General features: G+C 64.1%; 56 protein-coding genes, 3 tRNA genes and 1 pseudogene (2 of these 60 only partly in view). 24 read left to right on the top strand and 36 right to left on the bottom strand.

The features are described 5' to 3' along the window. The 4 genes from ABD002_RS05590 to ABD002_RS05575 all read right to left on the bottom strand — a co-directional run. Positions 1-1371, bottom strand: partial view of a thiamine pyrophosphate-dependent enzyme gene (locus ABD002_RS05590; protein WP_343788033.1) — the 5' portion only. The gene continues 894 nt to the left of window position 1, outside the view; the window shows 1371 of its 2265 coding nt (coding positions 1-1371); the start codon lies at positions 1369-1371; its stop codon lies off the left edge, out of view. A gap of 93 nt (positions 1372-1464) precedes the next feature. Next, positions 1465-2124: a glutathione S-transferase family protein gene (locus ABD002_RS05585; RefSeq protein WP_343788032.1), complete on the bottom strand. Its 660-nt coding sequence runs from the start codon at positions 2122-2124 to the stop codon at positions 1465-1467. Then, positions 2121-2681 carry a GNAT family N-acetyltransferase gene (locus ABD002_RS05580; protein ID WP_343788030.1) on the bottom strand — a complete coding sequence of 187 codons (561 nt, stop codon included), beginning with the start codon at positions 2679-2681 and terminating at the stop codon, positions 2121-2123. The genes ABD002_RS05585 and ABD002_RS05580 overlap by 4 nt, the downstream gene beginning before the upstream one ends. 84 nt (positions 2682-2765) lie before the next feature. After that, positions 2766-3938, bottom strand: coding sequence for an acyl-CoA dehydrogenase family protein (locus tag ABD002_RS05575; protein ID WP_343788028.1), 1173 nt, complete (start codon positions 3936-3938; stop codon positions 2766-2768). Between the two features lie 150 nt (positions 3939-4088). On the opposite strand from ABD002_RS05575, the gene ABD002_RS05570 reads away from it, so the two are divergent. Beyond that, positions 4089-4910, top strand: a complete 822-nt coding sequence (locus ABD002_RS05570; RefSeq protein ID WP_343788026.1) for a polysaccharide deacetylase family protein — start codon at positions 4089-4091, stop codon at positions 4908-4910. Between the two features lie 101 nt (positions 4911-5011). Continuing rightward, positions 5012-5536 carry a hypothetical protein gene (locus tag ABD002_RS05565; RefSeq protein ID WP_343788024.1) on the top strand — a complete coding sequence of 175 codons (525 nt, stop codon included), beginning with the start codon at positions 5012-5014 and terminating at the stop codon, positions 5534-5536. A gap of 19 nt (positions 5537-5555) precedes the next feature. Here ABD002_RS05565 and ABD002_RS05560 read toward each other — a convergent pair whose 3' ends face one another. From ABD002_RS05560 to ABD002_RS05520, 9 genes are all read right to left on the bottom strand, one after another. Next, complete coding sequence (locus ABD002_RS05560; RefSeq protein WP_343788022.1) at positions 5556-6464, bottom strand: 5'-nucleotidase; 909 nt, start codon at positions 6462-6464, stop codon at positions 5556-5558. A gap of 13 nt (positions 6465-6477) precedes the next feature. Beyond that, positions 6478-8007: a S8 family serine peptidase gene (locus ABD002_RS05555; protein ID WP_343788020.1), complete on the bottom strand. Its 1530-nt coding sequence runs from the start codon at positions 8005-8007 to the stop codon at positions 6478-6480. Between the two features lie 98 nt (positions 8008-8105). Further along, on the bottom strand, positions 8106-8621 hold the full coding sequence (locus ABD002_RS05550; protein WP_343788018.1) for a hypothetical protein: 516 nt from the start codon (positions 8619-8621) through the stop codon (positions 8106-8108). Positions 8622-8634: 13 nt separating this feature from the next. Then, entirely contained in the window at positions 8635-8895 is a 261-nt protein-coding gene (locus ABD002_RS05545) for a GlsB/YeaQ/YmgE family stress response membrane protein (protein ID WP_343788016.1), read from the bottom strand. 159 nt (positions 8896-9054) lie between these two features. Beyond that, on the bottom strand, positions 9055-9408 hold the full coding sequence (locus ABD002_RS05540) for a GFA family protein (protein WP_343788014.1): 354 nt from the start codon (positions 9406-9408) through the stop codon (positions 9055-9057). Positions 9409-9483: 75 nt separating this feature from the next. Next, positions 9484-10548: an NAD(P)-dependent alcohol dehydrogenase gene (locus tag ABD002_RS05535; protein ID WP_343788012.1), complete on the bottom strand. Its 1065-nt coding sequence runs from the start codon at positions 10546-10548 to the stop codon at positions 9484-9486. Positions 10549-10665: 117 nt separating this feature from the next. Then, a complete protein-coding gene (locus ABD002_RS05530; protein WP_343788010.1) occupies positions 10666-11118 on the bottom strand; it encodes a nuclear transport factor 2 family protein in 453 nt (150 codons plus the stop codon). 120 nt (positions 11119-11238) lie between these two features. Beyond that, entirely contained in the window at positions 11239-11850 is a 612-nt protein-coding gene (locus tag ABD002_RS05525; protein ID WP_343788008.1) for a rhomboid family intramembrane serine protease, read from the bottom strand. Between the two features lie 126 nt (positions 11851-11976). Then, positions 11977-12534, bottom strand: a complete 558-nt coding sequence (locus ABD002_RS05520; protein WP_343788006.1) for an NADPH-dependent FMN reductase — start codon at positions 12532-12534, stop codon at positions 11977-11979. A 119-nt stretch (positions 12535-12653) separates the two neighbouring features. Here ABD002_RS05520 and ABD002_RS05515 point away from each other — a divergent pair, with 119 nt between their 5' ends. Next, entirely contained in the window at positions 12654-13544 is an 891-nt protein-coding gene (locus ABD002_RS05515; protein ID WP_343788004.1) for a PhzF family phenazine biosynthesis protein, read from the top strand. Between the two features lie 26 nt (positions 13545-13570). On the opposite strand, the gene ABD002_RS05510 is transcribed toward ABD002_RS05515, so the two are convergent. The 7 genes from ABD002_RS05510 to ABD002_RS05480 form a co-directional block, all read right to left on the bottom strand. Next, positions 13571-14152, bottom strand: coding sequence for a hypothetical protein (locus ABD002_RS05510; RefSeq protein ID WP_343788002.1), 582 nt, complete (start codon positions 14150-14152; stop codon positions 13571-13573). A gap of 175 nt (positions 14153-14327) precedes the next feature. Next, entirely contained in the window at positions 14328-14537 is a 210-nt protein-coding gene (locus ABD002_RS05505; protein ID WP_343788000.1) for a cold-shock protein, read from the bottom strand. Between the two features lie 318 nt (positions 14538-14855). Further along, positions 14856-15554 (bottom strand): DUF1345 domain-containing protein, encoded by a 699-nt coding sequence (locus tag ABD002_RS05500; protein ID WP_343787998.1) that lies wholly within the window; start codon positions 15552-15554, stop codon positions 14856-14858. Positions 15555-15627: 73 nt separating this feature from the next. Next, the gene (locus ABD002_RS05495) at positions 15628-16443 is read right to left on the bottom strand and encodes an N-formylglutamate amidohydrolase (protein ID WP_343787996.1); all 816 of its coding nucleotides are present in this window, start codon (positions 16441-16443) and stop codon (positions 15628-15630) included. A gap of 184 nt (positions 16444-16627) precedes the next feature. Next, on the bottom strand, positions 16628-16813 hold the full coding sequence (locus ABD002_RS05490) for a 30S ribosomal protein THX (protein ID WP_343787994.1): 186 nt from the start codon (positions 16811-16813) through the stop codon (positions 16628-16630). A gap of 112 nt (positions 16814-16925) precedes the next feature. Then, positions 16926-17846 (bottom strand): cation diffusion facilitator family transporter, encoded by a 921-nt coding sequence (locus ABD002_RS05485; RefSeq protein ID WP_343787992.1) that lies wholly within the window; start codon positions 17844-17846, stop codon positions 16926-16928. A 94-nt stretch (positions 17847-17940) separates the two neighbouring features. Next, complete coding sequence (locus tag ABD002_RS05480; protein ID WP_343787990.1) at positions 17941-18363, bottom strand: MerC domain-containing protein; 423 nt, start codon at positions 18361-18363, stop codon at positions 17941-17943. Positions 18364-18565: 202 nt separating this feature from the next. Between ABD002_RS05480 and ABD002_RS05475 the strand changes: the two genes are divergently transcribed. The 5 genes and pseudogenes from ABD002_RS05475 to ABD002_RS05455 all read left to right on the top strand — a co-directional run bounded on the left by ABD002_RS05475 (position 18566) and on the right by ABD002_RS05455 (position 25327). Next, the gene (locus ABD002_RS05475) at positions 18566-20746 is read left to right on the top strand and encodes a TonB-dependent receptor (protein WP_379989347.1); all 2181 of its coding nucleotides are present in this window, start codon (positions 18566-18568) and stop codon (positions 20744-20746) included. Between the two features lie 87 nt (positions 20747-20833). Continuing rightward, positions 20834-22339, top strand: a pseudogene (locus ABD002_RS05470) (glucoamylase family protein); the annotation flags it as partial. Then, on the top strand, positions 22339-23634 hold the full coding sequence (locus tag ABD002_RS05465) for a sugar ABC transporter substrate-binding protein (RefSeq protein WP_343787984.1): 1296 nt from the start codon (positions 22339-22341) through the stop codon (positions 23632-23634). The pseudogene ABD002_RS05470 and the gene ABD002_RS05465, both read left to right, overlap by 1 nt. Then, the gene (locus tag ABD002_RS05460) at positions 23631-24509 is read left to right on the top strand and encodes a carbohydrate ABC transporter permease (RefSeq protein ID WP_343787982.1); all 879 of its coding nucleotides are present in this window, start codon (positions 23631-23633) and stop codon (positions 24507-24509) included. The genes ABD002_RS05465 and ABD002_RS05460 overlap by 4 nt, the downstream gene beginning before the upstream one ends. Continuing rightward, positions 24506-25327 (top strand): carbohydrate ABC transporter permease, encoded by an 822-nt coding sequence (locus tag ABD002_RS05455; RefSeq protein ID WP_343787980.1) that lies wholly within the window; start codon positions 24506-24508, stop codon positions 25325-25327. Before ABD002_RS05460 ends, ABD002_RS05455 begins: the two co-directional genes overlap by 4 nt. A gap of 43 nt (positions 25328-25370) precedes the next feature. Here the strand turns inward: ABD002_RS05455 and pgl are convergent, their stop codons facing one another. From pgl to ABD002_RS05440, 3 genes are all read right to left on the bottom strand, one after another. Next, positions 25371-26123, bottom strand: a complete 753-nt coding sequence (pgl, locus tag ABD002_RS05450; protein ID WP_343787978.1) for a 6-phosphogluconolactonase — start codon at positions 26121-26123, stop codon at positions 25371-25373. A 2-nt stretch (positions 26124-26125) separates the two neighbouring features. Beyond that, positions 26126-27157 (bottom strand): glucokinase, encoded by a 1032-nt coding sequence (gene glk, locus ABD002_RS05445; protein WP_343787976.1) that lies wholly within the window; start codon positions 27155-27157, stop codon positions 26126-26128. A gap of 166 nt (positions 27158-27323) precedes the next feature. Then, entirely contained in the window at positions 27324-28673 is a 1350-nt protein-coding gene (locus ABD002_RS05440; RefSeq protein ID WP_343787974.1) for a GH1 family beta-glucosidase, read from the bottom strand. A 164-nt stretch (positions 28674-28837) separates the two neighbouring features. On the opposite strand from ABD002_RS05440, the gene ABD002_RS05435 reads away from it, so the two are divergent. The 3 genes from ABD002_RS05435 (at position 28838) to ABD002_RS05425 (ending at position 31461) form a co-directional block, all read left to right on the top strand. Further along, a complete protein-coding gene (locus ABD002_RS05435; protein ID WP_343787972.1) occupies positions 28838-29950 on the top strand; it encodes an ABC transporter ATP-binding protein in 1113 nt (370 codons plus the stop codon). Positions 29951-30029: 79 nt separating this feature from the next. After that, positions 30030-30665 carry a DUF1326 domain-containing protein gene (locus tag ABD002_RS05430; RefSeq protein ID WP_343787970.1) on the top strand — a complete coding sequence of 212 codons (636 nt, stop codon included), beginning with the start codon at positions 30030-30032 and terminating at the stop codon, positions 30663-30665. A gap of 43 nt (positions 30666-30708) precedes the next feature. Then, positions 30709-31461 (top strand): DUF2182 domain-containing protein, encoded by a 753-nt coding sequence (locus ABD002_RS05425; RefSeq protein WP_343787968.1) that lies wholly within the window; start codon positions 30709-30711, stop codon positions 31459-31461. 136 nt (positions 31462-31597) lie between these two features. Here ABD002_RS05425 and ABD002_RS05420 read toward each other — a convergent pair whose 3' ends face one another. From ABD002_RS05420 to gltX, 3 genes are all read right to left on the bottom strand, one after another. Next, complete coding sequence (locus tag ABD002_RS05420) at positions 31598-32104, bottom strand: transcriptional repressor (RefSeq protein ID WP_343787966.1); 507 nt, start codon at positions 32102-32104, stop codon at positions 31598-31600. Between the two features lie 107 nt (positions 32105-32211). Then, positions 32212-32622: a zinc ribbon domain-containing protein gene (locus tag ABD002_RS05415; protein ID WP_343787964.1), complete on the bottom strand. Its 411-nt coding sequence runs from the start codon at positions 32620-32622 to the stop codon at positions 32212-32214. Next, entirely contained in the window at positions 32619-34019 is a 1401-nt protein-coding gene (gltX, locus tag ABD002_RS05410) for a glutamate--tRNA ligase (protein ID WP_343787962.1), read from the bottom strand. Before gltX ends, ABD002_RS05415 begins: the two co-directional genes overlap by 4 nt. A gap of 218 nt (positions 34020-34237) precedes the next feature. Here gltX and ABD002_RS05405 point away from each other — a divergent pair, with 218 nt between their 5' ends. From ABD002_RS05405 to ABD002_RS05395, 3 genes are all read left to right on the top strand, one after another. Next, positions 34238-36433 (top strand): EAL domain-containing protein, encoded by a 2196-nt coding sequence (locus tag ABD002_RS05405; RefSeq protein WP_343787960.1) that lies wholly within the window; start codon positions 34238-34240, stop codon positions 36431-36433. Between the two features lie 80 nt (positions 36434-36513). Beyond that, positions 36514-38517 carry a bifunctional 2',3'-cyclic-nucleotide 2'-phosphodiesterase/3'-nucleotidase gene (locus ABD002_RS05400; protein ID WP_343787958.1) on the top strand — a complete coding sequence of 668 codons (2004 nt, stop codon included), beginning with the start codon at positions 36514-36516 and terminating at the stop codon, positions 38515-38517. Between the two features lie 104 nt (positions 38518-38621). Continuing rightward, positions 38622-40430: a DUF885 domain-containing protein gene (locus ABD002_RS05395; protein WP_343787956.1), complete on the top strand. Its 1809-nt coding sequence runs from the start codon at positions 38622-38624 to the stop codon at positions 40428-40430. A 116-nt stretch (positions 40431-40546) separates the two neighbouring features. Here the strand turns inward: ABD002_RS05395 and ABD002_RS05390 are convergent, their stop codons facing one another. Then, the gene (locus ABD002_RS05390; protein ID WP_343787954.1) at positions 40547-41047 is read right to left on the bottom strand and encodes a DUF4399 domain-containing protein; all 501 of its coding nucleotides are present in this window, start codon (positions 41045-41047) and stop codon (positions 40547-40549) included. A gap of 110 nt (positions 41048-41157) precedes the next feature. Between ABD002_RS05390 and ABD002_RS05385 the strand changes: the two genes are divergently transcribed. The 5 genes from ABD002_RS05385 to ABD002_RS05365 all read left to right on the top strand — a co-directional run bounded on the left by ABD002_RS05385 (position 41158) and on the right by ABD002_RS05365 (position 44428). Then, the gene (locus ABD002_RS05385; protein ID WP_343787952.1) at positions 41158-42951 is read left to right on the top strand and encodes an ABCB family ABC transporter ATP-binding protein/permease; all 1794 of its coding nucleotides are present in this window, start codon (positions 41158-41160) and stop codon (positions 42949-42951) included. A gap of 112 nt (positions 42952-43063) precedes the next feature. After that, a complete protein-coding gene (locus tag ABD002_RS05380) occupies positions 43064-44068 on the top strand; it encodes a hypothetical protein (RefSeq protein WP_343787950.1) in 1005 nt (334 codons plus the stop codon). A gap of 38 nt (positions 44069-44106) precedes the next feature. After that, positions 44107-44182, top strand: a tRNA-Ala gene (locus tag ABD002_RS05375). Positions 44183-44214: 32 nt separating this feature from the next. After that, a tRNA-Glu gene (locus ABD002_RS05370) sits at positions 44215-44290 on the top strand. Positions 44291-44351: 61 nt separating this feature from the next. Then, positions 44352-44428, top strand: a tRNA-Asp gene (locus ABD002_RS05365). A gap of 283 nt (positions 44429-44711) precedes the next feature. On the opposite strand, the gene ABD002_RS05360 is transcribed toward ABD002_RS05365, so the two are convergent. Both ABD002_RS05360 and ABD002_RS05355 read right to left on the bottom strand, forming a co-directional pair. Continuing rightward, positions 44712-46388 carry a recombinase family protein gene (locus tag ABD002_RS05360; RefSeq protein WP_343787948.1) on the bottom strand — a complete coding sequence of 559 codons (1677 nt, stop codon included), beginning with the start codon at positions 46386-46388 and terminating at the stop codon, positions 44712-44714. Further along, a complete protein-coding gene (locus tag ABD002_RS05355; protein ID WP_343787946.1) occupies positions 46385-47008 on the bottom strand; it encodes a DUF2924 domain-containing protein in 624 nt (207 codons plus the stop codon). The genes ABD002_RS05360 and ABD002_RS05355 overlap by 4 nt, the downstream gene beginning before the upstream one ends. A gap of 415 nt (positions 47009-47423) precedes the next feature. On the opposite strand from ABD002_RS05355, the gene ABD002_RS05350 reads away from it, so the two are divergent. Beyond that, positions 47424-48635 carry a DUF4238 domain-containing protein gene (locus tag ABD002_RS05350; RefSeq protein ID WP_343787944.1) on the top strand — a complete coding sequence of 404 codons (1212 nt, stop codon included), beginning with the start codon at positions 47424-47426 and terminating at the stop codon, positions 48633-48635. Between the two features lie 24 nt (positions 48636-48659). Here ABD002_RS05350 and ABD002_RS05345 read toward each other — a convergent pair whose 3' ends face one another. The 4 genes from ABD002_RS05345 to ABD002_RS05330 form a co-directional block, all read right to left on the bottom strand. Further along, on the bottom strand, positions 48660-49880 hold the full coding sequence (locus ABD002_RS05345) for an AlbA family DNA-binding domain-containing protein (RefSeq protein ID WP_343787942.1): 1221 nt from the start codon (positions 49878-49880) through the stop codon (positions 48660-48662). A gap of 199 nt (positions 49881-50079) precedes the next feature. Next, a complete protein-coding gene (locus ABD002_RS05340; RefSeq protein ID WP_343787940.1) occupies positions 50080-51153 on the bottom strand; it encodes a protein kinase domain-containing protein in 1074 nt (357 codons plus the stop codon). Further along, complete coding sequence (locus ABD002_RS05335; RefSeq protein ID WP_343787938.1) at positions 51150-52208, bottom strand: serine/threonine-protein kinase; 1059 nt, start codon at positions 52206-52208, stop codon at positions 51150-51152. The genes ABD002_RS05340 and ABD002_RS05335 overlap by 4 nt, the downstream gene beginning before the upstream one ends. Positions 52209-52210: 2 nt before the next feature. Further along, positions 52211-53137: a PP2C family protein-serine/threonine phosphatase gene (locus ABD002_RS05330; protein WP_343788057.1), complete on the bottom strand. Its 927-nt coding sequence runs from the start codon at positions 53135-53137 to the stop codon at positions 52211-52213. On the opposite strand from ABD002_RS05330, the gene ABD002_RS05325 reads away from it, so the two are divergent. From ABD002_RS05325 to ABD002_RS05310, 4 genes are all read left to right on the top strand, one after another. Further along, the gene (locus ABD002_RS05325; RefSeq protein ID WP_343788061.1) at positions 53045-53305 is read left to right on the top strand and encodes a hypothetical protein; all 261 of its coding nucleotides are present in this window, start codon (positions 53045-53047) and stop codon (positions 53303-53305) included. The two genes, ABD002_RS05330 and ABD002_RS05325, sit on opposite strands and share 93 nt — an antisense overlap. A gap of 479 nt (positions 53306-53784) precedes the next feature. Continuing rightward, a complete protein-coding gene (locus ABD002_RS05320) occupies positions 53785-54024 on the top strand; it encodes a helix-turn-helix domain-containing protein (RefSeq protein ID WP_343787937.1) in 240 nt (79 codons plus the stop codon). 73 nt (positions 54025-54097) lie between these two features. After that, positions 54098-54730: a hypothetical protein gene (locus ABD002_RS05315; RefSeq protein WP_343787935.1), complete on the top strand. Its 633-nt coding sequence runs from the start codon at positions 54098-54100 to the stop codon at positions 54728-54730. Positions 54731-54942: 212 nt separating this feature from the next. Beyond that, positions 54943-55251, top strand: a complete 309-nt coding sequence (locus ABD002_RS05310) for a hypothetical protein (protein WP_343787933.1) — start codon at positions 54943-54945, stop codon at positions 55249-55251. Positions 55252-55288: 37 nt separating this feature from the next. Here the strand turns inward: ABD002_RS05310 and ABD002_RS05305 are convergent, their stop codons facing one another. The 3 genes from ABD002_RS05305 to terL all read right to left on the bottom strand — a co-directional run. After that, complete coding sequence (locus ABD002_RS05305; protein WP_343787931.1) at positions 55289-55531, bottom strand: hypothetical protein; 243 nt, start codon at positions 55529-55531, stop codon at positions 55289-55291. A gap of 106 nt (positions 55532-55637) precedes the next feature. After that, positions 55638-55967: a hypothetical protein gene (locus ABD002_RS05300; RefSeq protein ID WP_343787929.1), complete on the bottom strand. Its 330-nt coding sequence runs from the start codon at positions 55965-55967 to the stop codon at positions 55638-55640. A gap of 456 nt (positions 55968-56423) precedes the next feature. Further along, positions 56424-56832, bottom strand: the final stretch of a protein-coding gene (terL, locus tag ABD002_RS05295; protein ID WP_343787927.1) for a phage terminase large subunit. Its footprint extends 1058 nt past the window's final position; 409 of the gene's 1467 nt are visible here — the last part of the coding sequence; the start codon falls outside the window, past its right edge; its stop codon occupies positions 56424-56426.

Below are 56832 nucleotides of genomic sequence, written 5' to 3'. Positions count from 1 at the left end.
CTTGGTCACCGTATAGACGCCGCCCTTCTGGGCGACGTCCTCGCCGAACAGCAGCGTTTCCGGGTATTTGCAGAACAGATCGTGCAACGCCTGGTTGATCTGGATCGCCAGATGGCGCGGCGGCAGCGTCTCGGGCAGTTTGTCGGCGCCGAATACGGCAGTGCGCTTGTCCGCATAGTCCGCGCGCTTCGCCTCGGCGTTCACCTTGTCGGGCGTGTACGGCGCGAGCGGCGCGATCACGTCCGCGAGCTGATCGAGCTTGGGTCGACGATCGGCTTCCTCGGCCGCGGCGAAGCACTGCTTGCGGATGCCCTCGTATTTCGCGAGCAGCGACTCCTTCGTGTACAGGCCCGACTCGAGCGCGATTGCGGCCGAACGCAGCAGCGGATCGGTCGCCTCGACCAGCACCAGCTCATCCAGCTTGCGCCACTCGATTTCGAAGTCCGTGCCCGCATGGCCCATGATCCGCGTGGTATGCAGATGCAGGAAGGTCGGCCGGCGCGTCGTGCGGCAGTGATGGACCGCGCGCGCGACCTGCTCGTAGCCGCTGGCGAGGTCGAGCCCGTTCGCGTAGAAATAGTCGAGACCGTCGCGGTTGCGGAACGCGTTCGCGACCCAGCCGCCCGGTGTCTTCACCGAGATGCCGATGCCGTTGTCCTCGCAGACGAACAGCACTGGCGCCGGCAGTTTCTGGTACGCGGTCCACTGCGCCGCGTTGAACGCGGTCTGTGCAGTTGCATGGTTCGACGAAGCGTCGCCGAACGAGCAGATCGCGATCGAATCCTCGGGCACCGGCAGCGTGTGGCCGATGCGCTTCGCCTGTTCGATCGCGACCGCGGTACCGAGCGCCTTCGGCAGATGCGACGCGATCGTCGAAGTCTGCGGCAGCACCCAGAGCGGCTTCGAGCCCCACACCTTGTGGCGGCCGCCGGAGGCCGGGTCGTCCTTGCTAGCGGCGAAGCTCAGCGCCGAATCCATGATCGGATCCATGCCCGAGAGTTTCCTGAAACGCTCGGCCATGAACGCGCCGCTGCGATAGTGCAGGAAGGCCGGATCGGTGTGCCGGGTCAGCCGCGCGACCATCGCGTTGCCTTCGTGACCGCTCGATCCGATCGTGTAGAAGACCTTGTTCTGCACGCGCAGCACGCGTGCCATCAGGTCCAGATGGCGGCTGATCAGCTGCGATTCGAACAGGTCGAGAAAGTCGTTCGCGCTGCACAGGCTGCCGGGCAGCACGGCCTCGTCCGCATGAGGTGCACGATGCGGCATGCCGCTCCAGTTCTGCACGAACTCACTGAAGTTCTGGTCGCAGACTTCGGCGCGGTTGACGTTCTTGTGGCGGGCGGGAATCGGGTTGGGGATGGCGGTCATGACGGATCAAATGATTCGGTAGGTCGGGCTGAGCGCAGCGATGCCCGACGTATGAAGTGCTGCCGGATGTCGGGCTTCCTTCGTCGGCCCAACCTACGCGGTTCGTGATTGCGCAACCAGCTCCGCGTTCTCCATCGCGATGGGCGGCATCGGCACGAAACCCGGTTGCGCACGCACGCGGTCAAGCCAACCGCGGATCGCCGGATAGGCACCGAGGTCGAAGCCGCCTTCGTCCGCGCAATGCGTGTAGCCGAACAGCGCGATGTCTGCGATGCCGTAGCCTTCGCTGCTGAACCAGGGGTGTTCGGCGAGATGCTTTTCCATCACGGCGAGCGCCTGATGCCCGCGCTCGCGCAGCTTCGGCAGGTCCGCGCGACGCGGCGAGTCGAGCGGTGTCCAGCCGCAGATGAAGCGCGCGACGGCAACAAATGGCTCGTGGCTGTACTGCTCGAAAAACATCCACGCCAGCGTCTGTGCACGCTGCCAGGCATCGCCAGCGAAATACGGCGTGCCCTCGGCGAGCCAGCACAGGATCGCATTCGACTCGACCATGCGGCGACCATCGTCGAACTCGATCATCGGCACCCGTCCGTTCGGATTCTTCGCCAGGTATTCGGGCGGGCGTGTCGCGCCATGCGCGCTGTCGGTTTCGATCCAGCGGAAGTCCTGATCGAGCCGGCGACCAAGGTGGCCGAGCAGCATGCGCAGCTTGTGGCAGTTGCCGGATGGCGAGTAGCCGTAGATCGTGATCATGATGTCTCTCCTGCATGACGGCGTCGCGCGAGCCATTCCTCGCGCGATTGTCCCCAGATCTCGATCGGCACGTCCTCGTGCGGCGGCGGCAGCTTGCCGGGGCCGCGATTGCGCGAACCGAGGCGCCGCGCGAGCGCCTGCGAAGCGTGATTTCCCGGGTCGATCGAATGAATCACCTCGGTCCAGCCAAGGTTCGCAAAGGTCCAGTCGATCGCCGCGATCGCGGCCTCGGTCGCATAGCCCCTGCCCCACGATGCCGGATGGAAAGCCCAGCCGACCTCGGTTCCGGGCCAGCCTTCAGGTTGCCAGGGGCCTGCTTGTCCGATCCAGCGTCCGCTTGCTTTCTCGATTACCGAAAACATTGCAAATCCCTGCACCATCCAGGCACCTGGCATCTGCAGGAACTTGCGCCAGGCCGGCGCACGCAGCAGCGTGCCGCCGATGTGCCGCGCGGCCTCCTCGTCCGCATGCAGCTCCGCGTAGGCATCGAAGTCCTCGATGCGCGGCAGGCGCAGGATCAGGCGCTCGGTTTCGAGCTGGATATCATTCGGATTCACGCAGACGCCCTGCTCGTGCCAAGCCCCTTCGTCATCCCGGCGAACGCCGGGATGCAGCGGCGTTCGCCGGGGCGACGGGTTTGCTCAAAATGCGTTGATCCCCGTCACTTCGCGACCGACCACCAGCTGATGCACGGTCTCGGTGCCTTCGTAGGTGATCACGGATTCGAGGTTCAGCGCGTGACGGATCGGACAGTGCTCGGTGGTGATGCCGGCGCCGCCGAGGATGTCGCGTGCCTCGCGCGCGATGTCGATTGCCATGCGCACGTTGTTCCACTTCGCGAGCGAAACCTGGGTCGGCTGCATCGAGCCGGCATCCTTCAGGCGGCCGAGCTGCAGCGACAGCAGCTGCGCCAAGGTGATCCGGCGCGCCATGTCGGCGAGCTTGAGCTGCACCGCCTGCGTGGCCGCGATCGGGCGATCGAACAGGACGCGGTTCTTCGCGTATTCGGTTGCTTCCGTGAAACACGCGATCGCCGCGCCGATCGGGCCCCAGGTGATGCCGTAGCGCGCCTGGGTCAGGCAGCCGAGCGGACCCTTCAGGCCCTTCACGTTCGGCAGGCGGTTCGCCTCCGGCACGCGCACGTTGTCGAAGAACAGCGCGCTGGTCACCGACGCGCGCAGGCTCATCTTCTTGTGCACTTCCTGCGCGGTGAAGCCCGGCATGCTCTTCTCGACGAGGAAGCCCTGGATGCCCTCGTCGGTCTGCGCCCACACGATCGCGATGTGCGCGAGGTTGCCGTTGGTGATCCACATCTTGGCGCCGTTGAGGATCCAGTCGGCGCCGTCCTTCTTTGCATGCGTCTTCATGTTGGCCGGATCGGAACCGCCGTGCGGCTCGGTCAGGCCGAAGCAGCCGATGACTTTTCCTGCCGCCATGTCGGGCAGCCAGCGCTTGCGCTGCGCCTCGCTGCCGTAGGCGTAGATCGGATACATGCACAACGACGACTGCACCGAGGCGAAACTGCGGATGCCGGAATCGCCGCGCTCGAGTTCCTGGCAGATCAGGCCGTAGCTGACCGCGTTCATGCCGGCGCAGCCGTATTCGGTCGGCAGCGACGAACCGAGCAGACCGAGTTCCGCCATCTCGGGAATCAGGTCCATCGGGAACACGCCCTTGTCGAAGCAGTCGCCGATGATCGGCAGCACGCGCTCGTCGGTGAAGCGGGCCACAGTGTCCTGAACCATGCGCTCCTCATCGGAGAGCATCGAGCGGATGTCATAGAGATCAGTCGGGTTCAGCGGCGTGGCGGGCATGGGATCGGGTCCGGATGGCGGAGCAAAGCGGCGTATTGTAGCGGGCCGCTGCGCGGGCAGCCATGCGCGAAAGACCTGCTTCCCGGTGCCCGCGATCAGTTGCGCCAGCGGACCGCGTACCCTATGCCGGCCCGAAACCCCACCTCGACCATGCGCGTCCCCGTCCTCGCCTATCACTCCAACAACATCAGCGGCAACGACTATGCCTGCAACGACCACATCGCGCTGGCCGAGGATCTGCGCCTGATCCACCGCAACGGCCTGCGCATCGTGCCGCTGGCGCGGGTCGTCGACGTGCTGCTCGGCGACGTGCCGGATTCGACGGTCGAGAACGCGGTCGCGCTCAGCTTCGACGACGGCTCCTGGTTCGACTGGCACGACATGGCGCATCCGGCCTGCGGCCCGCAGCGCGGCTTCGCCGGCATCCTGCGGGATTTCTCCACGGAGACAGGCACGGACGTGCACGCGACGAGTTTCGTAATCGTCTCGCCGGACGCGCGCGCGATCCTCGACCAGACCTGCCTGATCGGTCGCGGCTGGTGGAGCGACGACTGGTGGATCGACGCGCAACGCGAAGGCCTGATCGCGATCGAAAGCCACAGCTGGGACCACAACCATCACACCCTGCCATCGACCGTGCAGCGCGAGCAGCGCAAGGGCACGTTCCGTACGATCGACAGCCACGCCGACGCCGATGCCGAGATTCGCCAAGCCAGCGACTGGCTCGACACGGCGCTCGCACCGCATCGAACCAGCCTGTTCGCGTATCCGTACGGCGAGAGCAATGCGTACCTCGTCGAGGACTATCTGCCGCACCACGCCACGGAGCATCGTCTGCGCGCCGCATTCGACACGGCGCCGCGGCCGGTCGAATCGACCAACGATCGCTGGCTGTTGCCGCGCCATGTCTGCGGGCAGCATTGGAAGGATCCTGCCGAGTTGGAGCGTCTGCTGGCGGGAGCGATGGCCTGACGCAAAGAGATATCTCGGGTGGAAGCGCCGTATCAGCTCATCGCTACTGTTCTACCCTCCGCTTCGCTACCCTTGCAACCCGGCCGCGGAAATCCAGGACCATGGAGCAAGACGCAATCCACACGATTCCGGATGACCTCCGGCGCTTCCTGACGATCACCGAGATCGACAATGCCGATTTCATCGTTGGCCCCCTGTTCCGTCGCAAGTTCAATGCGCCACCGCCGGATGTGGGACGCCACCTGGTCGCTCTGTACCGCGACGCGCAAGGTGCGCTGCGACTCGCCGGCTATTCGCACATGCGCCCGTTCGGGGATGTCTATCTCTCCGGCGGTTCGTGCAGCGAGGGCGACACGATCCGCGCGATGGCGCCGGAACACCGCGCGGCGATCCAGGCAGCCGGCGGTGTCTGGTATCTGATCCTGAAATACGCATTCGCGCGCTACGCCGATTGCTGCGATGCGTTCTTCGGCCACTGTGGCGACGCGCGCGCGCTCGAAGTCGCCACGGCGGCCGGTTTCGTCGGCGCCGGCCACCAGCACCTGATCGCGCACTGGCACAAACCGCTGCACGAGAACATCCGACGCGCGCTGATCGCCAAGGTGCATGCGCTCGGGCCGTTCTGAGGCACTCCTGCCGCGGCAGTCAGCGCCCGGGTTTCGCCGAGCCGCGCGGCACATGCCCGGTCGCAACATGCCGGCGTGCGGATTCGACGTTGGTGGCCGAATCGTCGAAGAAGATGTCGGCGCCGAAGGCTTCAAGGAACGGACCTTTCGGACGACCGCCCAGGAACAGCGCCTCATCGATGCGCACGCCCCAGTGGCGCAGGGTCAGGATCACGCGCTTGTGCGCGGGCGCGGACCGCGCGGTCACCAGCGCGGTGCGGATCGGCGAACTTTCGCTCGGAAACGCGGCTTGAAGCCGGTGCAGCGCATCGAGGAAGCCGCGGAACGGGCCGCCTGACAACGGTTCCTGCGCGCGTTCGGATTCGTTGCGATGGAATGCGTCGATGCCGCTCTGTTCGGAAATCCGCTCGGATTCGTCGCCGAACAATACCGCGTCGCCGTCGAATGCGATGCGCAACTGATCGGACTGCCGCTGCGGCGCCTTCGACGGCAGGATGGTCGCCGCGGCGATGCCGGCGGCCAGCGCCTGCGCGACGCTTTCCGGATTCGCGGACAGGAACAGGTCTGCACCGAACGCGTGTACGTAGGGCGAGGTCGGCGCGCCGCGCGTGAACGCGGCGCGTGCGATGTCGAGGCCGTAGTGTTCGATCGCGTTGAAGATGCGCAGGCCGGTGTCCGCGGAGTTTCGCGAGAGCAGGATCACCTCGACTCGGGGCGCCTCAGGTGCCGCGCGGTTGAGATGCAGCAGCTTCTGCACCAGTGGAAACGCGATGCCGGGCGCGAGCAGTTCGTCCTCGCGCGCGATCTGGTAGCGCGCGAACGCATCGACACCGTCGCGCTCGAACAGCTCGTGGCTCTCGCCGAGGTCGAACAGCGCACGCGAGGAGATCGCGACGACGAGGGCATCGCCGCCGTCGTCGGATTTCATGGCCTGGCCGGAGTCAGGGCCCCTTGGCTGCATCAAAGCCATCCTTGAGGATCGTATCGGCCATGATAGCGGCCGCGTAGGCATCGATGCGGCCCGCACCTGCCTGGTAGTTCGGCCAGTTCGCCATCGTGAGGCCGCCGCATCCAGTGTTGGACGGGTCGGTCACTCCAGCGGTGACCGCGGTATTGCGCAGCAGGGCGGCGACCTGGTCCGGATGACCTTTCAGGGCTGGATTGACCGACATCAGCAGCGCCGCAGCGCCAGCGACATGCGGCGTCGCCATGCTGGTGCCGCTCATGCTCCCGTACGAATTGCCGGGAATGCTCGAGCGGATGCTGACGCCGGGCGCGGACGCGTCGGGACGGATCTTCGTGACACCGCTGACCGGACCGCGGCTCGAAAAGCCAGCGATGCGATCGCTGTTGTCAGTCGCACCGACCACGAAACTCGCGTCGTAGATCGCGGGCGGTGCGGTGATCGTGCTGCACGACGGCCCGTCGTTCGCCGCGGCCGCGGCGAAGAAGATGCCTCCGGCGACGAGATTGTCGACGGCCTGCTTGAGGATATCCGCGGGCGTGCAACCTTCACCCGCTGGCGGCGCGGCGGTCGGGCATCCCCAGGAATTGCTGACGATGTCCGGCGCGAGGGCCGGATTCGGGTTCTGGCCACTGTGATCGGTCGGTGCCAGCAGCCATTGCATGCACTCGATGTATCGCGCCGGCGTGCCGGTGCCGGCATCCATGTTGCGGCATCCGATCCACTTCGCACCGGGCGCCACGCCGATCTGGTTTCCGGCGCCATCGTCCCCTGCGAAGGTGCCCGCTGTGTGTGTGCCGTGACCGTGGTCATCGCACGGCGCCGCTGCATCGTTGCCGCAGGAATTGCCCGTCGAATCGTGTATCGAATCGTGCCAGTTGTAGTCGTGACTGGCCGTGGTGCCGCTCCAGCCACGATAGTGCGGCTTCAGCGCCGGATGGTCCCACTGGTAACCGGTGTCCTGTCCAGCGATGACCACGCCCTGCCCGGTGAATCCGGCGGCCCAGACATCGGGCGCGCGGATCTTGCTGATGCCGGGGCCGATCGCCTCGATGGCATCCGGTACCGGCGCCATGGCGGGCGTCGTCTGCGGCAGTTGCGCGGCGATGCGCGGATTGCTCTCGACCCTGGCCACATTATCGCGCTGCGCGAGCGCCGCGAGATCGGCGGCAGAGAGCCGCGCCCAGACCATGTTCGCGATCCAGTACGCACGATATTCGACGCGACGCGCATCCAGCCACGCATGCAGATCCGCCTGCTGTGTCGATGCGCGGGCGCGCAGCGTATCGACCAGCGCGCGCCGATGCGTCTTGTAGTCGGCGTTCGCATCGAGCGGCGCCAGCATCGGCGTGGCTTGATCCGGAAGGATGATCAGCGCTTCGACGACCCCATCGTGTTGCGCCTGTGCCGCGAGTGCCGGATTGATGTCCGCGGCCAACGCGGAATGACAGGCCAGCGCCAACGCCGCCAGCGGCATCCCGCGCAGACCGGATTGAAATTTCCCCATTGAAACATCCTCCCCAGTTGGTGTGATGATCGGTTTGCGGCACCACGAGCAATGCCGCCGCGAACACTACAACAACCGGGGAGACGCCGCGTCCGCCCTCAGGCGCTTTTCATGTGCTCGGAGATTTTGCCGAGCGCGATCGCCAGCGCCGCGCCGCCCAACGTCTTCACCAACCCCGGATGCTGCGCATAGAAGCCGCTCAGGGTGTCGACGATGCCCGGGTTGTGCTGCTGCGCCTGGGTGACGGCGGCCTGCACCTGCTGCGGACTGATTTGTGACGCCTGATCCGCTGAGATCGTCGGCGTGGCTCCGCTGGCGGCAGACGACTGGCCCAGCAGGCCACCCAGCACGGAGGCCCCGGCGGGACCCAACGCGGCCGACAGCTGGTTCAGCATGGCCGCGCGCTGCTCGGGCGTTGACGCACCGAACATCTGCGAAACCATCTGGCCCACAGCGGGTGTCTGGTCGGAACCGAGCGCGGCGGAAAGACCCTTGCTGAGCACGTCCGGCGACACGTTCTGTGCGACATGGCTGAAGTCGTCGGCCAGTTGTCCCGATGCGGCGCCGGCATTGGCGCCGAGATAGCGATTGAGAATATCGGTCAGGATTGCCATGCGTTTTCCCTCCTCAGGTAGAGGTGCCGCGGCTCTTGATGACCATGTGGTAGATGAACAGCAGCACAAGTGCGCCAACAAAGGCGCCGATGAATCCGGCCGACTGGCCGGCCGCGTACCAGCCAAGGGCGCGACCGACGAAGGTCGCGATGACCGAGCCGGCAATACCGAGCGCGGCGGTCAGGAAGAACCCTTGTGGCCCCGGACCGTGGGTCACGAACTTTGCCAACACACCGACGATGAATCCGATCACGATGGTCCAGATGAGTTCCATGCGCTTCTCCCGTGCGTAAGTTGTTGGTTGCCTCAGTGCCGGCGTGATGGACTTCCCCCACCACGCCGGACGACCGAGTGTACGCCCGGGAACGTTGCGCTGGGAGCATCGCCGGATCTAAAAATTGTCAACGACGCAACCGTCGCAGACGCGCCTCGTTCAGAGGCTGCGCCCGTCGAACTGCTTGATCTCGAGTGCCTGTGGATCAACACCTTCGAGGCAACGCACATTGATCGCAAACATCGGATTGCCCTGGCGGTCGGATGCGTGCGCGAATGGCGCAACGCCGCAAACCGTGCAGAACCGGTGCCGGATCGCGTGCTTGTTGAACGTGTAGCTCGACAGGTCCGTCTCGGGCGTGCGCAGGCGCACCTGTGCCGCCGGCACGAACGTGAGCAGGTGCCCGCGCTTGCTGCAGATCGAGCAGTTGCATTCCATGGCGCTGCTGATTTCGGTGTCGGTTTCGACCTCGAACGCGACACGGCCGCAGTGGCATCCGCCGGTGTAGGTCATCGCAGCACTCCTGTGGGTTGGGTACTGCGAGTATCGGCATCCGGCGCGCCGGCGCAAGCCAGCGTTCGACACATCTCAGCGATCGCGCAAGGTCGCGATGTCGACCACGAAGCGGTAGCGGACGTCGCCGCGGATCATGCGCTCGTAGGCCTCGTTGATCTGCGCGATATCGATGACCTCGACATCGGAAGCGACCCCGTGTTCAGCGCAGAAATCCAGCATCTCCTGCGTCTCGCGTATGCCGCCGATCAGCGACCCGGCGAGGCGGCGCCGACGCATGATCAACGGACCGGCGGCGAGCGGCGTCGGCTCGGGCAGGCCGACCAGCACCATCGTTCCGTCGAGGCGCAGCAGCCCGAGATATGCGTTGTAGTCGTGTTGCGCGGAGACCGTGTCGAGGATGAGGTCGAAACGGCCGGCGTTCGCCTTGAATACCGCGGGATCGCGCGTCGCCAGGAAGTCGTCGGCACCGAGGCGCAGCGCATCCTCGCGCTTGCCCGGCGAGTGGCTGAGCACGGTGACTTCGGCACCCATCGCCTTGGCCAGCTTGACGCCCATATGGCCGAGGCCGCCGAGACCGACCACCGCGACCCTGCTGCCGGCCTTCACACCGAAGCGGCGCAGCGGCGAATACGTCGTGATGCCAGCGCACAGCAGCGGCGCGGCACGTTCCAGCGGGATGCCGGGCGGAATGCGCAGCACATAGTCCTCGTCGACCGTGATGCGCGTCGAATAGCCGCCATAGGTCGGCCGGTTGCGATCGGAGCGGAGGCCATCGCGTTCGTAGCTGTTGTATGTGCCGCTCATGCCGTGGTCGCAGTACTGCTCCTCGCCAGCATGGCACGCACCGCACTGCCGGCAGGAATCGACAAAGCAGCCGACGCCGACGACGTCGCCCACCTTGTATTTCGTGACGTCATGACCGGCCTTGGCGACCCGACCGACGATCTCGTGGCCCGGCACCATCGGGAAGATCGAACCGCCCCATTCGTCGCGCGCCTGATGGATGTCCGAGTGGCAGACGCCGCAGTAGAGGATGTCGATCAGGACCTCGCGTGGGCCGGGTTCGCGACGTTCGATGGAGAACAGCGCGAGCGCGGACGTTGCGGAGGCGGCGGCGTAGGCGGGTGTCGTCAGCATGGCAGGTTCCGTGGCAGGAGAACGAACGAAACCGGCGCGTCGTGGTACACGTCCGCGGCCGGCGTCATGCCGAGGTGGCGACGCCTGCGCGCAATGCAAGGTGTTGGCGGGCGCCGGTCATCCGGCCGGCTTGTCCAGCCGCGTCACGTGACCGGCGACGAGCTTCCATGCACCGTCGCGCTTGACCAGCGTATCGGTGAAGCGCACGTCGAGTGCAAACGGCTTGCCCTTCGAGCTGCCCTTCAACGAGGTGATGCCAAGCACGATCGCGGTGTCTCCGTACAGCCTGACCTTCATGTCGTGATTGCGGAACTCGGTGTAGCGCATGCCGCCGGATTTCGCGTCCGTGATGTCGTCGGTGCGCGTGCTGATCTGCGAGTGCGAATTCGTCAGCGTGTAGTGCTCGTCCTCGCCCTTCGCGATCGCCTCCGCATCGGAGGACAGGAACGCCACGCAGAGATCATTCTCGAACGCCAGCACGGCCTGTTCGTCGCTATCGGAGGCCGACGCGGGCGATGACAGGCCGATGCAGCAGACCACGGCAAGAATCAGACACTGCGCGATGTTCATGAGGGAACCTGCTTCATCGGAAGGTGGCGAACCCTCCATTGCCGCCTCCGCCAGCGCAACGGCCGCCACCGCGCCGGATGCGGGAACCAATTCCGGCGGCAGCGGTTGGCCGGGATCCGATCACGGCGTGAAGCCCGGCCGCATCAACTGCTGCAGGAACGCGCCGACCACTCGTGGCTCGATCAGGATCGTGAACAGCACGCCATAGATCGCACCCCAGAGATGCGCGCTGTGATTGATCCGGTCGGTGCGCTGGCGATCCATGTAGATCGTGTAGCCGAGATAGAGCACCGCATAGATGATCGCCGGCACCGGCAGGAAGAACACCAGGATCGTCGTCCATGGCCGCAGCAGGATGAACGCGAACAGCACCGCCGACACGGCGCCGGACGCACCGAGACTGCGGTAACCGCTGTCATCACGATGACGCAGATAGCTTGGCAGGCACGACACGACGAGGCCACCGACATAGAACAATGCGTAACCGGGTGCACCGATGTAACCCGCATAGAACTGCTCCATGAACCCGCCGAAGAAATACAGCGTGATCATGTTGAACGCGAGATGCGGCACGTCCGCGTGGATCAGCCCGCAGCTTGCGAGGCGCCAGTATTCCTTGCCGCGCGAGATCGCCGGCGGCCACAGGATCAGCCGGTCGATCAGGCGCGGGTTCGAGAACCCGATGAACGAGACGACGCAGGTGACGGCGATGATGATCAGGGTGACGGGCATGGCGTGCGCTTCCCTACGGCCTTGGATGGGCGCGCACGATATGCTGCGGACGCCGCGTCGAACAAGCGCCAGGCATCTGCGCGCTCCAGTGGTTCCATTGCGTCAATGCGGTTGAAACGTTTTCCGCTACGCCGCGTTGCGTTCGAGCCAGGCCGCATACGCCTGCAGCACCTTGCCGAGAAATTCGCGCGTGGAGTCGTTGGTCATGCGGCCGCTTTCGTCGAACAGCTTGTCAGCGTGGCCGATATAGGCCTCGGGTTGCTGCATCGCCGGCATGTCGAGGAACACGAGCGACTGGCGCAGGTGATGGTTCGCGCCGAAACCGCCGGTTGCGCCCGGCGATCCACTGACCACCGCCGCCGGCTTGCGGCTCCACGCACTCTTGCCGTACGGCCGCGAACCGACGTCGATCGCGTTCTTCAGCGGCGCCGGCACCGAGCGGTTGTATTCGGGCGTCACGAAAATCACGCCGTCGGCGGACCGGATGCGCTCGCGGAACGCAGTCCAGGCTGACGGCGGGTCATCGTCGAGATCCTGGTTGTACAGCGGCAGCGTGCCGATCTCGACGATCTCGAGCTTCAGCGCGGCAGGTGCGACCTCGATCAGGGTCCTGGCCAGCCTGCGGTTCAGCGAAGCCTTGCGCAGGCTGCCGACGATCACGACGACGTCACGGGGATTGCTCATGATGACTCCTCGTTCGTTCGGGTGAAGCAACTCGGCGCGGAGCATGTCACGTCGCGATACCCGCCGCATGCAACGTCCGCGACGGTATGATCCGCGTCCCTGCCCCACCCGCAAGTTCGATGTCGGCCGCCCCGCGTTACCTGCAACTCGATGTGTTCTGTGCGCGTCCCGGCGGTGGCAATCCGCTCGGCGTGGTGATCGGCGCCAATGACTGGAGCGGCGACACCATGCAGCGCTTCGCGCACTGGACCAACCTGGTCGAGACCACGTTCGTGCTCGCGCCGTCATCACCGGAAGCGAGCTACCGCCTGCGCATCTTCACGCCGGACCGCGAGATCCCGTTCGCCGGTCATCCGACGATCGGCAGCGCGCATGCGGTGCTCGACAGCGGCTTCGCGCAGGCGCGCGACGGCGAACTGATCCAGGAATGTGGCGCTGGCCTGCTGCCGGTGCGCGTCGAAGGCGAAGCCACTGAGCGACGCCTGTTCGTGCGCGCGCCTGCGGCGCGCGTCGTGCGAGAAGGAATTGCCGGCGAACCGCTGCTGCAAGCCGTGCTCGGTGGCGTCGCGCTCGGCGCGCTGCCGCCGGCTTTCGTCGAAGGCGGTCGACGCTGGTGGGTCGCCGAATTCGCCGATGAGGCTTGCCTGCGCGACTGGAAACCCGATCACGCCGCGATCGGTGCGTTGGCGCGGGCGACTGACAGCCTCGGCCTGTGCGTGTTCGCTCGTGCCACGAATGCCGATTACGACTTGGTCGTGCGCGCGTTCCCGGCCGGCGTCGGCATCGTCGAGGACCCGGCCTCGGGCGCGGCAAACGGACTGATTGCGGCCTGGATCGCGCTGCGCGAGCCGCACGGTCCTCTCGCGCGCGGCTACCGGGTCAGCCAGGGCCGCGAGATCGGGCGCGATGCGACGATCCTGGTGCGCATTGATGCCGACAGCGCGGTCTGGGTCGGCGGCCAGACGCACACCGTCATCGACGGCACGACACGCTGGGTTGCGTACGCCTGATCATGGTCGCGGTCATGGGTCGCCGGTCAATCCACTTCGAAACTTTCCAGGCTGACCGGCGCGGTCGGTGCGATGGAATTGAAGAATACGTTGTCGAATCGCATCGTCCCGATGAGATTCAGGTACAAAGTACAATGGGCTGACCGCGCGTTGCCCGGAAGGGTCCCGCTCGCCGTTTGCCATGCAGTCCAGTAAGTTGCGTAAGACGGTTGCGGTTTGCGCGACAGGTCGAAATAGTTTTTGCTGCAGTTGGCGTCCGTGTAGGTCGTGCACACCAGAGCGGCTCCATAAGCTCCAGAAATCGATCCCTTGAATACTTTGGATTGCAACCCCTCGCTGTACGCTGCCCCGGGGCTGACCGCGAAGCAGGTGGATTGGGCCGAGACACCACTTTCCGTGGGATCTCCAGTGAGCTGAATTGAACCGGAGCTGGAACTGCCGCCGGCATCGTCCGCGCTCCAGATCCCGTAAGGGAACGTTGTCCAGCCGTTGATCTGATTGGCCGCACTGAAATCACCATTCGGCAGGAGATTGGCCGGTTGGGCAGCAAATGTCGGTTCCGAGGCGCAGAGAACCGCTGCAGCCAGCACCCATGCACCGTTATCCATGCAAACCTCCCTGCGTGAGGAATGGGTCGTCACTTTCTGTTATGCGCAGACAACCAGCCGGAAAATTATACGCGCTGCCGGCAGCAAGGAACCTCAGGCCGCGTGCGACCCCCAAACGCAAAAAGCCCCGGGTTCGCACCCGGGGCTTTTTGCTACAAACACGCTCGAGCGTGGATCAGATCACCTGGACCTGGTCGGCCTGCATGCCCTTCTGGCCCTGCACGGCGACGAAGCTGACGCGCTGACCTTCCTGCAACGACTTGAAGCCGGTGCCCTGGATCGCGCGGAAATGCACGAACAGGTCGGGGCCGCTTTCCGGGGTGATGAAACCAAAGCCCTTGGCGTCATTGAACCACTTGACGGTACCGTTCTGACGATTCGACATCTGAAACTCCTGAAAACACTGATGGCATCGCGATTGCGGAACATTCCGCATCGAGACTGGGTTGCAGGGAGCTAGCGAGGCGAAGCGGATCGTCGGACCTACCGCATCAGGCCACGATTCACAGTGACCCTTGCAAACACAGTGGCCGGACTATACGCGCAATCCCTTGCAAACGCTAACTTTGCGTTGTGTCCTCGGACACCTCGGCGGCTTTGCAGAGAAACCTGACCTGAGGCTGACGTCGGCGGCCTCCCGGGGCACATCGGGCGCCCCAAGGTCTTTCGGGCGCGATCACAAAGTCGGCACGCCCAGCCGGCCCTACGCGGTGCCGGCGACGATGTTGACGCTCAGCGCGATGATCACGACATTGAAGAAGAACGCGATCACGCTGTGCACGAGCGCGATGTGGCGCAGGCGGCGGTCGGTGATCTGCACATCCGAAACCTGGAAGGTCATGCCGATCACGATCGCGAAGTAGGCGAAGTCCCAGTAGTCCGGCCAGTAGTCCGGCTCCTTCTGCCCCGGAAACTCGAGGCCGCCGCGCGGCTGCTGGCGCTGGTTGTCGCCGTAGTACGCGTGCGCATAGTGCAGCGCGAACATGGTGTTCATGAACAGCCAGGACAGCAGCAGGCTCGCCGCGGCGAGCGCTATCTGGGGCGCGCCGCCGGTCTTGCCCGCATGCAGCTCCATCCCCAGTGCGACCAGTGCGACGGCGGTGACCGCGACGCCGCTGAGCAGGAAGCCCCAGCGCCCCTGGTCCTCCTTGCGCGAGCGTGCGCGAATCGAGGCGACGTCTGAACGCGTGAACATCTGAGCGACGAGGCCAAGAAACACAAGCGAAGCCAGCACGAAGGCGAGCACGACCACTCGGGTCGGGCCGATGCCTGCCATTCTCAGCGCGACCACAAGCGCGACAAACAGCGTGGCGGCGATATTGAAGCGAGGCCGCCGCGTCAGGCGACGCACGAACCGAGTGCCGATCCCCGGCTGGGCAGGTTTCGAAGGCGCTTCAGGCATCGGTGCTCCGTGTTCCGATCGGCAAACGTCGCGGCCATTGTGCCGCGCCCGCGTAGCCGCCGCTTGCACGGGCTCAGCCTGGATCGCCGAAGTCCGGCAGCCGCACAAGCCAGCCGGCCAGCCGCTCCGCCCATTCGGCCTGGCCTGCGGAATAGGAGATCAGGTCCTGCCGCACCTCGAGTTCGACATGCGGCAGGCCACGGCGCTCGCCATGGACCGGTATCGCATAGTCGGTCGCATCGCTGACCGTATAGGGTTCATTGTCGCCGACGACCCAGCGGCCGTCTTCTCGCATCAGGGCCAGCAATGCCTGCGCGACGCGCGCATCACGGTGATAGAGCACGCCGAGATGCCAAGGACGAGCGACGCCGGCATACACCGGCGTGAAGCTGTGCACCGAAACGAGGATCGTCGGTCGCTTCGCCAACGCGCGCCGGTCCAGTTCGGCGGCGACGCGCGCGTGGTACGGCTCAAAGATCTCGCGGACACGAGCCTGCGCGTCATGCGCGGACAGGTTGCGGTTGCCGGGAATGTCGGTGTGCTCGCTGCGCGTCACGATCGAACCGGGCGCGCTGGGCGGACGGTTGCAATCGATGACCAGCCGCGACCAGGGCTGCGTGATCACGAATGCATCGAGCCGCCGAGCGAGTTCGCGTGCCAGCCCGGCCGCGCCGATGTCCCAGGCGATATGCCGTTGCAGTTCGGTCGCGGATACGCCGAGATCGCCGAGCGCGCGCGGCAAGCGCTGCCCGGCATGGTCGCAGATCAGCACGAACGGCGAACGGCCGTCGGCGTGTGCGACCGTGAACGCTGACGGCTCGTCGGCGCCGAGCAGGCTCGGCAAGCGCGCCGCACCCGGTACACGGAGCGAATCGTCAGCGATAGTCATCGCGCGTCACAGGCTCGCACTCCGGGCATGAGGGTCGTCTACGCGCGGATCGGGACTGGATGAGAGTGCGGCGGCAAACGCAACACCGGCCCGCACCGGTCACACACACCCCGGGCGCGATGGTTGCTCCGGGGGCGTGACACGATCGATCAGAACGAAATCGATCGGAACGGCGCCAATCAAATCAGGCGGTTTTCTTCGCCGCGACTTTCTTCGCCGGCGCTGCGGCCTTCTTCACCGCGGGCTTCGCTGCCGGCTTCGCCGCGGCAGTCTTCGTGCCAGCTGCTTTCTTGGCCGCATGCGGACGCGTGTTGCCATAGCTGCGGATCGCGATCTTGCCCTTCTTGGTCTTGCGGTCGCCTCTGCCCATGATTGCTCTTTACTCTTCGTGTGCCGATGGTACGGGGCGCGCAGGATAGCAGCCTGCGCCGCCTATGCAAGAATCGCGTCGCATTCGCGGCCTCAGAGGCATCGCTCCCCGCTCAATGTCCGCAACGCGCGTCGGCGCAGTCGAAGCGCTCCAACTGCACGGTCGCGTGCTCGATCCGGAAGCGTTCGCGCAGCACCGTCCGGATCGACGCAATCGCCTGGTCCGCATCGGTGCCCTCGAACAGCCGCGCATGCAGCGTGGCGACATGGTAGCCGCCGGCCAGCTGCCAGACGTGCACATGATGGACGTCGCGCACGCCGGCCGCCTCGCTCTTCAGGGTGCTGCCGACGAGGTCCGAATCGATACCCTCCGGCGCCCCTTCCAGCAGGATGTGTGCTGACCGGCGCAGCAACCGCCAGGCACTGGCCAGGATCAGTAACGAGACCAGGATCGAGGCTACCGGGTCGGTCCACAACCAGCCGAATCCGCGGATCAGCAGCGCCGCCACGACCGCCCCGAGCGAACCGAACAGATCGCCGAGCACATGCAGGCGCGCACTGGCGGTATTGAGATCGTCGTGGTCATGACCGGACAACGCGAGCAGGACGAACGCATTGACGAGCAACCCGGCCACCGCGATCACCAGCATCGGACCGGACAGGATCGGCTGCGGATCGCCGAGGCGCAGGGCGGCCTCGGCCACGATCCACGCGACCAATACAAACTGGACCAGCGCGTTGCTGTAAGCAACCAGCACCTCGAGGCGCGCATAGCCGAAGCTGCGCCTCGCGTCTGCGGGACGCCGCGCGTAGTGCGCGCCGAGCCACGCGAACAGCAGCGCGGCTGCATCGACCAGCATGTGCCCCGCATCGGCGAGCAGCGCGAGCGAGCCGGACAACCATCCGCCGAACGCTTCCGCCAACAGCGTGACCAGGGTCAGCACGAATGCGAGCAGCAGGCGCCGCTCGCGACGCCCACCGGGCGCCACGTGCGCGTGATCGTGCGCCGGTGAATGGTCGTGGTGGTGGCTCATCGGCCGGAATCGGAGATTGACATGCGCGGCATGCTAGGCGGCAGCCGCGCGGTTACACAATCACGCGCGGAGGCGATCTGCGCCGGGCAGATGCTCAGTGTCCGCAGGCCGCGTCGTGCACGTGGCCATGCGCGAGCCGCAGATTGGTCAGGTGCGCGAGCGCAACCAGCGTTCCGCCCATCGCGACCAGCGTCGCGTGCAGGATCGACGCGTGATCGAAGTCGACCACGATGCCGGCGACCAGCAGGGTGATGCCCGGCGCCAGGAACCAGAACGCGCTGAAGCGCTGGTGGCGGCGGAAACCGATGACCATTGTGGTCAGCGCCAGCACGCTCGCGAATGCGATGAAGCCGCGTTCGAAACGATGGTCGGCAAGGAAGCTCAGCCCCAGCGCCGGCAGCACCGCGATCACCAGCGGCAGCAGCGCGCAATGCACCGCGCACAGGAACGACGCCGTCGCGCCGAAACGATCGGCGAGACGCGCGAACAGCGATGGATGGCGCGGACCAGTGCTCAAGGGCGGAACTCCGATTGACGTTATAACATAACCCGCCGATCCGAGGCGGCAAACCTGATTGTCCCGTTCGACTCCAAGTGCACGCTGGCATGACCAATGGCATGGACGCTGCGGCACTTGGTTGTAATATTATAACATATCTTCCACTGTCCTCGCCAAAGCCCGAATGACTCGCATGAAGAAGACCGCCCTCGCCCTGTGCATCGCCATCGCGTTCACCCAATCCGGCGTGGCGTTCGCAGACCTGGAGGCGCCCTCGGACGCCGCCGCGCCGGCCGACGCGAACGCCCGCACCACCGATTCACGCAATGCGAAGAAGAGCACGAGCGCCGAGGATGTTGATGGCGAGTTCGGTGAACTGGGCACGGTCAGCGTGACCGCCAAGCTCGACCAGGCGCGCAACCAGCTCTCGCCCGACGTCGGCAGCAGCCAGTACATCTTCGACAAGAAGGCGATCGAGCAATTGCCGCTGGGCAACGCGACCTCGCTGAACCAGGTGTTGCTGCGCGCGCCCGGCGTGGTCAACGACTCCTTCGGCCAGCTGCACGTGCGCGGCGATCACGGCGACGTGCAGTACCGCATCAACGGCGTGATCATCCCGGAAAGCATCAGCGGTTTCGGCCAGGCGCTGGACGCGCGCATCATCGACAACCTGTCGTTCCTGACCGGCGCCCTGCCCGCCCAGTACGGCTACCGCACCGCCGGCGTCGTCGACATCACGACGAAATCCGGCGCTCCGGCCAAGGGCGCCGCCGACACCACAGGCGGCAGCGTCGGCCTGACCACCGGTTCGTTCGGCACCTGGAACCCGAGCGCGGATTTCTACGGCAGCAACGGACCATGGAGCTGGTTCCTCACCGCGAACTATCTGCAGAACGACATCGGCATCGAGAATCCGACCTCGTCGCGCGACGCGATCCACGACCACACGAACCAGTTCAAGAGCTTCGGCTATCTGTCGTACCTGCTGAACGATTCGGCGCGCCTGTCGTTCATGTTCGGCACGACCAACAACCGCTTCCAGATTCCAAACAAGCCGGGACAGCAACCCAGGTTCCAACTGGGCGACATCGCCGACTTCGATTCGCGCAATCTCGACCAGCGCCAGAAGGAGCAGACCCGCTTCGGCGTGCTCTCGCTGCAGGGAACACTCAATGAGACCAACTACCAGGTCTCGCTCGGCCAGCGCTACACCAGCGTGAACTACCGGCCCGACCCGATCGGCGACCTCATGTTCAACGGCGTCGCCGGCACCATCGACCGCAGCAATCGCGCGAACACGCTGCAGGCGGATTTCTCGACCGCGCTGAACAATGCGCACACGCTGCGCTACGGTCTCTATGTCAGCGACGAGCATCCGGTCGCGAACAATCTCTCTCGGGTCTTCCCGGCCGACGACAATGGCAACCAGACCAGCACCGCGCCGATCACGATCGTCGACAACGCGGCGCATATCACCGCGCGCACCTACGGCCTGTATGTGCAGGACGAGTGGCAGTTCAACGACAAGCTGACCGTGAACTACGGCCTGCGCGGCGACAAGGTCGACGCCTACGTCAAGGAAAGCCAGCTCAGCCCGCGCCTCGGCCTCGTCTACCAGGCCACCGACACGACCACCTTGCATGCCGGTTACGCGCGCTATTTCACGCCGCCGCCGGCCGAGCTGATCGCGGCGACCGATATCGCCCTGTTCCAGGGCACGACGAACGCGCTGCCGACAAACGTCAACGCGGAGACGCGCTCCGAGCGCTCGCACTATTTCGATGCAGGCGTCTCGCAGAAGATTGGCGATCACCTGACCCTCGGCCTCGATGCCTACTACCGCAAGGTCACCAACCTGCTCGACGAAGGCCAGTTCGGCGCCGCGCTGATCTTCTCGCCGTTCAACTACGCGCGCGGCCGGGTCCGCGGCGTCGAGTTCACCGCGAACTACGACCGCGACAATTTCTCTGCGTACTTCAACCTCGCCTCGAGCCGCGCCATGGGCAGGCAGGTCGTCACCGGCCAGTACAATTTCGACCAGCAGGAACTCGACTACATCGCGACGCACTGGGTGCATCTGGACCATGACCAGCGCCTCGCCTCGTCCGGCGGCGTCAGCTACAACTGGAACGGCACGCGCTTCGGCGCGGACTACATCTACGGCTCGGGCCTGCGTCACGAGTTCGCGAACAGCGCGCACCTGCCGCAGTACTACAGCATCAACCTCTCGGTCGACCGCAAGTTCGACCTGCCTGCACTCGGTCCGCTCGATGTCCGCCTCGCCGCGATCAACGTGACCGATCGCAGCTACAAGTTGCGCGACGGCACCGGCATCGGCGTCGGCGCGCCACAATTCGGCGCGCGGCGCGGGCTGTATCTCGGCATCCAGAAGGACTTCTGATTCGGTGACGCGCGGCGCGTTGGCTTTCTGTGCCGCGCTGCGGCACAGTAAGGCCATTGCCCATCTGCGGATCCTCCGACGAACGCGGTGTCATCGCTGATCCATACGAAGAGACTGCGCATCGCGCTGTCATTCGTCCTCGCCGCCGCGCTCGCGGCGGTTGGTGCCGTCGCCTGCCATCACGAACAGGAAACGCAGCGCGCCGCGGTCACCCCGCTGCTGCGCCCGCCGCTGACCCCGCTGTTCGACGACCTGGAACGGCGCACCTTCGATTATTTCTGGGATACGGCGATGCCGGACAGCGGCCTGATCCCGGACCGCTATCCGTACACCGAGCCGTTTTCCAGCATTGCCGCGATCGGCTTCGGACTCACCGCCTACGGCATCGGCGTCGAGCGCAAGTACATCACGCGCGAGCAGGCCATCGAGCGCACGCTGCTGACGCTGCGCACGCTGGAAGGCCTGCCGCAGGGCTCGCGCAGCGAAGGCATGGCCGGCTATCACGGCTTCTTCTACCACTTCCTCGATCTCAAGAGCGGTGCGCGCTACGCGGACTGGGTCGAACTCTCCTCGGTCGACACCGCGCTGCTGCTCGAGGGCGTATTGTTCTCGCAATCGTACTTCGACCGGAACACGCCCGAGGAAAAGGAAATCCGCCAGCTCGCCGACACCCTCTACCGGCGTGTCGAATGGCCGTGGATGCAGGTGCGTCCGCCATTGATCGCGATGGGCTGGTATCCGAAGCAGGGCTACCTTCCCTACGACTGGGAGGGCTACAACGAGGGCATGCTGGTCTACATCCTCGCACTCGGCTCGCCGACCGAAGCGATCGGCAATGACGCGTGGAGCGCATGGATGAAAACCTATCCACGCTCGTGGGGCACGTTCGAAGGACAGGAGTACCTCGGCTTCGGGCCGCAGTTCGGCCATCAGTATTCGCACGTCTGGATCGATTTCCGCGGTATCCAGGACGCGTACATGCGCGTGCACGGTTTCGACTATTTCGAGAACAGCCGCCGCGCGACCTATGCGCAGCGCGCCTACGCGATCGCGAACCCGATGGGCTGGAAACTCTATGGCCAGAACATCTGGGGCCTGACCGCCAGCGATGGCCCGCAGGGCGCAAACCTCGACTACGAGGGCGGTCTGCGCGAGTTCCGCCACTACTCGGCGCGCGGCGCCGGCCTCGCCGATGCGTTCGACGACGGCACGATCGCGCCGACCGCGGCGGCGGCCTCGCTGCCGTTCGCACCGGAGATCGTGATCCCCGCGGTCGAGGAGATGCATACCCGCTACGGCAAGGAGATCTACTCGAAATACGGCTTCCTCGATGCGTTCAATCCGAGCTTCAGCTACGACATCCCGCTGAAGACCGGCCACCTCGTGCCGGGGTTCGGCTGGGTCGCCAGCGACTACATCGGCATCGACCAGGGCCCGATCCTCGCGATGATCGAGAACTACCGCGACGATTTCGTCTGGAACGTGATGAAGAGGAACCCGTATATCCGCAAAGGCCTGGAGCGCGCCGGATTCAAGGGCGGCTGGCTCGATGAGCCGGTCGCGGCGAAGGTATCGAAAGCGGCCGCATCGCGATGAATACGTGCTTCTCACGGATCCTGCGCGCGCTCATACACGCCGGTGCGTATGCCGCGATGTCGTGCATGCTCGGCTGCGCAAAACCCGACGCCGGCATCACCGTCGTCACGTTCTGGACAATCGGCCGTGAAGGCGAAGTCGTGCAGCCGCTGCTGCGCGACTTCGAGCGCGCGCATCCGACGATCCGCGTCGATCTCCAGCAATGGCCACTGACCGCGGCGCACGAGAAGTTGCTGACCGCGTTCGCCGGCGACGCACTGCCGGATGTCGGTCAGCTCGGCAACACCTGGATTCCGGAGCTCGCGACACTTGACGCGCTCGAACCGCTGCAAGCGTATGTCGATGCGTCGACTGTCGTGCACAGCGACGACTACTTCGGCGGCATCTGGGAGACCAACGTGATCGGCGGACGCCTTTACGGTGTGCCGTGGTATGTCGACACGCGGTTGCTGTTCTATCGCACTGACCTGCTCGCCGAGGCCGGCTTCTCTGCGCCGCCGCGCGACTGGGCCGAGTGGAAGCGCCAGCTCGCTGCGATCAAGGCGAACGCAGGGCCGGACAAGTACGCGATCCTGCTTCCGCTCAACGAATTCGAGCCGCTGCTCAACCTCGCGGTGCAGGCGCCTGATCCACTGCTGCGCGACCACGACACACGCGGCAACTTCGAGAGCGCGGGTTTCCGGCGCGCGTTCGATTTCTACGTCGACATGTTCCGGCGCGACTGGGCGCCGCCGATGAGCGATACGCAGATCTCCAACGTCTGGGATGAGTTCGCGAACGGTTTTTATGCGTTCTACATCACCGGCCCCTGGAATGTCGGCGAATTCCGCCGGCGCCTGCCACCCCGGCTCGCGAACGACTGGGCCACCGCACCACTGCCCGGCCGCGATGGCCCAGGCGCAGCGATCGGTGGTGGCAGCAGCCTGGTCATGTTCCATCACTCGCCGCACAAGCAGGCAGTGTGGCAGCTGATCGAGTTCCTTTCGCAGCCGCAACAGCAGCGCCGCTTCCACCAGCTCAGCGGCGACCTGCCACCGCGCCGCAGCGCCTGGAGCGATCCCGCGCTCGCGAACGATCCGTATGCAAAGGCATTTCGCGAACAGCTCGAACGAGTGAAGCCCGCACCGAAGGTGCCGGAATGGGAGCGCATCGCGCAGGAGATGCGCCTGGCCACCGAGCGCGTCGTGCGCGGGGGAGAGCCGGTCGATCAGGCGCTGCGCGAGCTCGACGCGCGTACCGACGTGATCCTCGAGAAGCGGCGCTGGATGCTGGCGCGGCAGGCCCGGCCATGACCGAACGCCGCGCCGCCTCGCTGTTCATTGCACCCGCACTGCTGGTGATCGGCGCATTCTTCCTGGTGCCGGTGCTCGCCGCATTCGCGTTGAGCCTGACCGATTTCGATCTCTACGCGCTCGCGGATCTGCACAATCTGCGCTTCGTGGGCCTCGACAACTACATCGACATCCTGCACACGCCGCTGTTCTGGAAGTCGCTGCTCAACACCCTGTACTTCGTCGGCATCGGCGTGCCGTTGTCGATCGCGGTGTCGCTCGGCGCGGCCCTGTTGCTTGATTCGAAACTCGCGCGCTGCAAGGGACTGTTCCGCACCGCGCTGTTCGCGCCGGTCGTGACCACGGTGGTCGCGGTCGCGGTGATCTGGCGCTATCTGCTGCACACGCGTTATGGCCTGATCAACTATGGCCTGGGCAAGATCGGGATCGCGCCGATCGACTGGCTCGGCGATCCGCACTGGTCGATGCCGGCGATCATCCTGTTCGCGGTCTGGAAGAACTTCGGCTACAACATGATCATCCTGCTCGCCGCGCTGCAGGGCATTCCGGGCGATCTCTACGAGGCCGCGCGCATCGACGGCGCCACGGTCCCGCAGCAGCTGCGCCACATCACGCTGCCGATGCTGCGCCCGGCCCTGCTGCTGGTCGCTATCATCACGGTCTCCGGCTACTTCCAGTTGTTCGCCGAACCCTATGTGATGACCCAGGGCGATCCGCTGCAAAGCACGGTCAGCGTGCTGTATTTCATGTACCAGGAAGGCTTCAAGTGGTGGAGCCTCGGCCGTGCCTCGGCGATCGCGTTCCTGCTGTTCGCGCTGATCCTCGGCGTGACCACGCTGCTGCTGCGCCTCGGCCGGCGCGGCGGTGCCACATGAATCCGCGGCTCGCCAAGGCGCTCGTCAACGGGCTGCTGATCGCGGCCGCGTTCATCGCGCTGTTTCCGCTGGCATGGATGCTGTCGGTGTCGTTCATGCGACCCGGCGAGGCGAGCGCGTTTCCGCCGCCGTTGCTGCCTGCGCAGGCGACGCTGGCGAATTATCGCGAGCTGTTCGTGCGCGCCGGCATGGGCCGCTATCTGGTCAACAGCCTGCTCATTGCAGGCGCGACCACGCTGTTGTCGCTGCTGTTTAATCTCGCGGCCGGCTACGCGTTCGCAAAACTGCGTTTCGCCGGTCGCGAGCGCCTGTTCCGCAGCCTGCTCGGCGCGCTGGTGATCCCGGCCCAGGTCGCGATGATTCCGCTGTTCCTGCTGATGAAGGAGCTGCACCTGGTCAACCGCTACGGCGGCGTGGTCGTGCCCGCGCTCGCGAGCGTGTTCGGCGTCTTCCTGGTGCGCCAGTACGCACGCTCTATACCGGACGAACTGCTGGAGGCCGCGCGCATCGACGGCGCTGGCGAGCTGCGCATCTTCACGACGATCGTGCTGCCGTTGCTGAAGCCGATCGTGGTCACGCTCGCGATCTTCACCTTCCTCGCGAGCTGGAACGATTTCATGTGGCCGCTGATCGTGCTCGGCGACCAGGCTGCGCAGACCGCGCCGGTCGCGCTGGCCGGCCTGTCGCGCGAGCACGTGCAGGACAACGAGCTGATGATGGCCGGCTCGGTCGTCACGACCCTGCCGGTGCTGCTGCTGTTCCTGGTGTTGCAGCGACACTACATCCAGGGCCTGCTGCTCGGCAGCGTGAAGGGATGAGTTCGCCGGATCCCGCCGGGGCGATCGAGCCGGCGCGCAACGGCTACGGACACCAGAAGACGTCAAGCGGAGCACCCTGCAGGTCGATCGCGGCGCGGATCGGCGCATCGCGTGCATCACCCGGCGTGAGCGCGCGCTCGAGCACCGCTCGCTTGTCGGCACCACGAATCAGCAGCAGGCGACGGCGCGCCGCAGCGAGCCCGCTCGGTGTCAGGCTGATCCGCTGCGTCCACGCGCCCGCGACCGGGCAACCTGTTGCGTCGATCGCTGCGTAAGGCTCCCGCGAGACCAGCGCCGCGTCGAGGTTCGCAGCACCCGGAAACAGCGACGCGGTGTGGCCGTCGTCGCCCATGCCGAGCACGGCGACGGCGAACGTCGCGCGCGCGCTCGGGAACGGCCAGCGCGCATTGCTCGCCACCACAGCCGCATCGAGCGTCGGCGCTGATTCGCGCAGCGGCACGAAGCGCGCGGATGCCGCGCGATCCTGCAGCAAGGTGTCGCGGATCAATCGCGCATTGCTGCCTGTTGCAGCGGGATCGACATCGCGATCGTCGACCAGCGACACGACGACCTGCGCCCAATCCAGCGCCTGCCGCGCCAGCGCACCGTAGACCGGCGCCGGCGTGGTTCCTCCGGACAACAGAAGCCAGGCTTCGTCGGCCTCGGCGAGTCCAGCCTGCAGCGCATCGCGCACACCGGCGACCGCCGCCTCGATCCAGCCCGATTCGTTCGCGGCTGCGTGCCAGACCACGCGTGCGGCGCGCGCCGACGCGACAACGGAAGTGGGCGTGGACATGCCTATGTGGGGACCTTGGTGAGGGTGGTCGATCGCTGCAGAAGCGTGCGTCCACTGTCCTCGACTGCGAACGCCGCGGCACCGAGCAAGCCGGCGTACGGATGCACGATCGCCAGCGTGGGTACGCGCGCGAGGTTGGACCCGAGACGCCCCTTGTCTTCGAAACGGCGGCGGAAACCACCGCGCTCGAGCCAGGGCAGGAGCGGTGCAATCATTCCACCGGAGAGATACACGCCGTCCCACGCACCGAGCGCGAGCACGAAATCGCCGGCAACCGCGCCGAGCAGTTCGCAGAAGACCTCGGCCGCGCGCACACAGGTGGGATCCGTGCCGATATCGGCGCGTTGGGTGATTTCCTCGGAGGTCAGACTTTCCTCGAACGTGCCGTGGATCTCGCCGAGCGCCTGATGCAGATTGGCGAGGCCGCTGCCGCAGAGCAGGCGTTCGTTGGAAACCCGCCCGAAGCGCGCGCCGAGGCGGCGCAGGATCTCGACCTCCTCGTCGGTGCGTGGCGCGAATGCGGTATGGCCGCCCTCGGTTTCGAGTGCGAGCGTGCGGCCGTCACGCAGCAGCAGCGCACCGACACCGAGACCGGTACCGGGCCCGAGCACCGCGAACGTCTGCTTCGGCGAAGCGGCAACGCGCGTCGCGCCGGCGCCGCCGATCACGTGCACATCGTGGTCGCCGAGCAGCACGACGCATAGGCTCATCGCAGCGAAATCATTGACGAAATGAGCGCCTTCGAGCGCGAGTTCCGAACGCGCGCGCGCGGGCCGGATGTCCCAGGGATGATTGGTCAGACACACTTCATCCGCGCCGACCGGCCCCGCGACCGCGAACACGCCGCGCCGTGGACGCTCGCCTGACTCGCCAAGATAGGCGAGCGCGGCATCGGTGAAGGTTGCGAAATCGGCGACGCGATAGCGCCTGATGCTGTCGCCCAGCAGCGGCTGTGCCTCCGATGGGTCGGCGAGTGCGAAACGCACATTGGTGCCGCCGACATCGGCGAGCAGCACGTGTCCGATGTCGATCACGGTGGCCCACTCCTGCGGGGAGTCGCCTGCGTCAGCTGCACGCACGTGTCGCCCCCATCTCGGGCGCGCGTGCTTCCCATTGCCTGCCTGCACGGACAGGTCGCGACAACCGGAAGCTTGTGGGCTTCGAACGTGCACCGGATCGGGAAGTGCCACCGCATGTCCGCTACTCCTCCAACGCCCGACCGTTCGTCGCGACAATCCTCGAGTACAGCCGCGCGCTCGCCTTCGGTGTGCGCTCTTGCGTCGCGAAATCGACGTGGACGATACCGAAGCGCTTGGAGAACCCGAGCGACCACTCCAGATTGTCGAGCAGCGACCAGGCCATGTAGCCGCGCACGTCGCAGCCCTGATTGATCGCATCGTGCAGCGCGCGCAGATGCCGGCGCAGGTAGTCCACGCGCAGCGGATCGGCGAGCGTGTCGCCGTCGACCCGCGGCGGGTCGTAGAACGCCGAGCCGTTTTCGGTGATGACAACCTGCGGATTGCCGTAGCGGTCACGCAGCCAGACCAGGGTGTCGGTCAGACCCTGCGGGAATACCTCCCAGCCGGTCTCGCTGTAGGTCGCGTCCTGGCGCACCGCGGATGCGCGCAATGGCCAGGAGGCGGGATCGTGGCGCGTGACGCTGCGCGTGTAGTAGTTGACGCCGAGGAAGTCGATCGGCTGCCGGATCAGCGCGTAATCCTCGTCCGGCCATTCCGGCCAGGCCTCGCCGAAGATCTCGCGCAGCTCGTCGGGATAGCGGCCGAGAAAGACCGGATCGAGGTATTGGCGGTTCATGTACGCATCCGCGCGCTGCATGGCGGCGCGATCCTCGGCGCTGTCCGATGCCGCGTACTTCGGCTCCAGGTTCACCACGATACCGACTTCGTGCCGGCCTTCGGCGCGATACGCCTGCACGGCCATGCCGTGCGAACGCAGCAGATGGTGCGAGGTAATCGGCGCCTCGAAACGGTTGCGATGTCCGGGTGCGAGCGCGCCGTGCAGGTAGCCGCCGTCGCTGACGACCCAAGGTTCGTTGATCGTGGCCCACTTCTTCACGCGGCCGTCGAGCTTGCGGTAGAGCACGCTCGCGTAGTCGGCGAACCAGTTCGCGACGTCCGGATTCAGCCAGCCGCCGCGATCGTCGAGCGCGGCCGGCAGATCCCAGTGGTACAGCGTCGCCAGCGGCTCGATGCCGTTCTCCAGCAACTCATCGACGAGGCGGTCGTAGAAATCGAGACCGCGCGGGTTGACCTTGCCCTTGCCTTCCGGCAGCACGCGCGCCCAGGCAATACTGAAGCGGTACGCCTGGAGGCCCAGTTCACGCATCAGCCGCACATCGTCCTTGTAGCGGCGGTAGTGATCGCAAGCGACGTCGCCGGTATCGCCGTTGACGACCATGCCCGGCGTGCGCACGAAACGCTGCCAGATGCTCGGACCGGCGCCGTCGGCCAGCGGCGAGCCTTCGATCTGGTAGGCAGAAGTCGCACTGCCCCAGAGAAAGCCGGGGGGAAACTCGTAGGTCCGGTCCATGCATTCTCCCGGGACGGCCAAAAAAAGCCGGATCCTCCGTCCGGTTGCCGCTATGGCGGCGCAACGCCGGAAACGACTACATTGCGTCGTCCGCAGGATAGCCGAACGCCAGTCGCTCCGCGATTCGCGCGACTCGAGCGGCCTTTCACGAGGAGCATCCGCGCATGGCGAAAGTGCGTCTGGAGTCGGTGCGAAAGGTCTACGGCAACGGCCACGTCGGCGTCGCCGGCGCGAGCTTCGAGGTCGCACACGGCGAACTGCTGGTGCTGGTCGGGCCGTCCGGCTGCGGCAAGTCCACGTTGCTGCGCATGATCGCAGGCCTCGAGGCGATCACGTCCGGCACGCTCATGATCGGCGAGCGCGTCGTCAACGAGGTCTCACCGCGCGACCGCGACATCGCGATGGTGTTCCAGAACTACGCGCTGTATCCGCACATGAGCGTGGCCGCGAATCTCGCGTTCGGTCTCAAACTGCGCGGTGCGCCGCACGCCGAAATCGAACGCAGGGTCGCCGAAGCCGCGGCGATGCTCGATCTCGCGCGCCTGCTCGATCAGAAACCAGCGCAGCTTTCCGGCGGCCAGCGCCAGCGGGTCGCGCTCGGCCGCGCGCTGGTGCGCAAACCCGCGGTGTTCCTGCTCGACGAGCCGCTGTCGAACCTCGACGCGAAACTGCGCCTGTCCACGCGCGTCGAGATCACCAAGCTGCACCGCAGCCTCGACGCGACGATGATCTATGTCACCCACGATCAGATCGAGGCCATGACGCTTGGTCAGCGCATCGTGGTGATGAAGGATGGCGAGATCCAGCAGATTGACACGCCGATGCGACTGTACGAACGACCGGCCAACCTGTTCGTCGCCGGTTTCATCGGCAGCCCGGCGATGAATGTGTTTCGAGGCCGCGTGATCGCGGCGGATGGCGCGAAACTCGACCTCGGCAACGTACGCCTGCCGCTCGCGCGGGCCGGCGAAGGGAGCTTCGGCGCGCGCGACGTCGGCGGCGAACTGGTCGTCGGCCTGCGTCCAGAGGATTTCGCGATCGTCGACGGCACCGTCGCCGCGGCTGGCACGGCGACGATCCGCGCCCGCCTCGAACTCGTCGAACCGGTCGGCAACGAGATCTTTCTCAACCTGCGCTTCGGCGAGCACACGCTGGTCGCGCGCGTGCCGCCGCAGGAGGTCCCGGCGCTCGGCACGGAACTGACGCTGGCCTTCCGGCCAGCGCGCATGCATCTGTTCGATGCGCAAACTGAAAAACGCATCAATGTGCACACATAGCGCACCTGGATCGCGGTTCGCTGGTGCCGGATCCGGCGGCGAGTAGACTGAGCACAACTTCCGCATCGAGGGGATCGCCATGGCGTTCGTCGAATGGGAAATGCACGGCACGGAACTGGGCAACTGCAATTGCAACTGGGGTTGCCCCTGCCAGTTCAACTCGCTGCCCGACAAAGGTCACTGCCGCGCGCACGCGTTCATCCAGATCGATCGCGGCCACTTCGGCGCGATGAAACTCGACGGCCTGCGCTGGGGCATTCTCGCCGCGTGGCCGGGCGCCGTGCATCAGGGCAACGGCACGTTCATGACCGTCATCGACGAACGCGCCGACGACGCCCAGCGCGCAGCCATCGAGGCCATTTCTCACGGCAAGGAAACCGAGCCGGGCAGCCTGATCTGGCAGGTGTTCAGCACCACGGTGACGCGGTTTCTGCCAACTCAGTTCAAACCGATCGATCTCGCGATCGACGTTGATGCGCGCAGCGCGCGGGTGCGCGTGCCCGGATTGCTCGAAGCCAGCGTCGAGCCGATCAGGAACCCGGTCACCGGCGACGCCCAGCAGGCACGCCTGACCCTTCCGAACGGCTTCGAGTTTACCGAGGCCGAATTCGCCAGCGGCAGAGCCCGTTCCGATGCGCCGATCGAACTGGCGTTCGACGGTTCGCATGCACATCTCGCGCGCATCCACTGGAGCACACGCGGTGTGCTGAGGTGATCATTCCGTCGTGAGCGGCGCGGTGTCCGCCTTCGGGACATCCATGACGCGCGACCGGCTTTGGGTCGGGCTTGGACTGGTCGCCGCGGTGCTGCTGTGCTGGGCATGGCTGGTGCCCGCGGCGCTCGATATGCAGGGCGATATGCGCGGTCTGGCGGCGTGGATGATGACCACCCGCTGGGATCTGCGTTATGGCCTGCTGATATTCGGCATGTGGACGGTGATGATGATCGGCATGATGCTGCCCTCGGCGATACCGGCCATCCTGCTCTACGCCGGCATCGCGCGCAGCGACACGCGCCTGCCGGCGCCCGTGCGCCGCACCGGTGTTTTCGTCAGCGGATACCTGCTGGCCTGGTGCGTTTTCAGCCTGTTCGCCACGCTGCTGCAATGGCGTCTGGCGGTCGCTGCCGCGATGACGCCGATGATGCGCCTGCACAGCGCGGCGATGGGCGCCGCGTTGCTGCTGGTCGCTGGCCTGTACCAGTGGACACCGCTCAAGCGCCGCTGCCTCGATCGCTGCCGCTCGCCGGCCGCGTACATCGCCGCAAACTGGCGCCCCGGATGGCGCGGCGCGCTGCGGCTGGGCTGGCGCCACGGCCTGTATTGCCTGGGCTGCTGCTGGGCGCTGATGCTGCTGCTGTTCGTCGGCGGCGTGATGAACCTTGCGTGGATCGCAGCGCTCACGCTCGCCGTGCTGCTGGAAAAACTCGCGCCGTTCGGTATGCGCGGCGGTCGCCTGGGTGGCACACTGCTGATCCTCGTCGCCTGCGGGATCGCTTGGCGCAGTTTGTGAACGCGCTGCAAGCGCGTGGCTGAAAAAGCCGTCTGGTGCGCGGCTCCGGCTGTGCCGAAATCCTGTTCAAGCGCTCGCAACGCACTCGCGCTTTCGCCAGCGATCGCTTCAAGCATTCCGGCACACGCGCCGGTACTCAGGATGCCGGCGACTTCCGATCCGCTGCCTCGCGGCAATTCGCGCAGACGCCGTGCATCTCGAGTGTCTGCGCGCGCGGGCGAAAACCGCGCTCACGCGCCTGTTCGTTGAGCAGTTTGGAGACGCGCTCGTCACAGACCTCGACCGCGTTCGCACAGACGTCGCAGATCAGGAACGGAACCTGGTGCACCTCGTTCGGATGATGGCAGCCGACGAACGCGTTGATCGATTCGAGTTTGTGGATGAAGCGGTTCTCGAGCAGGAAATCGAGCGCGCGATAAACCGTCGGCGGCGCGGCGCCGCTGTGTTCGTCCTTGAGCCGGTCGAGCAGATCGTAGGCCTTTACCGGCTTGGATTCCGCCGCGATCAGTTCGAGCACGCGCAGGCGCAGCGGGGTCAGGCGCAGACCACGCAATTCGCAGGCGCTCGCGACCGCGTCGACGAACGCACCCGCGTCGTGACCATGGTCGTGATGGCTGTGGCGATGGGCGGCGGTCTGCGACATGGCTGGTGATGGCGATCGATGCGGCTGCAACGCATCTTAGCGCGGCGAACCGGTTTGCGTATCAAGGAGTTGGGGCCTCATCGGACGCGATCAAGCGCGCTCAAGCACTACCAGCCACGCCCACTGTCGTTGCGCTTCAGCCGAGCGCGCTCGGACATCAGCGCGGCCGCGCGCAGATTGACCCCGCAGTGGCGACACGCTTTCGCGTTCGGCACGTTCGGCCGCCCGCATTCCGGGCATTCCGGATGCCCCGACTTCGACAATGCAATGACCAGCCAGCCGATCGGTCCCAGCGCCGCCCCCCACAGCAGGCCGGCGAGCCAGCGCCCCTTCGCGACGCCGATTACCGCACCGACCACCGCACAGCCCAGGGTGATGAGCAGTGCCCATTTCCAGAGCAGCGGATCGAGCAACGTGCTGGTACACGCATGCAGCAGCGCCTGCACCGCGTCCGGATCGCTCTGATCCAGATTCGCCAACGCACTGAAGCTGCATTCGAGCGTCATCGTGGACTTCATCCAACGCGCGCGAGCGCGGCCTCGATGCGTCGCAATGCCTCATCGCGTCCGGCGAGGAACACGGTGTGGTCGATCGACGGTGAAACCTGGGTGCCGGTCAGCGCCACTCGCAGCGGCTGCGCGACCTTGCCCATGCCCTCGCCGATCGATGCCGCAGCGGCCTCGATCGCGGCGTGGATGCCCTCGACCTTCCACTCCGCCAGCCCGGCGAATTGCGCGTGTGCGGCTTCCAGCGCGGCACGCGCGGTCGACGTCTTCAGGTGCTTGGCGACCGCCTGTTCGTCATAGTGTTCGAGCGGCGTGTACCAGACCCTCGCCTTCTCTGCCATTTCCTTCAGCGTCTTCGCGCGGTCGCGCAGCGCAACGATCACGTCGACCGGATCGGGGCCGCTCGCCGGATCGATGCCGGCCGCGCGCAACTGCCATTCGAAATGCGGCGCGATCTCGAGCGGATCATCGCTCTTCAGGTATTGCTGGTTCAGCCACGAGAGTTTCTCGAGATCGAAGCGCGAGGCGGACTTGTTCACATCGGCTGCATCGAACAACTCGACCATCTGCTCGACCGAGAAGATCTCCTGGTCGCCGTGCGACCAGCCGAGCCGGACCAGATAGTTCAGCAGCGCATGCGGCAGGAAGCCGTCGTCGCGATACTGCATCACACTGACCGCGCCGTGACGCTTGCTGAGCTTCTGGCCGTCCGGGCCGAGGATCATCGGCAGGTGCGCAAAGCTCGGCACGTCGGCGCCGAGCGCGTGGTAGATGTTGACCTGGCGCGGCGTATTGTTGACGTGGTCGTCGCCGCGGATCACGTCGGTGATCTTCATGTCGATGTCGTCGACGACGACCGCGAAGTTGTAGGTCGGGAAACCGTCGGAACGGATCAGCACGAGGTCGTCGAGTTCCTCGTTGCTCCACTCGATGCGGCCCTTGACCTTGTCGTCGAACACCACGCTGCCGGCGCTCGGGTTCTTGAAACGCAGCACGCGGTTCGGATCGTCGCGCAGCGGCTCGTTCTTCTCACGATAGAAGCCGTTGTAACGGGGCTTCATGCCTGCGGCCATCGCCGCGTTGCGCATGGCCTCGATTTCTTCCTTGCTCTCGTAGGCGTAGTACGCCTTGCCGGCCTTGAGCAGATCCTCGGCGACCTGGCGGTAGCGATCCATGCGCAGGGTCTGGTAGTACGGCCCCTCGTCGTGGCTCAGGCCGAGCCAGTTCATGCCGTCGAGGATCGCCTGCACCGCTTCCTGGGTCGAGCGTTCGCGATCGGTGTCCTCGATGCGCAGGATGAATTCGCCGCCGCGGTGCCGTGCCTCCAGCCAGCAGTACAGCGCGGTGCGCGCACCGCCGATGTGCAGGTAGCCGGTGGGACTCGGGGCGAAGCGGGTGCGGACGGTCATCGGTTGCAAAGGGCCGGAAATGCGGGGCGCAAGTTTACCGGACTGGCGGCAAGTGGTGAGCACGTCACACCTGCATTCGACAAGCGGTCAGTCGGCGCACATTCGGAATGACGCCTACGTTACACTCCTTCCAGGCGGCTCTCCGCGGGGCTTCGCTAGAGCGCATGAACGTTCCCAACAATCGCGTTTCGCGGGCCCTGCTCGCCGGATTCGCTGCCTTGGCCCTGCAGCAGTGGCCAGTCAGCTATCAACTCGACTTGTTTGGCGTTCACGCGGCGGCATCGCTGGTGCATCTGCATACCGGGCTTCTACTGGCGCTGGCAATGGCGTGCCCGGACCGCATCTATCTGCGCAGCGCATTCGTCTTCTCGGGGGCTGGCTGGTTGTGGCGCGCATGGACGTTCGACTACGGACCGGCAAGTCTGCTCGCGGCACCGTTTTTTCTCTTCGTGATGTACGGCTGGACCGTCTGGTGCGCCGGTCTCATGGGCTGGCCGCGCCCGGTTTCGCAGCAGAGTGTCGGCCGCGGCGACGTGGCTCGATTCGCCCTGTTCGGCCTGTTGCTGTATCCGCTCGGCTGGGCGTGCGCCGGCTATCTGGTCTCGCAGGCCGACTTGGATACTTACGCCGCTCTCAATGACGGGGTTCAGACCCTGTTCGCCAAACACTTCGGTGTATCGGTGGTCACCTTGCCGTTGCTGGTGCTGATGACCGAGCGCGCTCAGGACCTCAGACGCTTCCGGGATTTCTATGGAGTCGTCAGCGCGGTGCTGCTGGTCGGTCTGTGCATCAATTTGCTTGCCACGTTCGACCTGGACCGCGCGGGCGCCAGCAAGGATTTGCTCGCAGCGATACTCGACCAGCGCTTCGCGCTCGTGGCCATCCTGACGGGTTGCGTGCTGCAGTTTCGGTCCCGCGTGGTCATGGCGATCCTGATGTCGACGCAGTTGCTGCTGTTGTTCTCGCTGGCGCAATCCACGCCACGCATGGGCGAGGCGATCGGGGTCCTGGGGCTGGTCAAAGTCGCATTCGAGCTGTGCGTATTGCAATTGCTCATGGTGGTGCTGGTGGTCATGAAGCGCGACCGCGACCGTCTCCTCGATCACTTGCGTGAAGAATCGCAGCACGAAGCGATCACCGGGTTGCGCAACTTGAATGGTCTGTGCGCCGAGCTTGGCAGCGCAACATCGCCACCGACGGAAATTGCCTACCTGACGCTCGCGAACCTCGATCGTCTGGCCGGTGGCTTCGGCCTGCGCGCACAGGAATCACTGATGCAAGGCGTCACCCAGCATCTTTCCGATTGCGTCGACAGCTACCACATGGGAACAGGTCAATTCGCACTGCTGGCGCGCAATTGCACCGCTCCCGTGCAGTGGGATGTCGTGCTGCAACGCGTGGAACGCTACGACTTCCACTGCGCAGGTGAGAACCTGAGGCTCACACCGTATCTTGGCGTAGCAGCCCTCAAAGGTACGCTGCCCGAACAGATCGATGCAGCGCTGGATGCCGCCTCGACGGCGGCGCAGGATGCGACATTGCGCGGCGAGACCCATCCGGTTTTCGCACGGCCCGCTCTGCTGGTGGATACAAGCTCCGCCAATCGCGATGCCATGGCCGTTGCATCGCTGGCATTGGCGCATTTGCGCGCACGCGAGATCCACTTGTTCTTCCACCCCATCAGGAGAATCGGAGAAGCGCAGGACCAACCCATATGCTATGGCGAGATCCTGTGTCGGCTCGGCCGCGCTGACGGAAAATTGCTCATGCCGGGCACCTTCATTCACGAACTCGAAGCGCGCGGCCGCTCGGTGGAACTCGACCTGGCCGTGATCGATTATCTGTTCGGCTGGCTGCGCGCGCACTCCAGCGACCTGGAGGAGCTGCCGCGCCTGGGCATCAATCTGACTGGGCGCAGCATTATCTCGGACAGTTTCCGTGAAACCTTGCTCGGCTTGATCGATGCGGCGCCGCTTGCCCCCGCGTCGCTGAGTTTCGAAGTCACCGAAACCGAAGTGATAGAGCGCTTCAGTGACGCGCGGCGCCTGATCGGCGATCTGCGCGACCGCGGCTGCCACATCGCACTCGACGATTTTGGCGTTGGCACTCAGAGTTTCGAACGTCTGCGCGAACTGCCCTTCGACATCGTCAAGATCGATGGGTCGTTCGTACGTGGCGTTGCCACCCGCTCGCGTGACTACGAACTGGTTCGCGCGTCCGTGGCGGTGGCGCGCGCCTACGGCGCACAGACGGTGGCGGAGTATGTGGAGAACGGCGAAATCGCGAAATGCATGCAGGAGCTCGCTGTGGATTGGGGCCAGGGCGACTATTTCGGCACACCGATGCCTATCGATGTCTTGCTGAAAACGAAGGGCGAATTCGCTTCCGCCAGCAGCGCCGCTCACCGAACGTGATGGTCCTCGGTGCGCTGCGTAACGGACGTCGCACATTTACATGCGATCATTGAGGGCCCCCGAGATCCGGCGATACGATCATGCCCCTTGCCTTGCGCATTTCCGTCTGCCTTTCGATCCTGTTGGTTGGCGCCTGCGCATCGACCCCGCCCCACCCGCGTGTCGCTGACGGCACGCACGCGCGGCTCGCGATCCTCGAATCGACCGACATCCACTCGAACATCCTCAGCTTCGACTACTACCGCGTCGCCGCGGACCCGTCGCTTGGCTTCGAACGCATGGCGACCTTGGTCAGGCAAGCGCGCACGGAGTTCCCGAACACCCTGCTGTTCGACGCCGGCGACACGATCCAGGGCACCGCACTGGCCGACTACCAGGCGCTGGTGAAGCCGGTCGGCTGCGGCGAGGAACTCGCGATGTACCGCGTGATGGACGCGCTCGGCTATGACGGCGGCACGATCGGCAACCATGAATTCAACTACGGGCTGCCTTATCTCGCCCAGGTCACCGGCCGGCCGATGAATGCCGAAGGCGTGGCCTCGAAGCCTTGCGCGGGGCCGCACTATCCGCTGGTGCTGTCGAACGTGTTCAGCGCCCGCGACAACCAGCCGATCTATCCGCCCTACGCCGTGCTCGACCGCACGCTCAAGCTGCGCGACGCGAACGGGCGCGAAACCGAGGCGCCGATCCGCATCGGCATCATCGGCTTCACGCCGCCGCTGATCATGGACTGGGACAAGCGCAATCTCGAAGGCAAGGTCACCACCAAGGGGCTGGTCGAAGCCGCGCGCGAATACCTGCCGAAGCTGCGCGCGCAGAGCGTCGACCTCGTCATCGCGATCTCGCATGGCGGACTCGACGTCTCACCGTACGGCAGCACGATGGAGAACGCGAACTGGTACCTGTCGCAGGAACCCGGCATCGATGCGCTGCTGCTCGGCCATTCGCATGTGCCCTTCCCCGATCCGGGCAATGCGAAATCGCGTTTCGCGAACCTGCCCGACGTCGACAACCAGCGCGGCTTCGTGCACGGCAAACCGACCGTGATGGACAACTTCTGGGGCAAGAGCCTCGGCGTGATCGACCTCGCCCTGGTCCGCCGCGACGGCCGTTGGCAGATCGATCCTGCGGCGACGCACTCGGAGGTTCGCGACATCAGGAAGCCGGATGGCAGCTTCGTCGCGCCCGACCCGCAGATCGCCCAGCTCGTGCAGCAGACGCATGAGGCGACGATCGCCTACGTCTCGCAGCCGATCGGCGACAGCGATTTTGCGATGACAACGTACTTCGCCGACGTCGGCGACGTGACCGCACTGCAGCCGGTCAATGCCGCGCAGCACGACTATGCGAAACGCTATATCGAAGAGAACCTGCCGCAGTACAAGGACGTGCCGCTGCTGTCGGCGGCGGCGCCGTTCAAGGGCGGTTTCGGCGGCGCGAACGACTACACCGACATCCCGGCCGGGCCACTCGCGATCCGCCACGCGGCCGACCTCTACCTGTATCCGAACACGCTGACCGCGGTGAAGATCGACGGTGCGATCCTGAAGCGCTGGCTGGAACGTGCGGCCGAACGCTTCAATCGCATCGACCCCGCGAAGGCCGAAGCGCAGGAACTGATCAACCGCAAATTTTCCGGTTACAACTTCGACGTGATCCAGAATGGTCTGACCTACGCGATCGACGTGACGCAGCCCGCTGGCTCGCGCATCCGCGAGCTGCGCTACCGCGGCAAGCCCGTCGATCCGGCGCAGCCGTTCATCGTCGTCACGAATAACTACCGCGCCAGCGGTGGCGGTCATTTCCCCGGGCTCGACGGCAGCAACATCGTGCTGTCCGCGCCGGACGCGAATCGCGACGTGCTGATCGAATGGGTGAAACAGCACCGACACCTGACGCGCGCCGAGGACGGCGCGAACCGCAACTGGCGGTTTGTCCCCGTCACAATGGCCGGACCGGTGATCTTCACCTCGGCCGCGGGCAAGCTCGACCTCGCCCGTCGCGCCGGCCTCGGCAAGGTGCGCCAGCTCATGGACAACGGCGACGGCAGCGCGATCTACGCGGTCGACTTCCCGACTCCTTGACGGCGGACGGCAGCGCACGCCGCCCCGGGTGTTGCCGGCCGCTGGTGCGTCCCGATGTGCGGCTGATGTAGAGTCGCCGCTTCCGCCGCGCCGAGGAGTCCTCCATGTCCCGTCTGCTGCGCCTGCTGCCGCTTTGCGTCCTACTCGCGGCGTGTTCGACCGCGACACCGCCGAAACCCGCCACTCAGAAAAGCGCGACCGCCGTGGCTACCGCGCCGACGGCAGACACCCGATTCGCCGATCTCTCGGCGCGCTGGCTCGACGGCTCCATGCGCGCGAGTCCGATCAGCGCGACGCAGATCGGCGATCATCGCTTCGACGCTGAACTCGATGACCTCAGTGCCGAGGGACGCAAGCGCGACCTCGATTTCTCGCGCGGCATGCTGGCTGAACTCGACCAGCTCGACCGCACACGGCTGTCACGCGAAAACCAGGTCGACTACAGCATCCTGCACAACCAGCTGCGTTCCGATATCTGGGCCAGCGAGACCCTGCAAGGGTGGGCCTGGGATCCGCAGATCTACAGCCAGCTGGCGGGTGGCGCGCTCTACAACCTGATGGCACGCGACTTCGCGCCCATGCCGGACCGCCTGCGCTCGGCGACCGCGCGCATGGAGAAGCTGCCCGTGCTGTTCGCGCAGATGCGTGCGAACCTCGATCCGGCCCGCGTGCCGAAGATCCATGCCGACACCGTATCCAAGCAGAACAAGGGCGTGCTCAGCCTCGTCGATGGCCTGATCGTTCCGCACGCCGGCGAACTGCCGGAAGCCGACCGGAAGAGGCTCGAGAACGCGATTGCCGGCCTGCGCAAGGCCGTCGACGAGAACCAGACCTGGATCGACCGGCAACTGGTTCCGAACGCGAAGGGCGACTTCCGCATCGGCGCCGCGCTCTACGACGCCAAGCTGGCGTTCGCGCTGAACTCTCCGCTCGGACGGCAGGACATCCGTCAGCGCGCCGAAGCCGCGCTCGCCAGCACGCGTACCGAGATGTACGCGATCGCGCGCAAGGTTCTGGCCGGCAAGCCGAAGGCGCCGCCGCTGCCGGAGCATCCGAGCGAAGCACAGCAACAGAAGGCGATCCAGGCGGCCCTGGAACTGGCCTATGCCGATCGCCCGGCGCGGGACGAGGTCGTTTCGACCGCGGAAACCGCGCTGGCGAAGGCGACCGCCTTCGTGCGCGCGAAGAACTTCGTCAGCCTGCCGGATGCGCCGGTCAAGATCATCCCGATGCCGGAGTTCCAGCGCGGCGTCGCGCTTGCCTATTGCGATTCGCCCGGACCGCTCGACAAGGGACTCGACACGTTCTATGCGGTGTCGCCGATTCCGGGCGACTGGACGCGCAAGCAGGTCGATTCTTTCCTGCGCGAGTACAACACGCGGTCGATCGAGGAACTGACGATCCACGAGGCCATGCCGGGCCACTACCTGCAGCTCTGGCATTCCAACAAGTATCCCTCGGTGCTGCGCGCGGTGCTCTCCTCCGGCTCGTTCGTCGAAGGCTGGGCCGTGTATGGCGAGAAACTGATGGTGGATGAAGGCTATCTGGACAGCGACCCGCTGTACCATCTCGTGCACCTCAAGTGGGATCTGCGCGCGATCGCGAACGCGATACTCGATCAGGCGATCCACGTCGACGGCATGACACGTGAGCAGGCGATGCAGCTGATGACCGTCAAGACCTTCCAGCAGGAGCGCGAGGCCGCCGGCAAGTGGGTGCGCGCGCAACTGACGTCGGCTCAGCTCCCGACCTATTTCGTCGGCTGGCAGGAGCACTTGGACCTGCGCCGCGAAGCGGAAAAGCGCTGGGCCGACAAATTCGACCTCAAGCGCTACCACGATACCGTGCTGTCGTTCGGCTCACCGCCGGTGCGCTACGCACGCGAGCTGATGTTCGATGAGGCGATCGACTGAAGGCCGCTCCGAGGGCGTCCCGGCCTTCGCCGGGACGCTGGTATAAAGCGTTTTCAGGCGCTGGATCCCGTGTCACCGGCCATCCATGGCCTGCACGGGATGAGTTCATCCTGAACTCACTTGACGTGGATCGTGATCTTCTTCGACACGATCGGCGGGTCGAACTGCAGGTGCTTCGCATCGGCGAAGTCGAGCTGCAGCGTATGCGTGCCGGGCTCGAGGTGGATCGTGTCCTCGGTCTGGCCCTTGCCGTAGTGCTTGTGCGTCGCGTCGTTCGGGATCGGCGCATCGAGCGGTGGAAGTTCCTTGGCGTCGATCAGCAGGTGATGGTGGCCGCTGCCCGGTTTCGCGTCGCTGCTCGGTGCGACCGCGATGCCCTCCACGCCGAACTTGACCGGCACATCCTGCCCGACCGTCGCGCCGTTCTTCGGCGCGATGAAGAAGACCCGGGCGTGATGCGGCGCCTTCTCGCACATCGCCATCCCCGCCGGCGCCGCGGCGGGATGAGCCGCCGCATGCTCTTCCTCCTGCGCAGCAGGCGGCGCCGCCTGCTGCGCGGCCGCGGCCAGGCCGCTGCCCAGCACGAGCGCGGCGGCAAACATCGAAATCGGGCGCATGATCGTTCCTCCGTTCGCGATGAAGGCCGAATCATAGCGCCGGCCGCGCTGATCGGATTGTTAATTGCGCCGGCGCCCCCACCTCGAGACCGATCCACGACAGGCTGCCCATGAGCGACACCCGATCCACCAGCGCGTTCTCGATCATCCGCCGCCTCTGGCCCGAGGTCTGGCGCTACCGGGTGCGCGTAGGTATCGCGCTGCTGTTCCTGGTCGCCGCCAAGCTCGCGAACATTGGCGTGCCGCTGGTCATGAAGAGCCTGATCGACCGGCTCGACCTGACCCCGAAGCCGCTGTTGATCCCGCTGATGCTGCTGGTCGTCTACGGCGCGCTGCGGCTGTCGACCTCGCTGTTCCAGGAACTGCGCCAGATCGTGTTCGCGCGGGTGCTCGCGCGCACTTCGCGGACGATCACGCTGCGCGTGTTCGAGCATCTGCATGCGCTGTCGCTTCGCTTCCATCTCGATCGCCGCACCGGGGGCGTGGCGCGTGACGTCGAACGCGGCATGACGGCGACTTCGGACCTGCTCGACTGGACGATCTACACGATCCTGCCGACTCTGCTCGAGATCGCGCTGGTCTGCGGCATCCTGATCGCGCGCTTCGACTGGACGTTCACTGCGATTACCCTGGCCACGCTCGCCGCCTACATCGCGTTCACGTTCTCGATCACCGAATGGCGCATGCGCTACTACCGCGCCGCGAACGCGGCCGACACCGAAGCGAACGAGCGTGCAGTCGATTCGCTGCTCAACTACGAGACGGTCAAGTACTTCGGCAATGAGCGCCACGAGTTCGGTCGCTATGACGCGAGCCTGGTCAAGCTCGAGGACTCGACCGTCAAGAGCCTGAAGACGCTGGCCGTCCTGAACATCGGCCAGGCAGGTATCGTCGCGATCGGGCTGACCCTGCTGCTGTGGCGCGCGTCCGCGGGCGTCATCGCGGGCACGATGACGTTGGGCGACTTCGTGCTGGTCAATGCATTCCTCGTCCAGCTCTCGATCCCGCTCAACTATCTCGGCATGGTTTACCGCCAGGTCAAACAGGCGCTGATCAACATCGAGCGCATGTTCGTGCTGCTCGGCGAGCAGCGCGAGGTCGAGGACCAGCCGGGCGCGACGCCGCTTCCTGTACACGGCGGCGAGGTGCACTTCGAGCACGTCGATTTCCACTACGACCCGGCGCGCCCGATCCTGCGCGGCATCGATTTCCGCATCCCGGCCGGACACACGGTCGCGGTGGTCGGCACCACCGGTGCCGGAAAGTCCACGCTGGCACGTCTGCTGTTCCGTTTCTACGACGTCAACGGCGGCCGCATCACGATCGACGGCCAGGACATCCGCGACGTCACGCAGGCGTCCTTGCGCGCGGCGATCGGCATCGTGCCGCAGGACACCGTGCTGTTCAACGACACGATCTACTACAACATCGCCTACGGGCGCCCCGATGCGAGCCGCGAGGAAGTGATCGCAGCCGCGAAGGCGGCACATATCCATGCGTTCATCGAATCGCTGCCGCAAGGCTACGAGACCGGCGTCGGCGAGCGCGGCCTGAAACTCTCCGGTGGCGAGAAGCAGCGCGTCGCGATCGCGCGCACCTTGCTGAAGAATCCGGCGATCCTCGTATTCGATGAGGCAACTTCGGCACTCGACACGCGCACCGAGAAGATCATCCAGGCCGAACTCGCCGAGATCGCGCGCGGACGCAGCACGCTGGTCATCGCGCATCGGCTGTCCACGATCGTCGATGCCGACCAGATCCTCGTGCTCGAACGCGGCCACGTCGTCGAGCGCGGCACGCACGAGGAACTGCTGGCCGAGCGCGGCCACTACGCGCACCTGTGGGCCTTGCAGCAGCGCGAGCGCGCGACGGCTACTGAATCCGTCGTCGCCGTCCAAGCCTGACACTGACCGTCAGATTCGCCCGCTCGACCGGCTCCGCACGGGCTGTGTCGTTTTTGTTGCGCAGGCATGTTCCTTGCTTGACCCCGGCCGCTCGTTCACCAGGGGACAATCCTTGAATATTCCCAAGTTGCTCACCGTCTGCGTCGTCGGCGCTGCCGCCGAGGCCGCGGCCGATATCAACCGTCTGATCGACAATCAACGCGGCAGCCTGCAAGCCCGCTGGCGCACCGGTGATCATGCAAGTGCCGACCTGCTGCTAATCGACGCCGAGTCGGTGTACGGCCACATGGACTGGTTGAAGGCGCAATCGAGCAACCGGCTGGCCGCCGCGTTCACGACCGCACCCGAGGCGTACGAGGCCGAACTCTGGCTGCGCAAGCCGATCGCCGCCGCGGACCTGGTCGCCTTGCTCAACCGTGTCGGCGCCGGACTGACCGGCCACCCGCCGCAAGCTGCACCTGCGCCTGAGCCGGTGACACCCGTCCGCGCGGCCCCCGAACCGATCGCGGCCAAGCCGGAACCCGTTCCCGCGCCGCCTGCGCCGCGGAGCCTGCAACTGGCCGATCTTCTCGAGGCGAACTCGCCCGTGCCGGGCCTCCTGCGCCTGACCGCCGAAGGCCTGCCGACCCTGTTGCTGGATCCGCGCAAGCGCGTCTGGCACACCACGGCAACCCTGAAGGCGCTGTCCGGCTGGTGCACGCGCGCGTTGGCCGAGAATGAGGTGAAGGCCCTCAACGACCTGGAATTCCAGGCGGCGATCGCCGCCACGCCAGGTGAACCGTACGCGCGCCTGCAATGGCTCGTGCACCTGCTGCGCGGCGCCGGACGACTTGAGGCGGATCTCGACGTGAACGCGCGTTTCAAGCTTTCGCGCTGGCCACGCAGCGAGCGCGAGTTCCCGAAGCACTTCCGCATCGCGACCATGATGCTGAAGCAGTCGTGCACGCTCGACGAAATCGCCAGCGAAAGCGGCGCGACCATCGCCGAAGTCTCCGACTTCGTCAACGCCTATCGCGCGATCGGCTTCGTCGAACAGGAGGCCGCCGTGCGACCGACTGACGACGCCAGCCGCAGCGGCCTGTTCGCCCGTATGAAAAAAACTTCCGCAATGAGTTGACGAACGCCCGATCGGTCACTATTCTGTCGCGCTCTCTCGGGGCCATAGCTCAGCTGGGAGAGCGCTACAATGGCATTGTAGAGGTCGCCGGTTCGATCCCGGCTGGCTCCACCAGTTAAGTTTTTTGGTTTTCGGTTTTCCTAAGCGTCCCCATCGTCTAGAGGCCTAGGACACCGCCCTTTCACGGCAGTAACAGGGGTTCGAATCCCCTTGGGGACGCCAGAAGGTGAAGGGCGAACAAGGAACAAGTGCACAGGATGTGCATGTTTGAGCAGCAAAACGCGGAGCGGTAGTTCAGCTGGTTAGAATGCTGGCCTGTCACGCCGGAGGTCGCGGGTTCGAGTCCCGTCCGCTCCGCCACACACCCGCCGGTTTGGAGACCTAATCTCCAAACCGGCTTTTTTATGCGCCACGTGCGGGATTCCGACGATTGCGACCGGACTCTTTTCAACCATTGCCGCTGCCCTGCCCCGAATTCTGCCGCCTGTCTCTGCCATCGACTTTCGCGAGTCCGGTCCCCTCTTCTGCTCGCCTGGACTGACTACCGGGTTAGCACGGGTGTCTGCTGTCTTTCAGTCAATGCAGACGCGCACGAACACAACTCAATGCGATGCGGAAGAACGTTGGCAGTAAGGTCCGCGCCTCAGCGCGGCATGCCGTAGAGGCGTCGCTGCTCGTCCCAGTCCAGCGGCGGGAAGCGCTTCAGGGATTTCACCGTAAATTCGACCGGCTGCCTGCCCTGAATGACCTTCTCGATGATGTCCGGCGCCAAGAGCGATCCGTACAGGATCCGGGCGACGTAGCGCTCGTCGAGTTTCTCGGCCTGGGCAATCTCCCGTAGCGATGAGCGCTGTCCGAACGTCAGCTGCTCGTACCAGCGCCGGCCGCGAGCGATCAGCTTGAGCAGAGCTTTGTCGACAACGCCGGCTTCATTACCGACAGGACCATTGTTTACGACCAGCCGCAGGTCGTGACCGGTCCGATACAGCCGCGCGTCAATGCGAAGCGTGAACGTTGCCGGAGACTCATCTGGCTGATTCACACCGAGGAGATTTCGTACACCCTGCCGGCTGATCAGGAGGTCAATGGAAGCCGGTCGCACAACGATCTGAGTCAGTACAGATCGATACAACGTCCAATCCACCTGCTCGCGATCGCGCCCTGCTGTCCGTCGTCGGACGGCGCTCAGGAGATGCTCCCGGCAAGCCGCATCGTCTTCGGCGCTCGTCAGGGTATCGAACAATTCGTCCGGGCTAGCGAGATAGGTCGCCAGCCGGTCCGCGACGTGCTGTTCCAAGGCCTCAGCCGGTAGGCGTCCCTGCTTGCGGTCATGGCCGGCGTCGTCCTGTTTGCGAGAGACGTAGTACCGGTAGCGCCGGCCGCCCTTCGTGGTGTGGACCGGCTCATAGCGTCGCCAGAGTTCATCCGTGATCAGGCCCCGCAAGGAACTCGTCGGCTTGGCGCGCTCGGCGCCGGCCGCACGCTGACGGGTACGCTGTCGAGTTGCCTGGACAGCGCTCCAGAGCTCATCGTCGATGATCGGCTCGTGTTGGCCCGCATGGATCTGCCCCTTGTGGCTGATCTCACCCCGGTAGATACGATTGCCGAGAATCGCGAATAGCGCACCGTTCGAGAAGGCGCAGCCGCCCTTCTCTTCTCCATTCCGGCGTGTCCTGAATTTGCTAGTGATCCCTTCAGCGGCCAGCTCTGCCTTCAACTTCTCAACGTTGCCAAGATCCCGATAGAGCTCGAAGATCCGTTGGACGTGTCGTGCTTCACGTTCGTTGACCACCAACCGTCGATCGATGCAGTCGTAGCCATTGGGCACGTAGCCGCCCATCCACATGCCTTTCTTCTTCGAAGCGGCGATCTTGTCCCGGATGCGCTCACCGGTGACCTCGCGCTCGAACTGGGCAAACGACAGGAGGACGTTGAGGGTCAGTCGACCCATCGACGTCGTCGTGTTGAACGACTGTGTGACGGAGACGAACGAGGCGCCACGCGCATCGAGCCGATCGACCAGCTTGGCGAAGTCGCTCAGGGAGCGCGTCAACCGGTCGACCTTGTAGACGACGATGAGGTCGATCTTGCTGGCGTCGAGATCGGCAAGGAGCTGCGTGAGTGCTGGTCGATCGAGGTTGCCACCGGAGAAGCCGCCGTCGTCGTACCGAATCGGAACGAGCTTCCAACCTTCGTGACGTTGACTCTGGATGTACGCCGCGCAGGCTTCGCGCTGGGCGTCAAGCGAGTTGAAGTCTTGTTCGAGCCCCTCCTCCGAGGACTTACGAGTGTAGATCGCGCAGCGAAGTAAGCGGTTCATGCGGAAGCCCTCTCGGCGGACTTCGCCCGAGACTTCCTGAGACCGAAGAAGCGAGGGCCGGACCAATGTGCGCCAGTGATGGCCTCGGCGATCTCGCTGAGGCTTCGGTATTGCCTGCCGCGATAGGCGAAGCCGCGTTCGAGCACCGTGACCTCGTGCGTGGCGCCGTTCCAGCTACGAACCAGGCGAGCACCGAGACGCAATGTCGGAGATCCATGTTCTGCCGACGCGGTCGAGGATCGGTCATCCTTCAACTGAGTCAACGCATTCAAGCCCTTCTGGGATGCTCGCGGGAGCGAGCCGTGCGCACGCTCTTGCATGCCATAGGCGAGCAGCCGGACCCACAGCTCGCGCTTGGCGCCGGGCGGCGGCGAGGAGCCGAAGACCTTCGACCACAACGAAGTCAGATCATCGAGGTCAAGGTCAGGAAGATCAGCCAGCGAACAGCGTAGACGGCCCATGGTGAACTCCGGTTCGAACCATGGACATTGACGCTCGGTGTGTCGCAAAAAGCGAATCGGACATGTCGCAACGCAACAGCAGTTGCCAACAGCCAACCGGGCCGCACACCAGAACTGGCATTCGGTGGCCACACGAGCGTCAATAGCGTCATCGGCCAATTCATGGCCTTGGTGGAAGGAGCATAGCGTGGCACGCGGAACGTCCAAGCGAAATCAACGCACCATTCTTCCGATACGGCCGTCCGTCAAGCATGCTGACGAACATGATCAATGTTGCACCCAAGCCATTGCGATCGCAGCGCTGCTGATGGAGGCGGACACAGACCCCGCGATTCAGGACTCGGCGTGGGCGATCCAATCACTCGTCGAGCGCGCCAGGGCGATCAGCGAATCACTCTTCCGTCGTTCGCGCAGATCGGCTGAGCCGTAGACGCCAAATCGCACCGCCATGATTCGTTGAGGCAACCCCACCACTGGGGAGCCGCTTTCGACCCCAGTAAGTCATACGCGAACGATAGCTTTCAGGCCCCGGACTGAGTAGCCTGCGGAAACCTCATACGCGTCACGGCAGCCGGTGAAAAACGCCGATCAGCACTTTGTGCCGCAGTTTTACCTGCGGCGTTTTTCTTCTGATGCTGCTTCAGTCGGCACGTTTATCCCACCTAACCGCTTCATCGAACGAGCTTCAATCAAAGGTCAAGCCCAGCGACGATACATGTATGGCCGGGGCCCTGAACTGGAGAAGCTTCTCGGCCAACTTGAAGGTCAGTGGAGTGCGCTGCTCCGTTTCATCGATGAACAGGAGACTCTTCCGCCAGTGATGTCCAACGGGCATCGAGACTTGTTGTTCTTCATCGCATTGCAGCGTGGCCGAACTACATCCGCCGCCACTGATCACGAAGAAGCGTTGTCACTGATGGAGGATTTCAAACAGCGAGCTTACGCCGAGATTGGGAAGACTCCACCGAGGCAGCCGGAGCCTTCACATGATCAGCACGTGCTGAGATCTCTACAAATTCATCTAAGCGCTTGGCCTTATCTTCTCGATCTGCAGCCTCTAGTACTGGTGAACGACTCCGCCGAAGCGTTTATCGCGTCAGATGCACCGGTGTCCTTTCATAACGATGCTCTGTTCGACCTCAAGCATGGCGGCGCCACCGCTTACAGTAGTCCCGGCCTTGTGGTGTTTCTGCCCATTTCTCCTGCCCGCGCCGTTCTGCTGTTCGATCGAAACATGTACAGCGCAAGGCTACGCGCCAATCAACTCGTCATACACCCATCTCTTTCCGACGTATCCTCGCTGAATGCACTGACTGCCGCCAACGCAACTCGAGTCCTGTATTACTCCCCCGGCCAGCCGCACGAGGAGATACTTGCTGCCTACACACTGGCTAAACGTGTTCGCGCTTTGCAGCGAAATGTCACGTTCGAAACAATAGTGAAGGAGCGCGGCGGACAGCGGCGGGTTCTCGCACTATCACCATCCTGTGCTCAGCTGTCCATGAAGCTTTCATTTCTTCGGGCGCTTCCAAAGCGCGTTAAAAAAATGTGGGGCATTCTCGCGCGCCGTCCTTTTCCACGCCATCCAGAGCTGACTTGTTCGCTCGAAGCCTATGAGGAAGCAAATGGGGACAAGTCAGACAGCAAACTGATTCTCGCCTTGCGCGAAAATTATCCGGATCTCCATTCCAGACTATCGGAAGGCGGACGTGCTTTTTTGGGACCTGTTGCTTTGAGCCGAATTCCGGGAATACGCAAAGATATATTGAAGGCCTTTGCAGGTTAGCTACTTACACCACGCAGTTTGACTTCACTCGAGGGCTTTTTCGTCAGCGCGCGTAGCGGCTGACGAAGAAGCTGCATTGCCTTTTCGATACTTAGCGAGCATCAGGCCTTTCAGATTCTTGAACCCCATTTCGCGGACTGGACCCGACACCTCCATCGTATGTTCTTCCACAATGGGATAATTGATCTCGCCGGCCAATATCCGAACTCGAAGCTTGTAGCCGCCAGGTCCCGTCGGAAGGATCGCCAAATCGTCCTGCGCGCGCCCCGTCTCTCCAGGCAACAAATTCCCCAAGCGAACATGGCACACGGATTCAGAGCCACGATCATCCACCGTAATACGCTCATTCAGATGCTGAAATGCGGCTGGTGTCACCCGAAACAGACTCCTGTCACGCGAATCGGGTTCTTTGGGAAGGTGGCCGGCTCGCATCATCACCACCTGCCCCCCATCAGGGGTAATGCAAGTCACTTCCAGCTTTGCATCGCTGAGAGAGAAATCCGACCGATTGGTGAGAGATAGCCTCGCCTGGATTAGTCGGCTCAGGACCGAATGATAGTCCGCCCCATCGCGCCAATAGTGGCGATTGACAGGTACCGGCGATGGCATCGTATGGACCACACCCCCGACATTCATCCTCACGTTATTCTCGTAGTCCGGTAACCCATCGTTGTCAAAACGGATGAACGTCAACTCGAAGCTATTCGGCAACGGTCGGTTCTGCTCATCTTCTATGGACAACTCAATGCGAGGCCTACCTTTTTCGGTGTCGTCCCGCCCCATCTTGGCTACCTCCGATGGTGACGCTTCGTCCGTTGAGCTTCCCCGACGAACGTACACCACAGATTTGCCCAACTTTCCGTAGTCCTTGGTGAGGTAGAATGGCCGTTGCTGCTTCGGGATGACGATGACGGCTACCGTTTTTCCATCGAACAGCCGTTCCTCGTAGCGGAAGTCCAGCTTGGGCTGCACCTTGCTGTTGACGAACTGCTGGAGAGAGGCATCGTCGATGTGTTCCGACGAGATACCAACGACCTCCGCTGGGTGCGGCGTCTGGTCCTTGAATCCGACCAAAATGTAACCAGGCCCGTCGCGGTAAGCGTTGGCCATCGCCAGGATGTCCTTGAGGAGTTCGCTCTTCTCGTGGTCGCTGCAACCGATGAACCGGTACTGCGCTTGCTTGAAGTCCAGGTCCGCCCCTTCGCCCTTGTAGCGCAACCGTTCCAACTGTTCATCGTTGGTCATAGTTAGTCCTTGACGAACAGAAGTATCGTGCCGGTCATACAGTTGCGCGATCTGATGTAGGGACTCACGTTGCTACCATCGGTCCCACATCTGAGACTTCTGGCTTTCGGTGCACTGGATTCTGGTCCTGTACCTCATCTGCAACACTCCTGCCGCCTAAGCAGTCTTCAGTGTGTTGCATCGATCAATTGAATCCAACCTACGGTCCTACTTTGACCATTGGATAGGCGCGTGGCGCCCCACCCCCCGGATAGCGGGAAAACATTACTCTGTCTCCCACCTTCGGGCGATCTGGTCCGTAAAAACTATCGATGTGAAAGAAGACATCGCCGCCGTCCGAGTTGATGAACCCGTACTTGCCGTAATCCATTCGGCGGACGGTCCCGAAAATTCGAAGCTCCGAGTTGTAGCAGAGCGCTCCACACTGCTCTACCAACGCGTCAGCGCGAGGGCGCTCGTCTGGCTCGCGCTTCATGCATGACAACGACAGTTCCAGAACCTGCTTCGCGAGCGCAGCAAACTGAGGATTCTCCGTGAGGAATCGCGGTGGCGGAGCGATCTCGACAGCCGTAATCTTTTTTACGGCTCGCAAACCAGATCCAAAAGGCGTTTCGCCGGCGAGCATGTGGAACATCATTGCGCCGAGAGACCAGATATCGGCCGCGGTCGTAACTTCCTTCGGCGTTTCAATGGCCTCCGGCGCCATATATGGAAGCGCCCCGACCGCCGTCTGTGACATCGACATTGTATTTGGACCGCCCTCGGCCGCTTCTTCAAGCTCCTCTTTGGCAAGCTTGGCGATCCCAAAGTCGGTCACCTTGACTTCATGCATGTCATAGCCGCCAGAGACCATCACATTTGATGGTTTGAGATCGCGATGAACCACATCGACGTGATGGGCAGCAGCTATGCCCTTGGCAAGATGGTGAAACACTCTTGCCGCGAGATAGGGGTCCAAGAATTTGGTGCGCTTCAACAGAGCACGCGAGAGGTCTTCGCCTGCGATCAATTCTTCGATGAGGTAGCGCGCTTCGCCTTCCCTAACATAGTCAAGCGTCTTGGCCACGTTTGGATGATTGACTTTTGCAGCCACAATCGCGCTGCGCCGAAATCGCTTCTCGGCCGAGCTGTTCTTCGGGGTCTTCAGCGCCACTTGTCGATTAGTAAGCGTGTCCTTCGCTAAATAGACATACTGCATACCGCCTTCGGCCATATAGTGATCGACTTCGTATCGACCTCCGATAAGGTCAAGCGGTTTCAGGGGGCCATTCACAAAACAACCTCCGGCGATGCGAGATCGAACGTAACGTAACGACGACTCGCTCCTTTGTCGGGGCCTCCGAGTGCGACGACGCAAGAGCCGGGAAGTGCCTGCCCCTTTACTGTCTTGCCATAATTTATGAACACATCGCCTTGCACGTCGGCGACCACGAAGTTCATCCCGTCGTAGGTGATCGTGATGCTACCCATGCCGGGGAGCTTCGCCGAGACCACACGGTTCGACGCGTTGAGATATGAAGCGTTCCCTTTGTAAACGACAAGCGCTTGATGTCGATCGAACAAGAGATGCTTCGCTAGCGTATCTCGAACTTGCTGCATGCTCGGTCGATCAACGGGGTTAGCAGCTAGGCACGCTTCAATCAGGGAAATGATATCGGGTGCGATTCCGCCACCTTCAGCATTGAGGTAGCCCACTGGCATTGCCACAGGGGGCTGCCGTCCAAGTTCTTCGGGAAGATTTCGGGTGATCAGGTAAGTTGCACAAACCCCGAACGCGTACGTATCAACGGCCGTGCTGAACTGCACCTTGGTTCCGTAAAGCTCAGGTGCCGCGAACCACTTCGTACCGACAAAGCCCATGGTCGATGCCGCGGGACCTTCGTCCCGAGCTAGGCCGAAGTCAAAGATCTTGATGATACCTTCGCCATCAAGTTTCATGTTATTGAGCTTGATGTCCCGATGGATCACGCCAGCCTCGTGAATATTGGCGATCCCGGATGCGATTTGCCAAAGTTGCTTGTAAAGAGCCTCAGGCGAAGTAGCCTTCGTACTATCGTCGAAGAGGTCCGTTCCTTCGATAAACTCCTGAACAACACCAATGGTGTTGGCGTCAAGTTGCAAAATGTCGTAGACCTGCACGACGTGCTTGGACCGAAGCTTCAGAAGCGCTGAGATTTCATCGACGAGCCGCCTTGCTTCTGCGGATTCCTGCATCACTTTGACGGCGACCTTTCGGTCAAGGATGTCGTCGGTGCAGGGATAGACAGCGCCCATGCCGCCTGACAGTGCCTTCCCTAGAACTGTGTAGCGCCCCCCCAACTTGGTCATCGTCAGCTCTTCTTGTTGGAGAACTCTAGCTGGACTTGGGGGACCGATCCGCCACGCTGTGCTCGCGGCTTACGCTTCCTTTCCTTACCTTTCCCGCCCTTTGTCTTAGACGGGACCTTTTCATCCGCGGCCACAGGCTGCTCCGCCGCGACTAAGTCCTCTGTTGGTGCTTCGTTCCTTGCAGTCTGCGGCCTCTTGGAAACAGCGCCCCTTGCGACGACTCGTTGATTCTCGCGGACGATTAGCGGCATGCGAATTTCACCGAACGGGTCCCATATATCGAGACATGCGTACGCGGGAGGTGATTCGTAAAGGGCGACGTTGAACGACACGACTGCAACAGTCGCATTGTCCGGCCCGCCTGCCCAGCGCGCTAGCTCTGTCAGCCTCCGGGCAGTGGCGCCAATGTCTGGCGCATGCCGAACTACTAGGGACATAACGTCTGAACCAGAAGCCAAGAAATGAACGCCATCTGTCGTCAAAATGGCCATGTTGTTGTCAGGGGCGCAAAACAACTTGGACACCTCGAACTCAAGCGGGCCTTCCATTCCAATGTATTGGAGGAGCTTTCCTTGGTCGATGTCTGCCCCGGCAGGGCGTCCGAGCTGCCCGGCGATCGTGTCATCCGTAGAGATCTGAACCAGCGTGTCCTCTGTGGACACGTACAATCGGCTATCGCCGACGCTTGCCCAGTAGACGCCTTTGTTCTCCGTTACGAGTAAGAGCACGAGCGTGGTCCCGCCTGCTCCACCGTATGCCATGCGCACGGCGTTATGAGCGCTGTTCACAGCGTTGTCCGCCCATTCCAATGGTGGCGCGCCAGAGCTCGCGAGCCGATGGACAGCGTCGAAGGCTGCACTCACAGCAAGCGCGGCGCATTGAGCGCCATCCCTCATACCTCCAATCCCATCGGCCAAAGCAACGACTATGTAGGGATTGCCGAGATCATCACGACCGCGGGCGACGGCCACCCGATCCTGATTCTCCTTGCGAACTGTGCCAACGTCGCTACCAAGCGCCGCGAGCACGGGCAGCACTCGCCGGACGCCGGACGCTGGAACCCGCCGAAGCAGCCAGTCTTGTACTTGCAGCAGTAGAGGTGTGGGTTCGCTTTCCATGGGCGCCATTCGGAATACCTGGTACTCGATGATAGAGGGTCTGTCAACGAGCCAGGAAGGCAGGGGTCAAGATCCACCCTGATTCGTATACTTAGCGAGACGTGCCTGACACCATCTGTAGTGGTCTCTTTTTTTTCGAGCCCCGTACAAAGAGAGTATATCGGGACGAGCGGAGAGAGCCCTCCCCAGAGATGGCAGTTTGCGTACGCCAGCTGATCGTCTTGACCCAGCCGAAGCCTCAGTTGTGCAGACCTCCCCTACGAGCGGCGCACCCCATTCTCGATGCTCGCGTGAAGTGACGTGTGTAAGAAGACGGCGCGACGACACGTAAGAACTCTCCGACGCACAGATGCGCGCTCAGACACTGGCTGTAGTCGGCATCGCTAAAAAACCGAACTGGGATTAACCCGACTTGGCTTCAATGATGCGCCGCGATTTCGACTGCGAGCGCGGCCACGGTGCGATCCCTTCATACGAAGCAATATCAGGCGTTCATCGCCTTGATGGTGCTTGCGCGGAAGGAAGCCGACATTACGCAGCACGAACTCGCCCGCCGGCTGAAGAAGCCGCAGTCGTTCGTCTCCAAGTACGAGCGGTGCGAGCGCCGCCTCGACGTTCCCGAGTACATCCGCATCGTCCGCGCCCTCGGACTCGATCCCGCCAAGCTGCTCCGCCAGATCGACAAGTCGATCGAGTAGTCAACCACGCACCGCAACATCGAATTCTCGCTGCATCGCTACACTAAAATAACCCGTTATGGGATCATCCCAGGTGCCGGTCGCCATCGCCGACCATGCGCAAGGGGAACCATGGCACGCGTATCCGGAGCCCGCTTATACGACGAGGGAGCGACACTCGATGGCTAAGGAAAGCCCCTTCGTCGACAGCGCGCTGGAACTGGCGCAGAGCATTCTTCTGCCACCGCTGTCGCTCCAACGTAGCGCCTCTCTGCTCTATCAAATCGCCGTCGACAACGAGCTGAGCCTGACCGTCGATCCCAAGTCGCCCCGGCGCGGGACATCTGCGTTCCAGACCGATCTTTGCGTGTTCGAGACCAAGCGCGCCGGCATCGTGATCCCGCGCGTCGTGCTTGAATTCAAGACGCGTATCACGACCCATGATGTGCTGACCTACAGCACCAAGGCGCGCAAGCACAAACAGGTCTACCCCTACCTGCGCTACGGCCTGGTCATGTCGGAAGAGCCGCATATCGCCGGCCGCGTCTTCAACCACAACGAAGCGCTGGACTTCGCGGTGGCCGTCGGCGGCTATTCCATCGCGGCGTTCAAGGAACTGTTGGCGCACCTGCTCAACGAGGAGATCGCCGCGTCGCGTGAACTTGAGGCGATCTTCTTCGGATCGGCCAAGCGGCGCCTGTTTCGGAGCGCCGTGGTCGCTTCGTAAGTCCCTAGGACCGAACCACCACACGTCCGTCACCGCCCGCCAACTGATCAAGGCCGACCAAAAACCCCGTGCTCATGTCTCAACGGACGCAGCGCGAGACGGTCAACGCTGCCGCAGCACGGGCGCGGCGATCGAATGCCGCCTAGAAAACCGGAGAACCGAAAATGAATCGAACATGTGCCAGTTGTGGAGCCACCAAGGCCAACGCGGACATGACCGCGGAGGAAACCTGCCCCGCGTGCGGAGCCAACTTCTCTCGGGCTTCGGCGGCGTTGGGGCAACAGCTGCGCCTGCCACGCGATCCTGCTCCCGCTGGCCGCCGAGCCGGAAGGCTGGAGAAGTTTTGCTGGTGGGGGACGATCATCGGCAGCCTCATCGGCCTGGTTCAGATGCTCATCACGGCGTTCTCAGCCACCAGCGCCCCGCAGCAGGCCGCGGGTGCCGCGATGGCCGTCATGACAGCCGCCGTTCCGTACTGCCTGGCTCGCGCCGTCCAGATGCTTTCCTTGCGGGATCCCTAATCCTACCTGGCCCTGCGAGGGCGGCTGGTGGCACCGGTTACGCCGGCGGCAGCCGCCCATCCCTGCGCATCTGCTCGACCTCCGTCCTGTAGTACTCCAGCAACCCGGTGTTCTTGCCGAGATCGCGAAACCACTGCAACGCCTGCGAGGTGGAGTCGACCTGGTCGCTATGGCGGCATTGCGGAAACTCGGCCATCTCCTGCTCGTAGTCAGCCAACCACGGCGCGTCCTTGGGCAGATATACGAAGCCGTTCTCGATGATCGCGGTCTGCGCCACCATGCGCATCTGCGACACAGCCGGCTCATCGTCAGCGCACCGCGGTGACCGGAATGGGGTCCCGCACCCCGGCCACCGCTGCGAATCTGTCACAGTCTGTCCAGACCTGTCATCCCACAATGACGCCTTGTTCTGCCGGGTCAACTACCGTGATGTCTGTGACGACGTTGAGGGGCGAATTCCAGTCCACCTGCAGATAGAACTCGACGCCACCGCCGCCACCGTCGTCGCCATGCGGACGCACATTCTTGACATAGATCGGTGCGTCGCCACGGGTTCGGGAAATCGCGGCCAAGGGTCCAAAGAGGGACCCCGTGTCGACGACCCCCTCACTGGCTGCGATGTGGATGACCGAATTTTGGTCAATCACACCGCCCCAGTTGAAGTTCTTCCACCCGGACGAAGCATTGCTCCACATGACGCGGATAGTACGGCTCATGATTGTCTCCTTCCTGAGAATTCGGCGGTCAGTGTCGATGGCGTGAAAGCGCCGCCGCGGCTTTCGCGTTTTTCATACGGGATAAGTCACGCGAAACCGACACCGCGCCGCTGCTGCGGCTGCGAAATCCCCTGAGCGACCACTTCCTTTGGCTGCGACATCACTCGCTGATGGGTTATGGAAAGTTTTGGCGCCTGCCCGCCTCGACGTATGCGGCAAGTCGTCGCGAAGGCGTGTAGGAATATCGCCATCTAGGCGAGACCGGTGATCAGCCAACGGGCATGCCCTCCTCGATCGCGGTAGCGACGCTCATAACCCCCAATCCGGATATGCGCGAGGGCTGGTTACACGCCGATCGAGCGGATGCGCGTGCACTCTGCGCGCCGATCTCGAATAGACCCGCGCACCGATTCTCAGTCATCTCCTTTGTCTTCCCACCAGGTGTGCACGCCATCGCTAGCCGTATTGGCAGGCTCCCTGCGCTGCCCGCCTGCGCGCGTTCTCCTCGCGGTAGTACAACAGCAGCCCCAGATTGTTCTGGCCACACTTGATCCACTCCAATGCCTGGCTGGTCGAGTCGACCTGATCGTCGTACCGACTGCCGGGGAAGGTCGTCAGCTCATGCAGGTATTCGGCGAGCCACGGCGCGCGCTCAGGCACGTGCACGAACCCGCTCTCCATCGTGGCGGTCTGCGCATGCAAGCGCATCAGCTTGTCCCCGCGCGGTTCATATGCCTGCACGCCATGGATGCCGTCTTGGCGCAGTTCCTGGATGAGCTGCGTGCCCGCGGCCTTGTCTTCGATCAGGATGGTCGTGGCCCGGTATTCGTGTGCCACCTGCGCCACCGTGCGCTTCAACTGGGGA

Origin of the sequence: Dokdonella soli, from assembly GCF_039523175.1 — a bacterium.
In the GTDB taxonomy this organism is placed as follows: Bacteria; Pseudomonadota; Gammaproteobacteria; order Xanthomonadales; family Rhodanobacteraceae; genus Dokdonella_A; species Dokdonella_A soli.
This window is presented reverse-complemented; position numbering and strand designations above follow the sequence as displayed.

Bases quoted from the DNA above. Each gene is read 5' to 3' on its own strand.
- ABD002_RS05530 (WP_343788010.1), bottom strand. From the start codon at position 11,118: ATGAACATCGCGCAGTGTCTGATTCTTGCCGTGGTCTGCTGCATCGGC.
- ABD002_RS05440 (WP_343787974.1), bottom strand. From the start codon at position 28,673: ATGGACCGGACCTACGAGTTTCCCCCCGGCTTTCTCTGGGGCAGTGCG.
- ABD002_RS05385 (WP_343787952.1), top strand. From the start codon at position 41,158: ATGAGCGACACCCGATCCACCAGCGCGTTCTCGATCATCCGCCGCCTC.
- ABD002_RS05435 (WP_343787972.1), top strand. From the start codon at position 28,838: ATGGCGAAAGTGCGTCTGGAGTCGGTGCGAAAGGTCTACGGCAACGGC.
- ABD002_RS05460 (WP_343787982.1), top strand. From the start codon at position 23,631: ATGACCGAACGCCGCGCCGCCTCGCTGTTCATTGCACCCGCACTGCTG.
- ABD002_RS05430 (WP_343787970.1), top strand. From the start codon at position 30,030: ATGGCGTTCGTCGAATGGGAAATGCACGGCACGGAACTGGGCAACTGC.
- ABD002_RS05310 (WP_343787933.1), top strand. From the start codon at position 54,943: ATGACCGCGGAGGAAACCTGCCCCGCGTGCGGAGCCAACTTCTCTCGG.
- ABD002_RS05490 (WP_343787994.1), bottom strand. From the start codon at position 16,813: ATGGGCAGAGGCGACCGCAAGACCAAGAAGGGCAAGATCGCGATCCGC.
- ABD002_RS05420 (WP_343787966.1), bottom strand. From the start codon at position 32,104: ATGTCGCAGACCGCCGCCCATCGCCACAGCCATCACGACCATGGTCAC.
- ABD002_RS05565 (WP_343788024.1), top strand. From the start codon at position 5,012: ATGGAGCAAGACGCAATCCACACGATTCCGGATGACCTCCGGCGCTTC.
- gltX (WP_343787962.1), bottom strand. From the start codon at position 34,019: ATGACCGTCCGCACCCGCTTCGCCCCGAGTCCCACCGGCTACCTGCAC.
- ABD002_RS05325 (WP_343788061.1), top strand. From the start codon at position 53,045: ATGGACAGCGTCGAAGGCTGCACTCACAGCAAGCGCGGCGCATTGAGC.
- ABD002_RS05500 (WP_343787998.1), bottom strand. From the start codon at position 15,554: ATGCCTGAAGCGCCTTCGAAACCTGCCCAGCCGGGGATCGGCACTCGG.
- ABD002_RS05545 (WP_343788016.1), bottom strand. From the start codon at position 8,895: ATGGAACTCATCTGGACCATCGTGATCGGATTCATCGTCGGTGTGTTG.
- ABD002_RS05575 (WP_343788028.1), bottom strand. From the start codon at position 3,938: ATGCCCGCCACGCCGCTGAACCCGACTGATCTCTATGACATCCGCTCG.
- ABD002_RS05520 (WP_343788006.1), bottom strand. From the start codon at position 12,534: ATGAGCAATCCCCGTGACGTCGTCGTGATCGTCGGCAGCCTGCGCAAG.
- ABD002_RS05495 (WP_343787996.1), bottom strand. From the start codon at position 16,443: ATGACTATCGCTGACGATTCGCTCCGTGTACCGGGTGCGGCGCGCTTG.
- ABD002_RS05360 (WP_343787948.1), bottom strand. From the start codon at position 46,388: ATGAACCGCTTACTTCGCTGCGCGATCTACACTCGTAAGTCCTCGGAG.
- ABD002_RS05345 (WP_343787942.1), bottom strand. From the start codon at position 49,880: ATGACCAACGATGAACAGTTGGAACGGTTGCGCTACAAGGGCGAAGGG.
- ABD002_RS05305 (WP_343787931.1), bottom strand. From the start codon at position 55,531: ATGGTGGCGCAGACCGCGATCATCGAGAACGGCTTCGTATATCTGCCC.
- ABD002_RS05525 (WP_343788008.1), bottom strand. From the start codon at position 11,850: ATGCCCGTCACCCTGATCATCATCGCCGTCACCTGCGTCGTCTCGTTC.
- ABD002_RS05550 (WP_343788018.1), bottom strand. From the start codon at position 8,621: ATGGCAATCCTGACCGATATTCTCAATCGCTATCTCGGCGCCAATGCC.
- ABD002_RS05560 (WP_343788022.1), bottom strand. From the start codon at position 6,464: ATGAAATCCGACGACGGCGGCGATGCCCTCGTCGTCGCGATCTCCTCG.
- ABD002_RS05570 (WP_343788026.1), top strand. From the start codon at position 4,089: ATGCGCGTCCCCGTCCTCGCCTATCACTCCAACAACATCAGCGGCAAC.
- ABD002_RS05540 (WP_343788014.1), bottom strand. From the start codon at position 9,408: ATGACCTACACCGGCGGATGCCACTGCGGCCGTGTCGCGTTCGAGGTC.
- ABD002_RS05335 (WP_343787938.1), bottom strand. From the start codon at position 52,208: ATGACCAAGTTGGGGGGGCGCTACACAGTTCTAGGGAAGGCACTGTCA.
- ABD002_RS05400 (WP_343787958.1), top strand. From the start codon at position 36,514: ATGCCCCTTGCCTTGCGCATTTCCGTCTGCCTTTCGATCCTGTTGGTT.
- ABD002_RS05390 (WP_343787954.1), bottom strand. From the start codon at position 41,047: ATGCGCCCGATTTCGATGTTTGCCGCCGCGCTCGTGCTGGGCAGCGGC.
- ABD002_RS05510 (WP_343788002.1), bottom strand. From the start codon at position 14,152: ATGGATAACGGTGCATGGGTGCTGGCTGCAGCGGTTCTCTGCGCCTCG.
- ABD002_RS05455 (WP_343787980.1), top strand. From the start codon at position 24,506: ATGAATCCGCGGCTCGCCAAGGCGCTCGTCAACGGGCTGCTGATCGCG.
- ABD002_RS05505 (WP_343788000.1), bottom strand. From the start codon at position 14,537: ATGTCGAATCGTCAGAACGGTACCGTCAAGTGGTTCAATGACGCCAAG.
- ABD002_RS05485 (WP_343787992.1), bottom strand. From the start codon at position 17,846: ATGAGCCACCACCACGACCATTCACCGGCGCACGATCACGCGCACGTG.
- ABD002_RS05555 (WP_343788020.1), bottom strand. From the start codon at position 8,007: ATGGGGAAATTTCAATCCGGTCTGCGCGGGATGCCGCTGGCGGCGTTG.
- ABD002_RS05465 (WP_343787984.1), top strand. From the start codon at position 22,339: ATGAATACGTGCTTCTCACGGATCCTGCGCGCGCTCATACACGCCGGT.
- ABD002_RS05535 (WP_343788012.1), bottom strand. From the start codon at position 10,548: ATGCTGACGACACCCGCCTACGCCGCCGCCTCCGCAACGTCCGCGCTC.
- ABD002_RS05300 (WP_343787929.1), bottom strand. From the start codon at position 55,967: ATGAGCCGTACTATCCGCGTCATGTGGAGCAATGCTTCGTCCGGGTGG.
- ABD002_RS05425 (WP_343787968.1), top strand. From the start codon at position 30,709: ATGACGCGCGACCGGCTTTGGGTCGGGCTTGGACTGGTCGCCGCGGTG.
- ABD002_RS05585 (WP_343788032.1), bottom strand. From the start codon at position 2,124: ATGATCACGATCTACGGCTACTCGCCATCCGGCAACTGCCACAAGCTG.
- ABD002_RS05415 (WP_343787964.1), bottom strand. From the start codon at position 32,622: ATGAAGTCCACGATGACGCTCGAATGCAGCTTCAGTGCGTTGGCGAAT.
- ABD002_RS05395 (WP_343787956.1), top strand. From the start codon at position 38,622: ATGTCCCGTCTGCTGCGCCTGCTGCCGCTTTGCGTCCTACTCGCGGCG.
- pgl (WP_343787978.1), bottom strand. From the start codon at position 26,123: ATGTCCACGCCCACTTCCGTTGTCGCGTCGGCGCGCGCCGCACGCGTG.
- ABD002_RS05515 (WP_343788004.1), top strand. From the start codon at position 12,654: ATGTCGGCCGCCCCGCGTTACCTGCAACTCGATGTGTTCTGTGCGCGT.